The sequence below is a fragment of the Paractinoplanes ovalisporus genome (assembly GCF_016834655.1).
Taxonomy (GTDB): domain Bacteria; phylum Actinomycetota; class Actinomycetes; order Mycobacteriales; family Micromonosporaceae; genus Actinoplanes; species Actinoplanes ovalisporus.
In genome coordinates this window covers 283,240-338,584 of record NZ_JAENHP010000008.1, presented here as the reverse complement: position 1 = coordinate 338,584, position 55,345 = coordinate 283,240, and the positions used below count along the sequence as shown (strand labels likewise).

Here is a 55,345-nt window from a genome sequence, read left to right as displayed (position 1 = left end):
TTGCCCTTGACGAGTTCACCGGCGGCGGCCAGCTCGTCGATCACGGCCATCTGGGTGATTTCGAGCTCATTCCCGTACGGGTCGGTCTCGCCCCGATGGTCCCGGATCGGCTCGATTCCGGCCGCTCCCAGCGCCACGTCGGTCAGCCCGTTGCGCCACGCCCGGCCCATCGTGTCGGAGACGATGACGCCCACGTCGAGCCCGCGCGCACGGAAGTCGGCCCGCAGCCGCTGAGCCGACGCGTCGGGGTCGGCCGGCAGCAGCACGAGGTGGGTCTTGTCGACGTTGGAGGCGTCGATGCCGGCCGCCGCCATGACAAAGCCGTGATGGGTCTGCACGATCGTCGTCGGCCCGCGGCGCGCCACCACCCGGGCGGTCTCGGAGGCCAGCGCGACCCGGCGGGCCTCGTCGCGTTCCGGCCCGTCGGCCGGGACCTCGACCAGCCGCCCCTCGGCCTTCGACACGATCTTGCTGGTGACCACCAGCACGTCACCGTCGGCGATCCACGGCGCGGCCGCGGTGATCAGCTCGGCCAGATCGTCGCCGGCCACGATGTGCCCGATCCCGCGCACCGGCAGGATCTCCAGCCCGTCCGTCACGACGAAGTCCCCTCTGCGGTGAGTTTCCCCGCCCAGCTTGCCCAACGCGACACCGAACCGCGACACCGGGTCACGCTGATCACTTCCATCCGCCATACATCTCTCCGACAGCGAGCGCCACGAAGCACGCACCACCGTCCCGCGCAAGCAGCGATCCCACACCCGCGCGCCGGGCCTCACACCCACGCCCGCGCGAGTCGAGCCCCACGCCGCGCCCACGCCCACGCACCGAGTGGCATCGCGCCCCTCATCAAGCGCCGGCTCCACACCAACGCGGCGAGCGGCTTCATGCCCACGCGGCGAGCCCACACCCGCGCGCCGAGCCCCACACCAGCGCGCGGAGCCTTCCGCCCGCGCGGCGAGCGGCCCCGCCGGCGGGGTCAGGCGATGCCGGCCAGGGCCAGCGCGTCCTTCACCATCTGGGCCGTGGCCTCTTCGGAGCTCATCCACAACGGGACCGCGCGGGTCTCGACGCCGGGGATCTCGACGCCGGCGTCGGACGTGTCGACCAGCCAGCCGTCGAGCAGGCCGCCGGTGGAACGGGCGCCGTAGAGCCCGCCGACACCCGTGGGCGAGACCTCGACGTTGAGCGTGGCCAGGCACTTGTCGGCCATGCCGCGCAGCGGGGAGCCACCGATGATCGGGGAGACGCCGACGACCGGGGCCGAACCGCCGGCCACGGCGTCGCGGATCGCGTCGACGGCCAGGATCGGGGCGATGCTCACCACGGGGTTGCTCGGCGCGACCAGCACCACGTCGGCCCCGGCGATCGCCTCGAGCACCCCGGGTGCGGGCTTGGCCGCCTCGGCGCCGACGAAGACGAAACGGTGGGTCGGCACGTCGCCGCGGTAGCGCACCCACCACTCCTGGAAGTGGATCGCCTTGCGCTCGCCCTCGACGTCGGCCACCACGTGGGTCTCCAGCCGGTCGTCGGTGGCCGGCAGCAGCGTGACGCCGGGCTGCCAGCGGGTGCACAGGGCGGCCGTGACCTGGGAGAGCGGGTAGCCGGCGTTGAGCATCTGGGTGCGTACGAGATGGGTGGCCGTGTCTTTGTCGCCCAGGCCGAACCACGACGGCTCGGCGCCGTAGGCCGCCAACTCCTGCTTGACCACCCAGGTCTCGCCGACCTGGCCCCAGCCCCGATCGGGATCGTGGGCGCCGCCCAGCGTGTACATCACACTGTCGAGGTCGGGGCAGATCTGCAAGCCGTGCATGCGCACGTCGTCGCCGACGTTGACCACGGCGGTCACCTCGGCGCCGAGCGCGCGCGCCTGTGCCCGCACGCCGACGAGAAACTTGGCGCCGCCGATGCCACCGGAGAGGACCACGATCCGCATACCGACCATCCTCCCGCACGGGTGTGACAGAACGCGCCGCCGGGTATCGGTGCTGGGTGCGAGGGCCGACTACCCTAAGCCGATCTCATTCCACATCCGTCCAGGGAGTTCCCGTGACCAGCCAACCGCAGCCCGCGCCGGGCGAGGGCAAATCGGCCGGCCAGTTCCTCCGTCCGCTGCGTGACCTCGCGGCGTACGCGCTTGTCGGCGCCCCCGCGCTGCTGCTCTTCGTGGCGGTCATCCGGCTGATCCCGGATGGCGAGAACCAGTTCGGCTACCGCACGCAGGACAGCTTCTATGGCTTCGTCAACACGGCGACCGTATTCATGCCGCTGGCCGCCGTGCTGCTCGCCCTGCTGGTGCAGCCGCGCCACCCGAAGGCTCAGCTGATCACGCTGATCGCCGTGGTCGAATACGCCGTCATGGCGCTCTTCGGGGTGCTGTTCGGCCTGCTGATCGGGCTGATCAACCACGCCAGCAACAACGGCGCGCGCATCGCGTTCGAAGAGCTGCTGGTGCGTGTCGCCTGGCTCGGGGTGCTCGGCGTGGCGGCCTATGCGGTCTTCCGGGTCTGGCAGGGCATGTTCCAGGTGCCCAAGCCCCAGCAGCAGCCGGGCGTCTACGGTCAGCCCGCTTACGGGCAGCCGGGCACCTACCCCGGTCAGCCGGGTTACGGCCCGCCGCCGCAGCAGCAGCCTCAGCCCGGTTTCGCCCCGGGCAGCTACCCGCCTCCGGGCGCGCCGCAGCAGTACGGCCAGCCGGTCCCCGGCGCTTACGGGCAGCCCCCGCAGCCGCAGCAGCCGCCGGCCTGGAACCAGCCGGCCGTGCCGATGCCGGCCTCGGCCCCGCCCGCGCACCCGGCCTCGGGCCCGCCCGGCCCGTACGCCCCGCAGCCGGGCGCACCCGCCCCGACCACGGCGTTCCCCGGTTCGCCGCAGCAGCCCGGTCCGGCGGCCACGACGGCGTTCCCGAACTATTCGGAGCCCACCCAGTCGGTTCCGCACACCCCGGCTCCCGGCAGCGACCGCACCGAGAAGATCTCGGACGACCGCCCGGGCTTCGGCCCGGCCGACGAGGACCCGCCGCGCCGGTAAAGGCGAGGACCGCCGCGCCGGTAGAAGCGAGGACCGCCGCGCCGGCAGAGCGGCTGAGCTGGCTGGTCAGCGCGGCCCGGCCGCGTCGGTAAAGCGGATCACCTGGCCGGTCGGCGCGGCCCTCCCGCGCCGGTCAAGCGGCTGACCTGGCCGGTCGACGCGACCGCGCCGTGCCGGCGAAGCGGGTGATCCGGCCGGTCCCTCGTGTTCTATGCCACTGCGGTTGCCCCGGGACGCCCGGGGCAACCGCACGTTTTCCGGCCTAGGCTGCTGGGGTGGCAGAGGTCAACACGGTCGATAACAAGCCCACCGAAGCGAGCATCCGGCGCGCCCTGCGCCGCGCCGCCGAAGGCAAGGCGGTCGACGCCGACGAGGCGACCGCGCTGCTGGCCGCGACCGGCGACCAGTTCGACGAATTGCTGACGATCGCCGGCAACGTCCGCGACGCGGGTCTGCGTGAGGCCGGGCGGCCGGGCGTGGTCACGTACTCGCGCAAGGTTTTCATCCCCCTCACGCGCCTGTGCCAGGACAGGTGCCACTACTGCACGTTCGCGACGGTGCCGCACCGGCTGCCGGCCGCCTTCCTCGAACGCGACGAGGTTCTCGAGATCGCCCGCCAGGGTGCCGCCCAGGGCTGCAAGGAAGCCCTGTTCACCCTGGGCGACCGGCCCGAGGAGCGCTGGCCCGCGGCCCGGCAGTGGCTCGACGAGCGCGGCTACGACTCCACCCTCGACTATGTGCGCGCCTGCGCGATCGCCGTGCTGGAAGAGACCGGGCTGCTGCCCCACCTCAACCCCGGCGTGATGAGCTGGGCCGAGCTGCAGCGCCTCAAGCCGGTCGCGCCCAGCATGGGCATGATGCTCGAGACCACCGCGACCCGGCTCTGGTCCGAGCCCGGCGGCCCGCATTTCGGTTCTCCCGACAAAGAGCCCGCCGTACGCCTCCGCGTGCTCGACGACGCCGGCCGCGTGGGCGTCCCGTTCACCACCGGCATCCTGATCGGCATCGGCGAGACCCCGGCCGAGCGGGTCGACGCGCTGTTCGCGATGCGCCGGGCCGCCCGCGAGTTCGGGCACATCCAAGAGGTCATCATCCAGAACTTCCGCGCCAAGCCCGACACGGCGATGCGCGGCATGCCCGACGCCGAGCTGCGCGAACTGGCGGCCACGGTGGCCGTGGGCCGCATCATCATGGGTCCGCGGGCCCGCATCCAGGCCCCGCCCAACCTGATCGACACCGAGTTCGCGCTGCTGCTGCGCTCCGGCATCGACGACTGGGGCGGCGTGTCGCCGGTGACCCCCGACCACGTGAACCCCGAGCGCCCCTGGCCCCAGATCGACCTGTTGCGCGAGCGGTCGGCCGCCGCCGGCTTCGAGCTGCGCGAGCGGCTGACGATCTATCCGGAGTACGTCCGTCGTGGCGCCGAGGGCTGGCTCGACCCCCGCCTGGCGGCCCACGTGGCGGCGCTGGCCGGTCCCGACGGGCTGGCCCGCGAAGACGCCGAGGTGGTCGGCCGCCCCTGGCAGGAGCCCGACGACGCGTACGGCTCGGGCCGGACCGATCTTTTCGCGACGATCGACACCGAGGGGCGCACGGGCGATCGGCGGTCCGATTTCGACCATGTCTACGGCGACTGGGACGAGGTGGCCGCGCACATCACGACCGAGGCCCCGTCGAGCCTTCCCCGCGACGTGCTGGCCGGGCTCAAGCTCGCCTCCACCGATCCGGCCAAGTTGCTGCTGCCCGAGAACGAGGACGCCGCGATGGCGTTGTTCAACTCGGACGGTGAGGCCCTCGACGAGCTGGCCCGCATCGCCGACGATCTCCGCAAGCAGGTCAACGGCGACGACATCACGTACGTGGTGAACCGGAACATCAACTTCACCAACGTCTGCTACGTGGGCTGCCGGTTCTGCGCGTTCGCCCAGCGCGAGAAGGACGCCGACGCCTACCGTCTCTCCGTCGAGCAGGTGGCCGACCGCGCCGAGCAGGCCTGGCAGGACGGCGCTTCCGAGGTCTGCATGCAGGGCGGCATCGACCCCAAGATGCCCGTGACCGCGTACGCCGACCTGGTGCGCGCCGTCAAGCAGCGTGTCCCCGGCATGCACGTCCACGCGTACTCGCCGATGGAGATCGTCACCGCGGCGGCCAAGGCGGGCGTCCCCGTGCGGGAATGGCTCGCCGAGCTGAAGGAGGCCGGGCTCGGCACCATCCCCGGCACGGCGGCCGAGATCCTGGACGACGAGGTGCGCTGGGTCCTGACCAAGGGCAAGCTCCCGGCCAGCGCCTGGGTCGACGTGGTCAGCACCGCCCACGAGCTGGGCATCCGGTCGAGTTCCACGATGATGTACGGGCATGTCGACCACCCGCGGCAGTGGCTCGGCCACTTCCGGGTGCTGGCCGGCATCCAGGACCGTACGGGTGGCTTCACCGAGTTCGTGGCGCTGCCGTTCATCCACACCAACGCGCCGATCTATCTGGCCGGCATCGCGCGCAACGGCGCCAGCTGGCGCGAGAACCGGGTCGTGCACGCGATGGCCCGTGTCCTGCTGCACGGACGCATCGACAACATCCAGTGCTCATGGGTGAAATTGGGGGATGACGGCACCCGGGTGATGCTCAACGGTGGCTGTAATGATCTTGGTGGCACCCTGATGGAGGAAACAATCTCCCGGATGGCGGGTTCCGAGCACGGATCGGCCCGCACGGTCTCCGAGCTGAAGGAACTCGCCGCGGCCGCGGGTCGTCCCGCCGTGGAGCGGACTACAACCTACGGTCGACGCTAGATCACAAAACGGGTTAAATTGGACTTATGCCAGTCGGACTGCGTTACCTTCCGGTGCTCCGGAGAGATATGGCAGGAACGGGACCACGGCGCGCCGAAGGCGCGCCGTGGAAACGGGCCTATTTATCAGGTTCGGCTTGACGACGCACGTCTTACACGCGTGTAATTTCGGTGGGGTTGTGAGCTGAAGCGCGCACAAATGTGAATTCAGCTCGCAAAAAACACGCTGCGTGCGTGGGGGGTCAGCGTCGGCACTGCTGCCGGCGCGGAAATTGGGAGGCACGCCGATGGAAGCGCAGGTTGAAGGGGTCGACCTGCTCGGGGACGCGCCCGAGTGGCAGGAACGGGCGCTGTGTTCGCAGACCGACCCGGAGGCCTTCTTCCCGGAGAAGGGTGGGTCCACCCGGGAGGCGAAGCGGATCTGCGGTCGCTGTGAGGTCAAGGCCGAGTGCCTGGAATACGCACTGGGCCACGACGAGCGGTTCGGGATCTGGGGTGGACTGTCCGAGCGCGAACGCCGCAAGCTGAAGCGGCGCGTGGCCTAGTCAGGACAGCTCGTCCGGATCCACCCCGAGCAGGTTGGCGACCTGCTCGATGATCACATCGTGGACGAGGTCGGCGAGGTCCTCGCGGTCCATCGCCCGGAATTCCAACGGCCGCCGGTAGAGCACGATCCGGGGGGGAAGCTCCTGCCGGCCGGGACGACCGGGCAGCAGCCGGGCCAGCGGCACCTCGCCGTCCTCGAGCACGTCGGAGTCGTAGACGTTGAGCTCGGGCGGCACGTCTTCGACGGCGAACTCGACGCCGGCCAGCTCTTTGGCGTAGCGCCGCTCGAGCTGCTCGACCGTGTCGAGCACCAGGTCGTCGAAGATCTCCGCCTTGGTGCGGGCCAGGGGGACCGTGGCCGGAACCAGCCGGCCGCGCAGGCCCCGGCCGTGCCGGTCACGACGCGCGGGATGCCCCGGGCCGGCCTTGCGCGCCGCCCGGGACGGATCGGTTCGGCGGCGTTCAGGACTGGTGGTCACTCGGCAACTCTAGTCCTCCGACGGTGTGACACGGCGTCAGTGCGGTTGCGGCGTTGTTGATTCGCCCCAACGGGGACTTACGCCGGTAATTCGCCCCATCGAGGGCGGCGTGTCGGACGACCATGACCGAATCGTGATGCATCGTGGGTCGGCGTGTCGCGGGGCTTCCACGCCCCGTGCGGGCGTCCGGAGCGATAACGTGCCGCCGTGAGGTCACCACGGCGCTGCTCCCGGAACGGCTGTCCCCGACAGGCGGTCGCCACCCTGACCTACGTCTACAGCGACTCCACGGCGGTCGTCGGCCCCTTGGCGGCCTTCGCCGAACCCCACACGTACGACCTGTGTGAGCCGCACGCCCGCAGCCTCACCGCCCCCCGAGGCTGGGAGCTCGTCCGGCACGACGGCGATTTCGCCCCGCCGCCGCCCACCACCGACGATCTGGTCGCGCTCGCTGACGCCGTACGCGAAGCCGCCCGTCCGCCCGCCCCGCCCCCGCGCACGGACGACGAGGAACGCATCCCCGGCCATCAGACAGGCCGCCGAGGCCATCTACGGGTAATCCCGCCCTCTCACTAGAAACCCCGGGCTCAGAAGCAGACAGGCCGCCGAGGCCATCTACGGGTAATCCCGCCCTCTCACTAGAAACCCCGGGCTCAGAAGCAGACAGGCCGCCGAGGCCATCTGAGGGTCATCCCGCCCTCCCACTAGCTAGGGCAGCGCCACGAGCGTGTAGCGCTTCTTCAGCCACGGGATGAGCTTGCGGTACGCCGCGATCGTGTCGGGCTGCGCGTAGTCGTGCGACAACACGATCGCGCCCGGCCGGCAGTGCTTGGCGACGCTGGAGATCACCTTGGCCTGGTGGGCCGCGCTGGTCTCGCCCTTGCGGTGGCTCCAGTCGCGCGGGTCGACCTGCCAGTAGATCGAGGTCATGTGCATCTGGTCGGCCACCGCCACCAGCCGCGGCGTGAAGTTGCCGCCGGGGGCCCGGAAATACTTGATCTTCGCCTTGGGTGCGGCCTTGAGGATCGCCGCGTTGGTGCGCTGCAGGTCGGCCCGGATCTTGGCCGCCGGGTCCTTGCCCAGCTTCAGGCTGTGGTTCCAGGTGTGGTTGCAGAGTGTGTGCCCGCCCGCGACGATCTTCCGCACCAGTTCGGGGTGCCGGGCCGCGTTGCTGCCGACCAGGCAGAAGGTGGCCTTCACGTGGTGCTGGGCCAGCAGCTTGAGCAGCTTCGGCGTCTCGGCCGGGTCGGGGCCGTCGTCGAAGGTCAGCGCCACGCCCTTGGTGCCGGTGAGCGTGTGACTGCCGGCCGGACCGCCGTACCGCGCGTTGACGGCCGGCTTGGCGGCCGGCGTCGTCTTCGTCGGCTTGGGTTTCGGTTTCGGCTTCGGTTTTTCGGTCTGGACGGGAGCCGGGGGAGTGGAGGCGGGCGCGGAGGCCACCGGGGCCTTGGCCAGCCGGCCGTCCTGCGGCTTCGTCGTGTCGGCCGAGGCGCGCCCGGTCACCCCCACGACGAGCATGAGGACACCGACCAGGATCGCCTTCCTGGCGCGCGACAACCGCATCACAGCCTCCCTGTACCGTCCGGCTGCCGACATTGCCGCCCGGAAGCCGCGTCTCGCCACTTCCGGGCGGGATTCGGCACGGTCAGGGGAGTCGTCAACCGGCCGTTCGTCGCCCCTTTGGACCGATTTGAACACCCTGCGGGTGAGGGTGATTGCGCGCTGGTCCAGCGTGTGCAGGGCGGTCAGGATCTGGTCGGTCGTGGGCCGGCGGGGGGCTCGCACTGGTGATACCTCGGAGGGTCGGGGTCTCGGTCGCGTGCCGGCGACGAAAACCGCCGCCGTCCCCCATTGATACGGGACGGCGGCGGTCAACGGATCAGATTGTGTCCAGGATCAAATGATCCTCAATAGGTCCGATCAGGATAATTCGGCGATCTCCTGCTCGGTGAGCAGGCGCGAGCGGATGAGGAACCGTACGCCCTCGGGCGCCTCCAGCGAGAAGCCGGCGCCGCGCCCACGGACCACGTCCACCGTCAGATGGGTGTGCTTCCAGAGCTCGAACTGCGAGGCCGACATCCAGAACGTGATCGGTTCGTCCACTCCGTCGATCTTCAGCGACTCGAGCAGGACGTCCGACTGTCCGGTGCGGAACTCACCCTCCAGATAGCACATCGGCGAGCTGCCGTCACAGCATCCGCCGGACTGGTGGAACATCAACGGACCGTGCTGCCCCCGCAGCTGCCGCATCAGATCGGCAGCGGCGGGAGTCACGTCAACCCGGGAAGCCATGGCCTAGAAGAAGCCCATCGCCTTGGGGCTGTACGACACCAGCAGGTTCTTGGTCTGCTGGTAGTGGTCGAGCATCATCTTGTGGTTCTCGCGGCCGATGCCCGACTGCTTGTAACCACCGAACGCGGCGTGCGCCGGGTAGAGGTGGTACGAGTTCGTCCACACCCGGCCCGCCTTGATCGCACGACCGGCCCGGTACGCGGTGTTGATGTCCCGGGTCCACACGCCGGCGCCGAGGCCGTAGAGCGTGTCGTTCGCGATCTTGATGGCGTCCGCGTAGTCGGCGAACGAGGTCACCGACACGACCGGCCCGAAGATCTCCTCCTGGAAGATCCGCATCGAGTTGTTGCCCTCGAAGATCGTCGGCTGCACGTAGTAGCCGCCGGACAGGTTGCCGCCGAGGTCGGCCCGGCCGCCGCCGGTGAGCGCCTTCGCGCCCTCCTGCCGGCCGATGTCCAGGTAGGACAGGATCTTCTCGAGCTGGTCGTTGGAGGCCTGCGCGCCGACCTGGGTGTCGGTGTCCAGCGGGTTGCCCTGCTTCAGGTTTTCCACCCGCTTGACGCCGGCGGCCAGGAAGTCAGGGTAGATGCTCTGCTGGATGAGCGCGCGCGACGGGCAGGTGCAGACCTCGCCCTGGTTGAGCGCGAACATCGAGAAGCCCTCGAGCGACTTGTCGTAGAAGTCGTCGTCGAGCCGGCTGACGTCCTCGAAGAAGATGTTCGGGCTCTTGCCGCCCAGTTCGAGGGTGACCGGGATCAGGTTCTCCGAGGCATACTGCATGATCAGGCGGCCGGTGGTGGTCTCGCCGGTGAACGCGACCTTGGCGACCCGGTTGGACGAGGCGAGCGGCTTGCCGGCCTCGACACCGAACCCGTTGACGATGTTGAGAACGCCCGGCGGGATCAGGTCGGCGATCAGCGACACCAGATAGTGGATCGACGCCGGGGTCTGCTCGGCCGGCTTCAGCACGACCGCGTTGCCCGCGGCCAGGGCGGGGGCGAGCTTCCAGACCGCCATCAGGATCGGGAAGTTCCACGGGATGATCTGCGCGACCACGCCCAGCGGCTCGTGGAAGTGGTAGGCGATCGTGTCGTCGTCGATCTCGCCCGCCGTGCCCTCCTGGGCCCGGATGGCGCCGGCGAAGTACCGGAAGTGGTCGATCGCCAGCGGGATGTCGGCCGCGAGGGTCTCCCGTACGGGCTTGCCGTTCTCCCAGCACTCGGCGACCGCGAGCTTCTCGAGGTTCGCCTCCATCCGGTCGGCGATCTTGTTGAGGATGTTGGCGCGTTCGGCGGTCGAGGTGCGGCCCCACGCGTCGGCGGCGCCGTGTGCGGCGTCCAGCGCCTTCTCGACGTCCTCGGCGGTGCCCCGGGCCACCTCGCAGAAGTCCTCACCGGTGACGGGGCTGGGGTTGGCGAAGTACTGACCCTTCGCCGGAGGCACGTATTCGCCGCCGATGAAGTGGTCGTAGCGGGATTCGTAGTTGACGATGGCGCCGTCGGTGCCGGGCGCGGAATATACGGTCATGCCTGCCTCCGTACCAATGGGGTACGGGCGACGTTAGTTACGCGGACGTTGCACAGACGTTGCAACTCCGAGTTCGCGTTGAAGTTCGCGAATGCGGGCCATCGCCAAGGGGCGGGCCGGGGCGTTCGGGGGCAGGAGCTGGGCGTACGCCTCCCAGATCTCCAGGTCGTCGGCGCCCCACGGCGAGTGCAGCCACCTCTGCAGCAGACCCCGGTCACGCGCGTTCAACAGGGCCGCCCGCAGCCGGTCGTCGACGAGCCGGCGCAACCTGATCACGCCCGGGGCATCCGAGAAGGGCAAGAGCGGTCCCGCGTACGCCTCCAGGGCCTCCGCCGGACGTCCGTGCTCCAGCAGCCGCACCACCGTACGGAAATCGGGCTCGACGTCGGCGCGCAGCCGATAGGGCCGTGACTCCATCAGCTCGGGGCCGAGCGTGCGGCGCAACCGTGACAATTCGGCGCGTACGGTCACCGGGCTCGCGTCGTCGCCGTAGAGCCCGACACCGAGTTCGTCGCCGGTGCTGCCCTCGGGGTGGGCCAGCAGCAGCACGAGCAGCTCGGAGTGGCGCCGGCCCAGACGCCACTGCCGCCCCTCGAAGGTCAGGATGGCCTCGTTGCGCCCGAGCGCGGCGACCGAACCCGCAGTCGCGGCGGTGCTGAGATGCCCGCGCAGATAGGCCTCGGCCGCGAGCGCGGTGGCCCGTACGAGGGCCAGGCTGTGGGGGTTGGCCAGATGATCCCCGCCGGTCACGTCGATCGCACCCAGCAACCGGCCGGTGGACGGGTCGTGGATGGGGGCGGCCGCGCACGTCCAGCGCTGCACCGGACGACTGAAATGCTCGGTCGCGAAGATCTGCAGCGGGTGGTCGATCGCGAGGGCCGTGCCCGGGGCGTTGGTTCCGGCGTGCGCCTCGTCCCACCGGGCGCCGGGCACGAAGTTCATCGCCTCGGCCCCGCGCAGCACCTTGGCCGTTCCTTCGACCCAGAGCAGGCGCCCGTACGCGTCGCAGACCGCCATCAGGTGCTCCCCGTCCTCGGCGAGGCCGCCCAGCAGGTCGCGGAAGATCGGCAGGACGCGCGCGAGCGGGTGGGCCGCCCGGTAGGACTCGAGGTCGGTGTCGCTCAGGTCGATCGGCGCGGTCGCGTCGGGGCTCGGCAGCGCCACGGCCGAGCGGCGCCAGGAGTCGGCCACGACCGCCCGGATCGCCGGACCGGAGGCGGTTTCCCCGGCCACGAACCGTTCGTGGGCGCGCCCGACCTGCCGGATCCGCTCGACGGGATCGACGCCGGCGTCGAGAGCGAGCCACGGATTGGCCAAGGAGACACCTCCAGCCACCATCGTGACCCGCATCACGGCCGTCGACAAGCGCTGTTCGGCTGGGAGTGTTCATCGCGATCGGATCACGTAACAGTGACGCCTCCTCGTTGCCACCTTGTCGTCTTCGCGCCTCCGCTACTCTCGGCCCGAAACATCGGTTGCAGTGCCGAAGGGGGCGCAGTGTCTGACCTGTCCAAGCTTGTCAAGGCGTACGACGTCCGGGGCATCGTCCCCGATCAGTTCGACGAGTCGATCGCCCGGGCTCTGGGCACGGCGTTCGTCGAGATGCTGCGCGAGTCCGGCGACAACGCGGACGAGATCGTCATCGCCCACGACATGCGCGAGTCCGGCCCCGGCCTGGCCGCCGCGTTCGCCCGCGGCGCCAACGCGGCCGGTGCGGCCGTGGTCAACGTCGGCCTGGCCTCGACCGACGGGCTCTACTACGCGTCCGGCGCGCTCGGCCTGCCCGGCGCCATGTTCACCGCCAGCCACAACCCCGCGCAGTACAACGGCATCAAGCTGTGCCGCGCGGGCGCCAAGCCGGTCGGTCAGGACAGCGGCCTGGCCATCGTCCGGCAGCGGGCCGAGGCCCTGCTCGACGACCTGAACGCCGAGGCCGACGGGCCGGCCCGGGTCGAGGTCCGTGACCTGCTGGCCGACTACGCGCAGCACCTGCGCTCGCTGGTCGACCTCTCGGCGATCCGGCCGCTCAAGGTGATCGTCGACGCCGGCAACGGCATGGGCGGCTACACCGTTCCGGCCGTGCTCGGCGACCAGGTGCTGCCGGCGCTGCCGCTCGAGATCGTCCCGCTCTACTTCGAGCTCGACGGCTCGTTCCCCAACCACGAGGCCAACCCGCTCGACCCGGCCAACCTGGTCGACCTGCAGAACGCGATCCGCGAGCAGGGCGCCGACATCGGTGTCGCGTTCGACGGCGACGCCGACCGCTGCTTCATCATCGACGAGAACGGCGACCCGGTCTCGCCGTCGGCCGTCACCGCCCTGGTCGCCCGGCGCGAGCTGGCCAAGTTCCCGGGCAGCACGATCATCCACAACCTGATCACCTCGGTCGCCGTCCCCGAGATCATCCGGGAGGCCGGCGGCACCCCCGTCCGCAGCCGGGTCGGCCACTCGTTCATCAAGGCCGAGATGGCTCGGACGAACGCGGTCTTCGGCGGCGAGCACTCGGCCCACTACTACTTCCGCGACTTCTGGTTCGCCGACACCGGCATGCTGGCCGCGATGCACGTGCTGGCCGCGCTCGGCGGGCAGGACCGGCCGCTGAGCGAGTTCGCCGCGGAATATGAGCGCTACACCGCCTCCGGCGAGATCAACTCCACCGTCGAGGATGCCGCGGCCAAGGTCGCCGAGGTGCGGGCGGCCTTCGCCGACGCGACGTTCGACGAGCTCGACGGCCTCACGGTGACCCTGCCCGACGGGGCCTGGTTCAACCTGCGCGCCTCGAACACCGAGCCGCTGCTGCGCCTGAACGTCGAGGCCGCGAAGCCGGACCGGATGGCGACCCTGCGGGACGAAGTGCTGGCGATCGTCCGCAGTTAGGATCGTCTCGTTCCGCTCGTCTGTTATGTAAGGAGCCGTCTGGTGGCCCTCGATCCGCAGCTGTTGGACATCCTGGCCTGCCCGGACACGCATCACGCGCCGCTCACCCACGACGCCGACGCGCAGACCCTCACCTGCACCGAGTGCGGGCGGATCTTCGAGGTCCGCGACGACATCCCGGTGCTGCTGCTCGACGAGGCGCGCCGTCCCGGGGAGAAGGCCTGATGGCGGGCCCCCTGGAGGGTGGCGCGTCCGGCGTCCACGGCCACCGGCAGGCCGACGAGTCGTTGCTCGACGACGAGAAATCGATGCTCGGCAACGACCCGGGCGGCATGCTCCGGGCCACGGCCTCGGCCGGCGCCCAGGTGCGTGAGGCGGCCGCGCTGGCCGCCGAGACCGACCTGAGCATGCTGGCCGACGAGGGCCGCCCCCGCGCGGTCGTCGTCGCCGGCATCGGCACGGCCGGGCTGACCGGCAGCATCCTGTCGACCGTGGCCGGCCCGCGCTGCCCGGTTCCGATCATCGGGCACCGCAGTCCCGGCCTGCCCGGCTGGGTCGGCGCGGCCGACGTGGTCATCGCCGTCTCCGCTTCCGGCCGCAGCCCCGAGGCCCTGGCCGCGGCCGAGGCGGCCGCCCGCCGCGGCGCCCGGCTGGTCGCTGTCGGCAACCCCGACTCCGAACTCGAGGCGATGGCGGCCCGCGCCCGCGCCCCGTTCTTCCCGGTGCCCCGGCGCGCGCCCGCCCGCGCGAGCCTGTGGGGCCTGGCCGTGCCGGTGCTGCTCGCCGCCCGTGCGATCGGCCTGGTCAAGGTCAACGAGGCCGACCTGGCCGAGACCGCGACCCGGCTCGACGCCGACGCCGAGCGCTGCCGCCCCGGCGCCGACTCGTTCGTCAACCCGGCCAAGGCGCTCGCGCTCGGCCTGGCCGGCTCGATCCCGATCGTCTGGGGCTCGTCCCCGCTGGCCACGGTGGCCGCCCGGCGCTTCGCCGACACCCTCGCCGCCAACGCGCGCTACCCGGTGATGGCGGGCGCGCTGGGCGAGGCCGGCCGGGGCCGGGTGGGCCTGCTCGACGGCGTGTTCGGCGGGCTCGCCGAGTCGTCGCGCGACATCTTCGCCGACCCCGACGCCGACGAGACCGGTGCGACCCGGCTGCGGCTCGTGCTGTTCCGTGACGGCGGGCTCAACCCCGAAGACGACGCGGACGAGCCGATCGCCGTCGAGGAGCGCCGCGCCGACGCCGTGCAGACCCTGGCCGAACGCCGTGGGGTGCGCTGCGACGTGCTGACCGCCGAGGGCGGCTCCGCGCTCGAACGGCTCGCGTCGCTCACCGCCGTGCCCGACTTCGCCTCGCTCTATCTCGCGCTCGCGCACGGGCTCGACCCGATGGCCGTGCCCGCGATCAGTGAGATGAAGGAGCTTTCGAATCCGCTGCCCGAGGGAATGCAGTGACCGATCTTGTCTTCCCGTCACTGCGGAGTGAGTAAATGAGTGCTGAGGGTGGCACAAGGGCGATCATCGCGGCGCTGTCCGCGAACCTGGGCATCGCCGTCACCAAGTTCATCGCCTGGCTGCTGACCAGCTCGTCGTCGATGCTCGCGGAGTCGATCCACTCGGTCGCCGACTCGGGCAACCAGCTGCTGCTGCTGATCGGCGGCAAGCGGTCGCAGCGCCGGGCCACCCCCGAGCACCCGTTCGGCTTCGGCCGTGAGCGCTACGTGTACGCGTTCATCGTCTCGATCGTGCTGTTCACGGTCGGTGGCCTGTTCGCGCTCTACGAGGCGTACCACAAGATCCAGCACCCGGAGCCGATCGAGAGCTGGCAGTGGGTGCCGATCGTGGTCCTGGTGATCGCGATAGGGCTGGAGGGCTACTCGTTCCGTACGGCGATCAAGGAGTCGAACCACACCCGGGGCAAGGCCTCCTGGGTCGACTTCGTACGCCGGGCCAAGGCCCCCGAACTGCCGGTCGTGCTCCTCGAGGACTCGGGCGCCCTGCTCGGCCTGATCTTCGCGTTCTTCGGCGTAGTGCTCACCCTGATCACCGGCAACGGCATCTGGGACGGCATCGGCACCGCGGCGATCGGCCTGCTGCTGGTGGCGATCGCCGCGGTCCTGGCCGTCGAGACCAAGAGCCTGCTGATCGGCGAGGGCGCGAGCCCCGAGGCGACCCGCCAGATCGAGCAGGCGGTGCTGGCCGGCGAGGGCATCGAGCGCATCATCCACATGAAGACGCTGCACCTCGGGCCGGAGGAACTGCTGGTCGCCGTCAAGATCGCGGTGCCCTCGTCGGAACGCGCGGACGAGGTGGCCCGGCACATCGACGAGACCGAGAAGCGGATCCGCGACGCGGTCCCGATCGCCCGCGTGATCTACATCGAGCCCGACATCTACCGTCCCGCGGACGCGTCCACCCCGGCCGCGGCCCCCGCATGATCCACATCGAGCTCGACATTTATCGGCCCGCCTCGGCGCCTGCTTAGCCTCCCACTCAAACCGGACAAAAGGTAAAGTCGTGTCATGAGCGTCTATCCGCTGACCGGGAACGTCCGCCCGTACGCCTGGGGTTCCCGCACCGTCATCGCCGAGCTTCAGGGCCGCCCCGCGCCGACCGCTCAGCCCGAGGCCGAACTGTGGCTGGGCGCCCACCCCGGCGACCCGGCCACGGTCACCGGCCCCGACGGCCCGGTCAGCCTGGAGGCGCTCATCGCCGACAACCCGAAGGGCCAGCTCGGCGGTCCCGTCATGGAGGCGTTCGGCCCCCGGCTGCCGTTCCTGCTCAAGGTGCTGGCGGCCGAGACGCCGCTGTCGCTGCAGGCCCACCCCGACCCGGAGTACGCGAAACTGGCGTACGCCCGTCAGGAAGCCGACCCGAGCCTGCCCCGCAACTACACCGACCCCAACCACAAGCCGGAGATGCTGGTCGCGATCACGCCGTTCGAGGCGCTGTGCGGCTTCCAGTCACCGTCGTCGGCGGCCGACGAGATCGAGGCGTTCGGCATCGCGTCGCTGGCCCCCGTCGTCACGGCGTTGCGCGGGGGAGACCTCCGTACGGCCGTGCAGACCCTGCTCACCTGGCCCGAGGACGACCGCGCCGCCCTGGTCGAGGCGGTCGTGGAGTCCGGCCAGTCGGAGCTGGCGTCGCACCTGGCCGGGCACTACCCCGGCGACCCCGGCGTGCTGGTGGCGCTGTTGCTCAACCACGTACGGCTGGCACCCGGCGAGGCCATCTGGATGCCGGCCGGCAACCTGCACGCCTACCTGAAGGGCGCCGGGGTCGAACTGATGGCCGCTAGCGACAACGTGCTGCGGGGCGGCCTGACCCCGAAGCGCGTAGACGTCGGCGAGCTGCTCAACGTGCTGCGCTTCGAGGTCCTCGACGACCCCATCCTGCCCAGCACTTCCTTGGCGCCCGGCATCTCGACGTGGAAGGTGCCGGTCCCCGACTTCGAGCTGTTCCGCATCGAGCTCGACGGCACCCGCGCCCCCACCGAGGTCCCGGTGGGCGGCCCCCGGGTCGTCCTCGGCATCAAGGGCGACACGTTCGTGGGCGAGGCCGTCGACGGCACGCCGGTCGAGCTGACCCCTGGCACGGCGGCGTTCGCTCCCGCCGACGCCGGCGTCATCAAGGTCGCCGGCACCGGCCAGGTCTTCGTAGCAGCCGTCCCCGCCTAGCGCGTGGTTATCCACAGTCCGGGGTTGTCCACAGGTCACCCCACTTCGGCCCCACCAAGATCGGCCTGATCCGCCAGAATCAGATCTGGGGTCCCCCTTGTGCGCGGGGTGGATCATGCCTTGATGTTGATCTAGGCGGGCTCGGCGGGCAGGGCGGCGAGGCCGGTGATCGCAACGGTCAGCGCCCGGCCGAGGCGGTCGGGGAAGTTGACCCGGCTGTGGGCCAGCGCCGGGTCCTGCACCGCCTCGGCGACCGCCGGCGCCGGGTTGGCGAACGGCCACAACCCCGCGACCAGCAAAATCATCATCGCCACGAGTTCGCGAGCGGCGCCGGGCCGATGGCTCAGCGCGGGAATCCGCTCGGCCAGCAGCGAAGCCAGCCGGTCCTGCAGCGACGCGTGCTCGAGCTTGAACGAACGGACCGCCTCGGCTGAGATGTTGCGCTCGAGCTCGGTGCCGAGGGCGCTCCACAGCTCGCAGACCAGCGGCCGTTGAGCGAGTGACCGGGCCAGCGCCACCGCCACCGCCTCGACCGGAGACACGACCCCGCCCGAAGCCGTAGTCGCGACCCCGCCCGAAGCCGTAGCCACGACCCCGGCGGAAGCCGAAGCCGGGGCCGTGGTGGAGGGGGGCAGCGACGCCGGCAAGTCGTCCAGCCAGTCGGCGATCGACCGGTTGAGCAGGGCGAAGAAGACCGCCTCGCGCGTCTCGAAATAGCGGACCACGTTGGTCTTGGACAGGCCGACCCGCCGGGCCAGTTCGCGCAGGCTGATCTCGCTCACCGGCATTTCGCCGAGCAGCTGGGCCGCGACGTCGAGGATGGCCCGGCGCCGCGCCTCGCGCTGCTCGGGGCTGCGGGCCCGCTGAAAGCCCAGCGGCTGGTCGATGCCGGTCATGAGGCCATCAGATTACGCGTCGTAGCCGATCGACTCGCTGACCGCCCGCCACCGCTCGTCCGCCGCGGCGACGGTCTCGGCCTGGGCCCGCGCGACGGCCACCGCGTCGGCGCCGAGCAGCAGGTGCACCGGCGGTTCCGGGTGCTCGACCAGGTCGATCAGCACCTGGGCCACGCGGGCCGGGTCGCCCGGCTGGCTGCCGTCGGCGGCGCTCATCCGGGCCACCACCGGCTCGATCACCGGGCGGTAGGGGCCGCTGATCGTGTGTGTCGTCATCGAACTGCCGGCCCACTCGGTGCGCATCCCGCCGGGTTCGGCCACGGTCACCCGGATCCCGAACGGCGCCACCTCCTTGGCCAGCACCTCGGAGAAGCCGCCGACCGCCCACTTGGCCGACTGATAGGCGCCCAGCCCGGGCATGCCCACCCGTCCACCGACCGAGGAGACCTGGATGATGTGCCCGCCGCCCTGGGCCCGCATGACCGGCAGCGCGGCCCGGGTCACGGTGACGACGCCGAAGAAGTTCGCGTCGATCTGGGCCCGGAATTCCTCGTACGGCATGTCCTCGATCGACGCGACGTCGGCGTACCCGGCGTTGTTGACCAGCACGTCGAGCCGTCCGAAGGCGTCGACCGCGACGTCGACGGCCGTGCGGGCGGCGGCCGGGTCGGTGACGTCGAGCGCGACCGTACGTACGCGGTCGCCGTATTTCGTCACGAGGTCGTCGAGCTGTTCGGGCTTGCGGGCGGTGGCCACCACCCGGTCGCCGACCGCGAGGACCGACTCGACGATCTGCCGTCCGAGCCCGCGCGAACTTCCCGTGACCATCCAGACCTTGCTCATGGTTCTCTCCGCTTCAAGAGGCCAGTGGAACTTTACAAACTCCACGATAAGAGGCCGCTGGACTTTTGTGCAGGGAGGAGCGACGAGCGTCACGACCGGACTACGCAAATCAGGAAATTTCCGGATCTGCTTGACACGGTCTGTGCGGAGTGTGAATCTATAAACACGCAGCGTCATTGGTGATCGGGGGGTCCCACGGACGCGCGCGGTACCAAACCGGGGGGATGAACGGGGCGGCGGGTCTTAGGGCCTGTCGTCCCGTTCGCTATATGCGGTCGGAACGATTCGACCGGAACAAAGCGGCCAGGACACGAAGAGGCCTCGTCCGCCCGCGGACGAGGCCTCTTCCTGAAGGGCCGTGGTGTTTGCCGCCACCCCGATCCCGTCGTCCACTCCATTACTTCATGGCTCTGACCTGCATGCAAGTGCATAGCGTGCGTTGCAAGTTGCAGACAGCGACCGATATGCCGTTATGGTGTTCGCGTGGCTAGAGCGACGTCGACGGCACGGCGCGAGCTCGGTAGCGAGCTGCGTCGTCTTCGTGGTGAGCGTCGCGCGGCCGACGTGGCGACCTCCCTCGGCTGGTCCGAGTCGAAACTGAGTCGCATCGAGACCGCCCACACCGGCATCAGCGAGCCCGATCTCGATCGTCTTCTCACGGCTTATGGCGTACGGGTGGAAGACCGTGAGCGCCTGCGCGACCTCGCCCGCCGGGGCCGCGCACGAGCCTGGTGGACGCCCTACCGTTCGTCGGTGCCCGACCCGTACGACGAATATGTCGCGCTCGAGGCCGAGGCGGTGCTGATCAGCGAGTGGGAATCGCAGGTCGTCCCCGGTCTGCTGCAGACCGACGAGTACGCCCGGGCTGTGATCGAGGTCGGGGCCGACGTCGGCGCCGCCGAGACGATCCAGCGCCGGCTCGCCCTGCGCATGGCCCGGCAGGCCGTGCTGACCCGCGAGCCGCCCCCGACCCTGCGGATCGTCATCGACGAGGCCGTCCTGCACCGCGAGGTCGGCGGCCCCGAAGTGCTGCGCCGTCAGCTGGCCCGGCTGGCCGAGGCGAGCGAGCGCCCCGGCGTCGAGCTGCTGGTGCTCCCGTTCAGCGCGGGCGCGCACGCCGGCATGACCGAGCCGTTCATGGTTCTCGAGTTCGAACCCGGCACCCGCTCGCCGGTCGTGCACATCGAAGGCCTCACCGGCGGTCTCTTCCGGGTGAAGCCGACCGACGTCGACGTCTATCGCGACGCCCTGTCTGACCTGCGGGAACGCGCGTTGTCGCCAGAGTTGAGCCGAACGGCTGTCACTGAGAGGGAGGAAGCGCTCCGTCTGCTGACCGCATCGTGAGCTGAAATGGAGGCGATTACATCCTTGGAAGGGGACCCACGATGCAGGACGCCACTCTCACCTGGCGCAAGAGCACTCGAAGCGGAGCCGCCGGCCACTGCGTCGAGGTTGCGACCGTTCCCTCGACCGTGCTGGTGCGCGACTCGAAGGATTCCTCCGGTCCGGTGCTCGCCTTCGGCGACACGGACTGGACCGGCTTCATCGCCGGTGTCCGGGCTGGGGAGTTCGACCGGCCCGGCGCCTGACCCCCTGTACGGCCGGCCGGGCGGTCCCTTTCGGGGCCGCCCGCTTTTCTGTGTTCCAGGCGCTTTCCGCCCCGCCTCGGGGAGGAAACAGGCGCTAAGCTTGCCCTCGATTTACGCAAGATCGCCCCCGGGGTACATGGGGTTCGGGAGGACAGTGCAATATTGGACCGCATGAGAGCCCGGGTACTCGTCGTCGATGACGATCCAGCGCTGGCCGAGATGCTCGGCATCGTCCTGCGGAGCGAGGGATTCCTGCCCTCGTTCGTCGCCGACGGCGAACGCGCCCTGGCCGCTTTCCGGGAGAGCCGGCCCGACATCGTTCTGCTCGACCTGATGCTGCCCGGCATGAGCGGGATCGACGTGGCCCGGGCGATCCGCGCCGAGTCCGGCATCCCGATCGTGATGCTGACCGCCAAGAGCGACACCGTCGACGTGGTGCTCGGCCTCGAGTCCGGCGCCGACGACTATGTGGTCAAGCCGTTCAAGCCCAAGGAGCTCGTGGCGCGCATGCGGGCCCGGCTGCGCCGCGGGGAGGACGCCGCCCCCGAGATGCTGACCATAGGGCCGCCCGGCAACCAGATCACCATCGACGTCCCGGCCCACACGGTGTCCCGCGACGGCGAAGAGGTCAAGCTGACCCCGCTCGAGTTCGACCTGCTGGTGGCCCTGGCCCGCAAGCCCCGCCAGGTCTTCACCCGCGAGGTGCTGCTCGAACAGGTCTGGGGCTACCGTCACGCGGCCGACACCCGGCTGGTCAACGTGCACGTCCAGCGGCTGCGCGCCAAGATCGAGCCCGACCCGGAACGCCCCGAGATCATCCTGACCGTCCGGGGGGTCGGCTACAAGGCGGGCACCGGTTAGGAGCCGGAGCGGCTAACCTTGCCGCGTAATGCGAGCTCCAGCCTGGCTACCCCTCCCCGTGCGCCGCGTCCTCCGGGTCGTGCGGCGTTACTGGCGTGTGCTCGTGCGCCGCTTCGACGTGTGGCTGGCGCCGGCCCGCCGGGCGTGGCGGCGCTCGCTGCAGCTGCGCGTCGTCGCGCTGACCCTCGTCGCCTCCAGCCTGCTGGTCGGGGCGTTCGGCTGGTTCATCGCCGACCGCAGCGCCAAGATCCTGCTGAGCCGCGCGCAGGACGAGGTCCAGATCTCGATGCGCAACAAGGTGGCGTACGCGGAACAGCAGCTCACCGTGCACCCGCAGGCGCGCGACCCCCGGCTGCCGTCCACGTTCACCCTGATCGTCAACCAGCTCGCCGACGGTGATCCGTCCGAGTCCGGTGGTTCGGTGGTGTCGATCCGGGCCGGCAAGTTCCCCGAGCTGCCGTCGATGACCTCGCCCAACGTCGCCACCGACGAGCTGATCACGCCCGAGCTGATCCACGACGTCGCCGACCAGGAAAAGGTCGCCCGTCAGATCGTCACGGCCCGGGTCAACGACCGTACGACGAAATATCTGGCCACCGGATCCCCGGTGCCGACCAGCTTCGGTCACGTCGAGCTCTATTACATGGTCCCGCTGACCACCGAGGACAGTGCGGCCAACCAGATCCGGACGACGGTGCTGGCCACCGGTCTGGCCCTGGTCGTGATGCTCGGCGTGATCGCGGGCCTGGTCACCCGGCTCGTCGTCACGCCGGTCCGGGTCGCCGCCCGTACGGCTCAGCGCCTGTCGGCCGGCCTGCTCGACCAGCGCATGAAGGTCGACGGCGAGGACGACCTGGCCCTGTTGGCCGCCTCGTTCAACCAGATGGCGGCCAACCTGCAGCGCCAGATCGTGCGTCTCGAAGAGCTGTCCCGCCTGCAACGCCGGTTCACGTCCGACGTCTCCCACGAGCTGCGCACACCGCTGACCACCGTACGCATGGCGGCCGACCTGATCTTCGCCGAGCGCGACGAGTTCGACCCGGCCGTGGCCCGCAGCGCCGAGCTGCTCCAGGCCGAGCTCGACCGGTTCGAGAGCCTGCTGACCGACCTGCTCGAGATCAGCCGGTTCGACGCCGGTTTCGCCGCGCTCGACGCCGAGCACGCCGACCTGGTCCCGATCGTCGAGCGGGTCGCCGAGCGGCTGGCCGGCCTGGCCGAGCGGGTCGGTGTGCAGATCGAGCTGCGCCTGCCCGACCAGCCGGTGATCGCCGAGGTCGACCCGCGCCGGGTCGAGCGGGTGCTGCGCAACCTGGTCGGCAACGCGGTCGAGCACGGCGAGGCCAAGCCGGTGCGGGTCACGCTCGAGAGTGACGACGCCGCGGTGGCGATCACCGTCCGCGACTACGGCGTCGGTCTCAAGACGGGTGAGGAACGGCTGGTCTTCAACCGGTTCTGGCGGGCCGACCCGTCCCGGGCCCGGCAGACCGGCGGCACCGGGCTGGGCCTGTCGATCAGCGCCGAAGACGCCCGCCTGCACGGCGGCTGGCTCGAGGCGTGGGGCGCGCCGGGCGAGGGCGCCCAGTTCCGTCTGACCCTGCCGGTCCGTTCCGGCGACCGCCTGCTGTCGGCGCCGCTGCCGCTGATCCCGCGCGACCGCGCGCCGGCCCTGCCCGAGACGCCGCCCGAGACGCCGCCCGAGGCGGCCGAGCCGAAGGCCGAGGTGGTGTGATGAGGCGTCTGTTGTGTTCCGCCGTGGTGGTGGCCACGCTGCTGGCCGGTGGCTGCGGCATCCCCGACGAGAGCGACGTGACGATCGTCGACGACGGGCCCGCGGTCGGCATCTCGGTCGGTGGTGGCGACGAGCCCCCGGTGCAGCCCCGCCGGGAAGACAGCGACGAGCCGAAGACGCTGGTCGGCAACTATCTGCAGGCGGCCGCGGGCGACCCCGAGACGGCCTCGGCCCGGGTCAAGGCGTTCCTCGCGCCCGACGAGGCCGAGCGTTTCCCGTCCGGCAACGACATCAAGGTGGTCCGCGAGACCGAGCCGTCGCTGCACAACCCCGGCGAGGCCGAAGTCAAGATCACCTACCAGGTGCTCGGCACGTTGCGGGCCAACGGCGTCTACGAGCCCGTCGTCCCGGCCGACCCGGTGGGCTACGACCTGCGCGTCGGCCCGGTGAACGGCCGGCCCGGCCAGTTCATCCTCGACGCGCCCCAGACCATGATGATCACCGACGTGGCCTTCGCGGCGTTCTACACGCCCCGCACGATCTACTGGTGGAACACCGCGAACACGGGCCTCGTGCCCGACCTGCGCTACATGCCGCTCAGCGTCCCGACCGTGCAGCAGCCGACGACGATCATGGGCTGGCTCACCGGCTCACCGGCGTCCTGGCTGACCGACACGGTGAACCAGCTGCCCCAGGGCACCCAGCTGACCGAGAACGTGCCGGCGATCAGCAACGACACGCTGACGATCAGCCTCAACGCGCAGGCCGTCCCGCAGGGCGCTGACGCGCGCGCCCTCGAGCGGCTGCGGCAGCAGCTCCAGTGGTCGATCCGGCCGCTCGTGCCCCGCACCATCGAGATCAAGATCGGCCACGACGAACCGGTCCGCACCGACGACGGCGACTATCTCGACACCAACGCGGCCTACCGGCTGGCCGACGATCCCGAGCGGTTCGCCCTCTACGGCGGGGTCATCCGCCGGCTCCGGGTGTCGCCGCACGCGACCGACCCGATCCCGGTGATCAAGCAGGCCGCCAACAAGAACATCACCTCGGCCGCGCTGAGCTCGTCGGCCACCCGGGCCTATGCCGCGGTGGTGACCGGCTCGGGCGCCGCCGCCCGGCTGCGGGTGGCCCAGGCGACGCTCGGCGAGCAGGCCGACATCGAGCCGGTCGGCAGTCTCTCGGGCAACCTCGGCACGCCGGTGTGGGCGCAGACCCCCGACGGCGACGACCCCACCGCGGCGGTCGGGCTGATCACCATGGGCGGCGTGATCTACAGCTTCGACGCGAGCGGCGCCAACGCCCGGCGGGTCGAGTGGCAGGGCAGCCCCGGCACGGTCACCGCCCTGTCGGTCGCGCCCGACGGGCACCGGATCGCCCTGGTCAGCGGGGGCCGGCTGTTCCGGGCGGCGCTGAGCACCAGCGGCGACCAGATCACCCTGGGCGATCCCGAACGGGTGCAGCCGCCCGACCTCAAGACGGTGACGGCGGTGGCCTGGAACAGCGAGACCTCGCTGGCGGTGGCGGGCCTGCGCCCCAACAACCGGTACGCGGTTCTCGACGTGACGATCGACGGCACTCTGGCCACGATCCGGCTCAGCGACATCGGCGCCGAGCGCGTGACGTACCTGACGGCGTACCCGCTGCGCCCGGTCAATCCCGAGCGCCTGGCCCCGGAGTGGTACGTGGCCGGTGGCGACGCGTGGGAGGTGCTCAGCGAACCGGTGCGGCTCGTGCCCGAGAACCTGACCGACGTCACCGCGCAGCCCGAGCTCAACGCCACCGCGCCGTTCTTCCTCGACTGACGACTTTGACGGGACTGCTCGGCGACCTGGCCGACCTCGTGCTTCCGGCTCCGTGCGCCGGGTGCGAGGCCGAACGGGTGCCGCTGCGGTTCGGTGCCTGTGCCCGGTGTGTGGCCCGCCTGGAAGCCCTCAGACCTTTCCGTACGGCGCCCGAGCCCCCGCCTCCCGGCATGCCCGGGTGCGTGGCCGTGGGGGCGTACGAGGGACCTTTGCGGGGTGTGTTGCTGGGCTACAAGGAGAAGGGCCGGCACCGGCTCGCGCGGCCCCTCGGCACCCTGCTCGCCACGGCGGTGTCGGCGGTCGCGGCGCGTGACACGCCGGTGACACTCGTGCCCGTTCCGTCGACCGCCGCGGCCGCCCGGGAGAGGCGCGGCGACCACATGACGCGACTGGCCGCACACGCGGTGCGCCGACTGCGCGCCGCCGGTTGGGAAGCTGGCGTCAGTCATCAGCTCGAAGCGTTACCGCGTCCCGACTCTACGTCACTGAGCGTGGCCGGGAGGCGCGCCGCGGCTGAGGATTCGCTGCGAATTCGGCGGCCCCGAATCGGCGTTCTGCGACGCGCCGCGCCCCGGAAAGGCACGCTGGTGGTAGTCGACGACATCGTCACCACCGGGGCCACGCTGGCCGCGGCGACGGGTCGGCTCGAGGAGGCGAACATGCAGGTCGCAGGCGCTGCTGTTCTTGCTGCCACCCAGCTCCGAAGGCCACCGGCAGTCCGTTTCGGCGGATTACCACCTAGGGGTGGAGAAAAGGTGGAACGTCGGGGATCTGGTATCCCGAACGAGGGGTGACGCGGGAGCATCGGCACGTTAGCGTCTTGGTGACGAGGGTATGAGTGCCGTCTCAACCCGCAGACCCTTCAGGCGCTGCGTTCCGCGAACAGCCGCACCGGAGAGGAGTCGTCCCATTCGCAGCCGGTCACGCCCTGTGAATCTTTTCTTCACGGCGTAGTCGGCACCCGCATTTCGCGTCGCAGTTCGGCGCCCCCGGCACCCGTCGTAAGGGCGCCTGTTGAAACAAAACGTTGGGGGAGGTCACGAGTGGACATTGTCGTCAAGGGCCGCAACGTAGAGGTTCCCGAGCACTATCGGGAACACGTAGCCGACAAGCTGAGCAAGGTCGAGCGTTACGACCAGAAGCTGATCAGGGCAGACGTCGAACTCTTCCACGAGCGCAATCCGCGCCAGTCCGACAAGTGCCAGCGAGTCGAGATCACCGTCATGACGAGAGGCCCGGTCGTCCGAGCCGAGGCCTGCGCCAAGGACTTCTACGCAGCCCTGGACTGCGCCATCACCAAACTCGACGGCCGGTTGCGGCGTTCCGCCGACCGTCGCCGGGTCCACCGGGGGCACAAGACGCCCCGCTCGGTCGCAGCGGCCACCGCCGGCCTGCCCACCGACCTCAGCCTGGCCGTTCAGGCCGCTGAGGAGACGTCATCGGTAGCCACCGCCCTCGCGGAACACGACGAGGACCAGCCGTGGCGGATCGTCCGGGAAAAAGAACATCCCGCTGACCCGATGACCGTCGACGACGCCCTCTTCCAGATGGAGCTCGTCGGCCACGACTTCTATCTCTTCCTCGACAAGGACAGCGGCCGCCCGAGCGTCGTCTATCGCCGCCGCGGCTACGACTACGGAATCCTGTCGCTGGAAGCTACGGGTTAGTCACCCATCAAGCCGAGGGCCTTCGGCCAGAAGGTCCTCGGCGAGGAGGACGAACTGCACGTCGTCGTGGCGGGTCCCGTCCGGGCCCGGCAACCGCGCGCGCAGGTAGGCCTCCTTGTGGAATCCCGCCTTCTCCAGCACCCGCTGCGAGCCCACGTTCGACGGCACCGCGCCGGCGATGAGGCGCGCGACGTCGGTCTCGGCGAAGACCCACAGCGAGAGCAGCTGTGCGGCCCGGGTCGGAAAACCCTTCCCCCGGTACGCGGGGAGCATGCTGTAGCCGATCATCGCCTGCTGCGTGCCCGGGTCGTCGTAGTAGAGCCCGATGTCACCGGCCGGCTCGCCGGTCGCCACGTCCTCGATCACCAGGTCGGCCCGGTTGCCGTGCAGCCAGTGGGCCGCGGCCCAGAAACACCGGCGGCGGATGCTCTCCGGCGTCGGCGCGACCGGCGGCACGCTCGTGGCCACCACGTCCGGCAGCCCGAGCAGCTCGGCCAGGAAGCCGGTGTCGTCCGGGCCCAGCGGGCGCAGGCGCACGACGCCGTCGGTGAGCTCACCCCCGGGCAGATCGGGCAGCAGGCGTGGCGCCGGATCGCCGGTGTCGGCGGCCAGGCGGGTGTATACCAACATGTCTTCGCGCGCGCCGTCGCGGCCGGGCTGCGCGCCCCGGCGTACACCCTCCCGGGTGTAACCGGCCGCCAGCGCAACCCGTTGGCTGGCCGGGTTGTCCCATCCGATCAGCAGCTCGAGGCGTTCCAGGCCGTGGCTCAGGGCGTGCCGGCTCAGGGCCCGCAGCGCGGCCGTGGCGACCCCGCGGCGGCGCGCCCACGGGCCGACCCAGTAACCGGCCTCGGCCTGCCGCCGGACGGGCACCACCTTGTCGAAGCCGATGCCGCCGAGCAGTTCGTCGGTCTCGGGGTCGGCGATCGCGTAGAGGGCGCCACCCTCGGCGAAGATGGACACGACACGCTCGGCGATGTAGCGCTCGGCGTGCGCGACCGTGAACGGTTCCGGCGTCTGCGGGAGGAACCGCTGCGAGACCGGATCGGCGAACCCGGCCGCCAGGGCCTCGGCGTCGTCGGCGCGAAACGCCCGGAGCCGTACCCCGGTGCCGTTGATCTGTGCGATGGTTCCGCCCTCTCCTCTTCCCGCCTTATCCTGCCCGAAGGGCTCCGCTCTCAGCGAACTTGATGCGAAGTTTCACACTGTTTGTGCGGTTAACCGGAGGCTCGGGTCACAGCTTCGCCGGAAGGGTGCCTACGATGGTTCGGCAGACTGTCTAGGGGAGCGCTGACCCGTGTCGATTTTGGAAAAGGTCCTACGCGCCGGCGAAGGCCGCATGGTGCGCCGGCTCAAGGCGATCGCGGACGCGGTCAATTCGATCGAGGACGACTATGTCGACCTGACCGATGACGAGTTGCGGGAGTGCACCCAGCAGTTCAAGGAACGCTACGAGGACGGCGAGACGCTCGACTCGCTGCTGCCCGAGGCGTTCGCCGTGGCCCGTGAGGGCGCGAAGCGGGTGCTCGGCCAGCGGGCCTACAACGTCCAGCTGATGGGCGGCGCCGCGCTGCACTTCGGCAACATCCCCGAGATGAAGACCGGTGAGGGCAAGACCTTGACCGGCGTGTTCCCGGCCTACCTCAACGCGTTGAGCGGCAAGGGCGTGCACATCATCACGGTCAACGACTACCTCGCCCAGCGCGACGCCGAATGGGTCGGCCGGGTGCACGCGTTCCTCGGCCTCACCGTCGGCGTGATCCTGCCGAACCGGCCGGCCGCCGAGCACCGCGCGGCCTACCTGTGCGACATCACGTACGGCACCAACAACGAGTTCGGCTTCGACTACCTGCGCGACAACATGGCGTGGTCGAAGGACGAGCTGGTCCAGCGCGGCCACAACTTCGCGATCGTCGACGAGGTCGACTCGATCCTCATCGACGAGGCGCGCACCCCGCTGATCATCTCGGGTCCGGCCGAACACTCGCAGCGCTGGTACGGCGAGTTCGCCGCGATCGTCGGCCGCCTCCAGCGAGGCAAGGACGGCGAGGGCGACTACGAGGTCGACGAGGCCAAGCGCACCATCGCGGTCACCGAGCGCGGCGTCGGCCGGGTGGAGGACCGCCTCGGCATCGACAACCTCTACGAGTCGGTGAACACGCCGCTGGTGGGCTACCTCAACAACGCCATCAAGGCCAAGGAGCTCTACAAGCGCGACAAGGACTACATCGTCGACGAGGGTGGCGAGGTCCTGATCGTCGACGAGTTCACCGGTCGCATCCTGCACGGCCGCCGCTACAACGAGGGCATGCACCAGGCCATCGAGGCCAAGGAGGGGGTGGAGGTCAAGCAGGAGAACCAGACCCTGGCGACCATCACCCTGCAGAACTACTTCCGCCTCTACGACAAGCTCGGCGGCATGACCGGCACGGCGCAGACCGAGGCCGGCGAGTTCAACTCGGTCTACAAGGTCGGCGTCGTGTCCATCCCGACCCACCGGCCGATGATCCGGGTCGACCACCCCGACGTCATCTACAAGACCGAGAAGGCCAAGTTCGACGCGGTCATCGAAGACATCGCCGAGCGGCACGCCACCGGTCAGCCCGTCCTCGTCGGCACCGTCTCGGTCGAGAACTCCGAGATCCTGTCGCAGCTGCTGCGCCGCCGCGGCATCCCGCACAGCGTGCTCAATGCGAAGTTCCACGCGCAGGAAGCCACGATCATCGCGCAGGCCGGCCGCAAGGGCGGGGTCACCGTCGCGACGAACATGGCCGGCCGTGGCACCGACATCCTGCTCGGCGGCAACCCCGAGTTCCTCGCGGCCACCGAGCTCGCCCAGCGTGGCCTCGACCCGGCGGAGAACCCCGAGGAATACGCGAAGGCGCTCGAAGAGGTCCTGCCGGTCTGGAAGGAAGCCTGCGACGAGGAGGCCGCCGAGGTGCAGTCGGCCGGCGGGCTCTACGTGCTCGGCACCGAGCGGCACGACTCCCGGCGCATCGACAACCAGCTGCGTGGTCGTTCCGGCCGGCAGGGTGACCCGGGCGAGTCCCGGTTCTACCTCTCGCTGCAGGACGACCTGATGAAGCGGTTCCGGGCCGGCGCGGTCGAGGCCGTCATGGAGCGGTTCAACATCCCGGACGACGTGCCGATCGAGTCCAAGATGGTGACCCGGCAGATCCGCAGCGCCCAGACCCAGATCGAGGGTCAGAACGCCGAGATCCGCAAGAACGTCCTCAAGTACGACGAGGTCATGAACAAGCAGCGCCAGGTGATCTACGCCGAGCGCAAGCGGGTCCTCGACGGCGAAGACATGCACGACCAGGTCGAGAACATGATCGACGATGTGGTCCACGACTACGTCACGGCCGCCACCGGCGAGGGCTACGCCGAGGACTGGGATCTCGACCAGCTCTGGACCAACCTCAAGCGGCTCTACCCGGTCACCATCACGGTCGACGACATGGTCGAGGAGTCCGGCGGCGAGCGTCAGGCGATCGACGCCGAGTTCCTCAGTGCGCAGCTGGTGCAGGACGCCCGCGCGGCCTATACGGCCCGCGAAGAGGAGCTGGGTGCGGAGGCGCTGCGCGAGCTCGAGCGCCAGGTGCTGCTCAGCGTCATCGACCGCAAGTGGCGCGAGCACCTCTATGAGATGGACTACCTGCAGGAGGGCATCAACCTGCGGGCGTACGCCCAGCGCGACCCGGTCGTGGAATACCAGCGCGAGGGCTTCGACATGTTCAACCAGATGATGGAGGGCATCAAGGAGGAGGCGGTCGGGTTCCTGTTCAACCTGGAGGTTCAGGTTCAGGAGCAGCCCACGGTGACCGTCGACCCGAGCAAGGCGGTGCCGCTGCCGGCCGGTGGCGTCATGGCCGACACCGCCAACGAGACCGAGTCCGACCGCGTCGAGGTGCGGGCGAAGGGTCTCGGCGGCGAGCGACGCCCGCAGAACCTGCAATACACGTCGCCGGCGATCGACGGCGAGGCGGGCGATGGCAGCCCGTCCATCCAGCGTGAGCAGCAGGCGCCGGCCCTGGGCATCGGCCCCGGCGGTTCCCCGGTGCCGGCCAGCCCCGCGCACACCTCGGGCCGCCGTGCGGCGCAGTCCTCGGGCCAGGCCGAGTCGAACGGCCCGTCGCGGAACGCGCCCTGCTACTGCGGCTCGGGCAAGAAGTACAAGCGCTGCCACGGCGCCCCCGGCGCAGCCTGACCGGAAGCCGACCGACGGCCCGCCAGCGGAACTCCCGCCGGCGGGCCGTCGCCGTTCTCGCTGCCTTCGGGTGTGCGTTCCGCCTCGCGGATGTCGTGTTCTTCGGGTTGGGCGGGTTCCCGGTCAGCGCCCGCTTCGGCGCCCGGCTCGTGTCGTCGGCCGCGTGTGGGCGTCGTGTTTTCGGGGCCGATCGTTCCTGGTTCGTGCTCGCTTCGGCGCCCGCTTCGGGTCATCCGCCGCGCGCCGTTGTGGCCCGGGACGCCCACTGCCGGGCGTGGTCGGCAGGCGCCCCGGGTGTCTTGGACCGTCAGATCAGGCGGAGCGTGGTGGCCCGCCAGGAATCCTGGTGCAGCTCCAGGCGCAGGGCCAGGGCCCACGTGCGTTCACCGGTGACCAGGGCGACGGCGGCCTCGACGGCGCCGGGCCGGGGCTCGCACAGGCGCACGTGGATGACGGCGACGGGGGAGACCCGGCGCGTGGGGCGGCGACCGCGGGCACGGCGGAAGTCGGCCACCCGGTGCGCCGCCGCCATGCCCTGGGCCACCACCGACTGGGCATCCATGGGGCTGGACAGGCGACGCAGATGGGCCGCCGGGCGATGACCGTTCAGCACCTCGACACAGGTGGCCACGAAACGGCGTACGGCAAGCTTGGCCTCGGCCGACGCCCCGGCGATGGGGGAGTGCTGCGGCGGGATCGCCGGCTCCCGCGCCGCGTCGGGCGTGGCGCGCTGGGACGGCCAGTCGAGCGCCAGCTGCTGGGCGGTGGCCCAGACGGTGGGCTCCAGCTCGTCGTCGAACGGTGGCTCGCAGCGCGGCGTGGGTCTCAGGCTGATCGCGGACCGTGGCCCGTTCCGGGTTGCCTCCAGCGTCCTCTGCATCGCGCCGCACCACCCCATCGTTGAGTTGACCTTGCGTTTGCCTTCGTTTGCCTGTGACAGCGATTCTGAAAGCAAGGCAGAGCTGGGGTCAACGCGCAGGGAGATCCATCTGATCCTGGCGGGAAGAGGGATGAATCGGGCGTCCTTCTCCGGCCGGTTCGGACGTGTTCAGCAGGTTCGTGACATGGGCGGCCGGCTATGACTCGGGCTCGTACGAGTTCGGCGGGCCAGCCACTCAGGCTCGGACGCGTTTGGCGGGCTACTCGGGCTCGGACGCGTTCAGCGGGTTGTGCGCCACCCAGGCGGCCGTCTCGGCGTACTTCTCCTCGATGTACTGCTCGAGCCGGGCGCGCTCGACACGCCACTGACCCCGGCCGCCGATCTTGATCGCGGGCAGCTCACCGCTGCGGACCATGTGGTAGACCTGCGACTCCGAGACGTTCAGCTCGGTGGCGACGTCGGTCAGCAGCAGGAAACGCGGCTCGGCCACGGTCACCTCCTGGTCTCGGACGGTTGCCTCAGTTTGCCATCGTTTCCCGCGGAAAGCGTCACTCCGGCGGGGCAATGGCGCGGCCGGTGAGCGGGCTCGAATAGACCACGCTGGTTGTGACGGCCCCCAGCCCCGAGATGCGGCCGGTGATCTCTTCGAGGTGCCGCATCGATCGGGCCAGCACCTTGAGCACGAAGCAGTCCTCACCGGTGACGTGGTGGGCCTCGACGATCTCGGGCGTCGAATCGAGCAGCGCGTGGAACGGCCGGTAGTTGCCGGTCGGATAACGCAGGCGAACGAAGGCCATCACCTGCAAACCCACACGTTCGGGGTCGAGGCTGGCCCGGTAGCCCGCGATCACACCCGCCTCCTCGAGCCGGCGGATCCGCTCGGCCACGGCGCTGGGTGACATCGCCACGGCCCGGGCGAGCTCGGCGAACGACGACCGGCCGTCCTTCTGCAGCTCGGTCAACAGCTGCCAGTCCGTCCGGTCCAGCGCGAAATCCGTGGTCATGGCGGCCATCTAAGCGCCTTTCCCCGGCATTACGCCAGATGTGCCGGGGAACGACCATGTAACGACCGCGTCCGCGCACCTAGCGTGGTGTGCCATGACGACGATCTCCACCCGTACGGGCGCCGCAGTTTCGTTCTTCGAGGCTCTGCTCGCCTTCCAGACCGATGTTTCCGACGTACGGGCGGCGCTGTCGACCGGCGCACCGGGCTTCGTGCTGATCGACTCCCGCGCGCGGCCCGCCTGGGACCAGGCCCACATCCCCGGAGCCCTGCACCTGCCGACCGCCGACATCCCCGCCCGCGCCCGCGAGCTCCTCGACCCCGCAGTGCCCGTAGTGACGTACTGCTGGGGTCCCGGTTGCAACGGCGCCACCCGCGCGGCGCTGGCGCTGGCCCGGCTCGGCTACGACGTCCGCGAAATGATCGGCGGCATCGAGTATTGGATCCGCGAGGGCTTCCCCGTCCTTACCCCCGCCGGTGAGGTGGCTTCCCCGCCCGACCCGCGTACGGCTCCCGTGGCTCTCGCCGCAGGCCCGGTCACCATCGCCCTCGCCGCCGACGCGTGCGGTTGCTGATCGACCAGGGCCGCCGCCGTACCGGTCGCCGTGGGGTGCGGTTGGCAGCCGGCAGCGGCTCCCCGTCGCCGTGGCGTGCGGTTGGTGATCGCCTTGGCTGCCGGCTGTGGCTCCGCGTCGCCGTGGCGTGCGGTTGGCGATCGCCTTGGCTGCCGGCTGTGGCTGCCCGTCGCCGTGGCGTGCGGCTGGTTATCGACTTGGCTGCCGGCTGCGGCTCCCCGCGTCCGAGCCGCCCGGCCGCCTCGTCACGCCGACAAGATCTATTTTCTGGAGCAGCCGCCGCCTCCCCCGCCCACCCAGGGAAAATAGATGGGGCTGACCCTACTCGACGGTGGCGCGGTGCCCGGAGTTATCCACATTGCCGGGTTGTCCACAGGCTTGGACGACCCGGCGGGCCACGATACGGACACGACTGGTGGAATGGGCCTACCCCGGACTGCTGTGGCGGTGTACTACGGGGACGGTCCAACCGCTGGAGGAGACGTGCCGATCACCGAGCTGGTCCGGGTCTATGTGCCGGCCACCGTGCCGATGCTGGCTGCCCTGCGGGCCGACGGGCAGCTGGGGGCCGGGCCGCTGGAGGCGCACGCCGTGACGCCCGCGCTCCGGGAGTGGTATGCCGAGGGCGACGAGGAGGAGCTGGAATACGTCGCCTTCACGCGGGCCGCCCAGGGTGCGCTCCACCTGCTGCGCCTCGACGCCGAGGCCCCTCGCCGGCGTGTTGTGGTCTCGGCCGACGTGCCGTCGACGGCGCTCGTGCGGGAAGACGTCGAGCTCGGGTCGAGCACCGTGAGGCTGCCGCAGCCGGTGTCGATCAAAGAGGTCGCCTCGATCCACGTCGACAGTGCGGACGCGGCCGAGTCGGTGGCAGCGGCCGCCGAGGTGGTCGACGAGGCGGCCGCGGGCGACCCCGACGCCCAGTTCACCGTCGACGGCGCCGAGGACCACGAGTTGGAGTGGTACGCGGTGACCGAGCTCGACGAGCTCATCTAGGAAGCCCGGCCCGAGCACGTCGCCGCGATGCGGCATTCAGCACGCTCGGAGCCGCCCCAAGGCGCGGGCACCACAGGAAAGTGGTTACGGAGCGCTGGACGGCCGGGCCTGGGCCGAACACGCCGCCGCCGGGAAGCGGTTCGGCGCCACGCGGTGCGGAGGGTCAGGAAGCGCTGGACGGCCGGGCCTGGGACTTGACGGGCGCGCCACCCGCGGACGGCTCGTCATCGCTGTCCTCGTCCTCGTCGGAGGACTCGGCCGGCTCAGAAGCGGCCGGCTCGGAAGCGGCCGGCTTGGAGGCGGCGGTCGGCTTCGGCGCGGGCGCGGCGGGCTCGTCCTCTTCCTCGGCAGCGGGGCTGATCGTGCGGCCCACCGCGATCGTGGCGGACAAAGCTCCGACGAACAGGATGATCAGGGCGCTGTTCAGGCGGGCCCCGCTCAGCATCTGCTGGACCACGGTCTCGAGCTCGCTCACCCGGCCCGCCAGGTCGAGCACCCGGCTGCCGGCCGTACGGGTCAGGATCTCGGCGACCACCAGCAGCAGGCCGGCGCCGGCCCCGGCGAGACCGTAGAACGGCCACGGCACGTCCAACTCGTCCGAGCGGCGACGCGCCCGGCGAAGAACCTGGTAGGACATCAGGCCGGCCGCGAGACCACTGAGCACACCCTGGCCGTACGAATACCACTGTGAAGCGTTGGCCTGTGAGCGCGTCTCGCTGGAGCTGAGCGCGTCGAGCAGCGGGCCCTGGAAGAAGCTCAGCACGAACCCGACCACGAACACGGCCACCGAGGCCCAGCCCACCGCGTTGACCACCCGGGGGATGCGGAAGCCGGCCAGCGCCCCGCCGATCGTGGCGGCCGCGGCGACCGTGCCGCCGGTCACGGCGTACAGCCAGCCCTCGGTGTTGATCGTGACGATGACCAGCGCGCCGAGCACGCCGACGAGCAGGCCGCTGCCGGTGGCGATCGCGAAGCGGGTGCTCGCGCCGAGCTCACCGCGGCGGCTCATCAGCGCCAGGACCGCGAGCGCCACCGTGGACCCGGTGACGAGGGCGGCCGAGATGGCGCCGGGCAACGCGTATGCCGTGGAGGTCACTTCCATCTCGGCGTCGATGCGGCCGGTGATCGTGGCGCGCGCCGACCAGAGCATGGCGCCCATCCAGATCAGCGTGAGCGCCGCCAGAAGAAAACCGTTCGACGTGGCGGCGGCAGCCGGCTTCGGGGCCGGTGCGACCTCCTGGGATGACATGAGGCTCAGGGTACGCGGCGATCCTCCGGGGCCGGAGTGACCCCGAAAGGGCCCGGAGCCACGTCACCGGTGGCAAAACGGAGTCGATTGTCGTGATTGTTGGGAACGTACCCGTTCCGGAGGGGCCGTCTGTCCGGTTTTCGGGTATTTCCTGCCCGGCATCGCCGTCTGACCGTTTGGCTAGGACCATTTTAGCTGGTCAAGAGCCAGATTTTCGGGAGAACGCGCCGTCTCGACCCTCGTGGTCGGACTGTCTGTGCGGGACAGTCGCTTGTGGAGACGCAAACTGGACGGATCGGGCGAAATCCTGGACGTCGGCGCTACAAAGTGGCAGCTTAGAAGGCATGCCCGACTCTCAAATCAATCCCACGGCTGCCGCACTGCTCGGCCTGCTTCACGAGGGGCCGATGACCGGCGGACAGCTCATGGCGGCTGCCGAACGCCGTCTCGGGCCATACTGGTCGATGACGCGGAGCCAGGTCTACCGCGAATTGCCGGTTCTCGCCGAAATGGGCTACGTCCGTCTCGGCAAACCCGGCCCCCGATCAAGCCAGCCCTACGCCATCACCGCCGCCGGCAAGCGAGCCTTCAGCCGGTGGCTTGCCGAGGCCCCGGGCCGGGATGCACTGCGCAACCCGGTCGCGCTGCGGGTCGCCTTCGGCGAGCAGCACAGCGGTACCCAGTTGCAAACCCTCTACAGCGGTGCCAGTGAGTACCACGCCGAGGCCATGGCGATGGCCAAGGAACAGGCGAAGGAGGCCAAGAAGGCGGGCGACCAGTACGGCGCCGCGGCCCTCGAGTTCGCCGTCGCCTATCACAAGGCGGCGCTGAGCTGGCTCAAGATCGCTCCGGCCGGCTGACCTCCGACTGATACTGCGCCGCCCCGACCAGCTTTCTGTGCGGGGCGGCGTAGTCTTGACTGTTGTGACCGCTGCCGACTATCCCGAGCAACTCAAGACCCTCGACGCCACCCTGCGCAATATCGAGAACGTCCTGGACGTCGACAAGCTGCGGCGCGACAAGGCGGACCTCGAGGAGCAGGCGTCCGCACCCGACCTGTGGGACGACCAGACCCGGGCGCAAGAGGTCAACAGCCGCCTTTCGTACGTCTCCGGCGAGATCTCGCGTCTGGAGCGTCTGCGTTCGCGTCTCGACGACGCCAACACCCTTCTCGAGCTGGCCCAGTCGGAGGACGACGCCGACTCCCTCGACGAGGTCGGTGAAGAGATCGTCGGGCTGGGCAAGGCCATCGAGGAGATGGAAGTACGCACCCTGCTCTCGGGGGAGTACGACTCCCGCGAAGCAGTGGTGGCGATCCGGGCCGGCGCCGGCGGTGTCGACGCGGCCGACTTCGCCGAGATGCTCATGCGGATGTACCTGCGCTGGGCCGAGCGGCACGGGTACCCCACCGAGGTCTACGACACCTCCTACGCCGAAGAGGCGGGGCTCAAGTCGGCCACCTTCGCGGTCAAGGTCCCGTACGCCTATGGGACGTTGAGTGTGGAATCGGGCACCCACCGCCTGGTGCGGATCAGCCCGTTCGACAACCAGGGCCGCCGCCAGACGAGCTTCGCCGGCGTCGAGGTGATGCCCGTGGTCGAGCAGACCGACCACATCGACATCCCCGAGAACGAGCTCCGCGTCGACGTCTACCGTTCGTCGGGTCCTGGTGGACAGAGCGTTAACACCACCGACTCCGCTGTGCGGCTGACGCACATTCCGACCGGCATCGTCGTGACGTGTCAGAACGAGAAGTCGCAGCTTCAGAACAAGGCCTCGGCCATGCGCGTGCTCCAGGCGCGGCTGCTCGAGCGCAAGCGCCAGGAGGAAGAGGCGAAGCTCGCGGGCCTCAAGCAGGACACCACCGGATCATGGGGTGACCAGATGCGGTCGTACGTGCTGCACCCCTACCAGATGGTCAAGGATCTGCGCACTGAGCAGGAGACGGGCAACCCGTCGAACGTTTTCGACGGCGACCTCGACGAGTTCATCGAGGCCGGCATCCGCTGGCGCAAGCAGTCGCAGAAGGCCGCCTCGGCGTAACGCCCGGCAAGATCGTCTACGGACGGCGACGGCTCCCGGACGAACGGTGGGCCGCCGTCGTCCGGGGGTTGAGTTTCTTCACCGGACGCGCAGAATGGCGGACCCGGCGGGGTTGGCGTTTTCGTTACACCGCGTAGACTCCGTTCCCGTGATTCAGCTCGAGAACGTGACGAAGACGTACCCGAAGGCGTCTCGGCCGTCGCTGGACGATGTCAGCGTCGGTATCGAGAAGGGTGAGTTCGTCTTCTTCATCGGCCCCTCCGGTTCCGGCAAGTCGACCATCATCAAGCTTCTGCTGCACGAGGTGTCGCCCACGCAGGGCAAGGTGATGGTGAACGCCAAGGACGTCACCTCCATCCGATCCTGGAAGATCCCTCACTTCCGCCGCTCCATCGGCTGCGTGTTCCAGGATTTCCGCCTGCTGCCCAACCGCACCGCGTACGAGAACGTGGCCTTCGCCCTGGAGGTCATCGGCAAGACCAAGGCCGTCTCCCGGCGGGTCGTGCCCGAGGTTCTCGAACTGGTCGGCCTCGGCGGCAAGGAGCACCGCTACCCCCACGAGCTCTCCGGTGGTGAACAGCAGCGTGTCGCGGTCGCCCGGGCTTTTGTGAACCGCCCGCTGATCCTGCTCGCCGACGAGCCCACCGGAAACCTCGACCCGGACACGTCGATCGAGATCATGCGATTGCTGGACCGGATCAACCGCACCGGCACGACGGTCGTCATGGTCACCCACGACTCCAACATCGTGAACCAGATGCGCCGCCGCGTCATCGAGATCGAGAGTGGCCGCATCGTCCGCGACCAGGCTCGCGGCGTCTACGGCTGAGCCCGGCTCCGTCCATTCCCCAGACTGAACCTGAAATGCGCGGAGTCCCGGAAGGAACCCCCCGATGCGCTTGAAGTACGTCCTCAACGAGGTCCTGGTGGGCCTGTGGCGCAACGTCACGATGACGGTCGCCATGATCATCACCATGTCGGTCTCGCTGACCATGCTGGGCGCGAGTGTGCTGCTCTACATGCAGGTCGACCAGATGAAGAACTACTACTACGGCGAGATCGAGGTCTCGATCTTCCTTCGCACCGACGTCACCGAGGCCCAGCGCACGGCGATCGACAGCGCGATCTCGTCCAACCCTCTGGTCGCCGGGAAGACCTACGAGACCCGTGAGGAAGCCCTCAAGCGGTTCCAGGAGCTGTGGAAGGACTCGCCCGAGTTCGTCAAGTCGGTCGGCCCCAACAGCCTGCCTGAGTCGTTCCGGGTCAAGCTGAAGAACCCCGAGACCTACAAGACGTTCACCGACCAGATGAGCCCGATGGAGGGCATTCAGGACATCATCGACCAGCGTGCGCTGCTCGACAAGGTGTTCAACATCTTCAACGCCATCCAGGTCGGTGCGCTGGTGGTCGCGGGGGTGATGGCGTTGGCCGCGCTGCTGCTGGTCGGAAACACGATCCAGGTCGCCGCGTACAGCAAGCGCCGCGAGGTCGCCGTCATGAAGCTGGTCGGCGCGTCGAACTGGTTCATCCAGGCGCCGTTCGTGCTCGAGGCGGTGGTCGCCGGCCTGATCGGCGCGGTGCTCGGCTTCGTCGCCCTGTTCGTCAGCAAGATCGTGCTGTTCGACAACAAGTTGCAGGCGCTCACGAACATCCTGACGCCGATCGACAACGGCAACGTGTGGCTCATGCTGCCGCTGCTCGCCGGCGTCGGTGCCCTGGTCAGCGCCGTCACGGCGTGGGTCACGCTGCGCTTCTATCTCAAGGTCTGACGCCCCCGACGCTGCAATCACGCCACGGCCGCTTCCTCTTCGGGGAGGCGGCCGTTGGGCGTTTTAGGAGGTAAGACGGCTTAGGTCGCGTTACGGTGCTCTTCGTGTGGTCCAAACGTCGACATAGCCCTAAATATGCTCTTCTGGCGTTTTGTGCTGGCCTGTTGATCGCACCGCACCCGGCCCAGGCTGACCCGAAGAACGACGACGCCGAGCGGGCAGCCAAGGCCGTGCAGCGCGCCGAGGCCGTGCTCGAACACGCCACCGACGTGGCCCGGGCGGCCGCCCTGCGACTCGAGACGGCGACCGCGGCCATGCCCGCCGCGCAGAAGAAGGTCGCAACGTCACGGGGCGCGGTGGCCGCCGCCATGGCCGCCTCCAACACCGCAAATCGCAAGGCGAAGGCGGCCCGGGATTCGTACGCGAAGGTGGCCGGACGTTTCGACGAGGCCCGGGACAAGGTCGACGCCGCCCGCGATCGGGTCGACGAGATCGCCACGGCCAGCTACATGGGCAGCAACATCGCGCGCCTCAACGTGCTCGTCGACGCGAGCGGGCCGGCCGACATGATGGACCGGCTCAGCATCGTCGACCAGATCATGCGCGCCCAGCAGGAGGACGTGGACACCCTCGTCGACGCCCGGCGCGAAGCCCGTACGGAACAGGACCGGGCCGGACTCGCCAAGCGTGCCGCCGAGGAGGCCGAGGCCGACGCCCGCGACCGCCTGACCGCCGCGCGATCCGCCCAGACCGCCGCCGAGCGCGCCCGCCAGGCCCTCGCCCAGCTGACCCAGACCCGGGCCGACGCGCTCAAGATGGCCAACTCACAGCGCGCCGCCGTGCTTGCCCGCTACCGGGCGGCCAAGGCCGAGGAGGCGCGCATCGAGGCGGCCCTGCGCGGCTATTCCCTCAAATCGGGCGACGGCCGGTACGGGGGCGGGCGGCTGCTCATGCCGGTGATGGGCTGGAAGTCCAGCAACTACGGATGGCGCTACGACCCGTACTACCGCGTCTGGCAGCTGCACGCGGGCATGGACATCGCGGCCGGCGGGGGCACACCCATCCGGGCCGCCGCCGCGGGACGGGTGATCAGAGCCTCGTGGGCCGGCGGCTACGGCCGGTACACCTGCATCAGCCACGGGCGGATCAGCGGCGTCGGCTTCCAGACCTGCTACGGGCACCAGTCGGCATTCCTCGTGCAGGAGGGGGATTACGTACGCCGGGGGGAAGTGATCGGCCTGGTCGGCACGACGGGCGCCTCGACCGGCAACCATCTGCACTTCGAGACCCGATTCAACGGCTCACCCCGAGACCCGGTGAACTATCTGCCCCCGTGTCTGTGCTGAGCGACCTAGTAACCTTGTGAGGTTCGGTCACTTACATCCATAGGGGGTTCGGCGGCATGCCACGCGAACAAGGTCGCAAGGTCGTCGCCTCCAACCGCAAGGCCTACCACGACTACACCATCACCGACACGTACGAGGCGGGGATGGTGCTCACCGGCACCGAGGTGAAGTCGTTGCGGGCCGGGCGGGCCTCGCTGGTCGACGCGTTCGGCCACGAGAACAACGGCGAGATCTTCCTGCACGGGATGCACATCCCGGAATACACCCAGGGCACCTGGACCAACCACGAGCCGCGGCGCGTCCGCAAGCTTCTGCTGCACCGCGAGGAGATCCTCAAGATGCGCAACAAGCTGCGCGACGACGGTGTCACGCTGGTCCCGCTGCAGGTCTTCTTCCACAACGGCTATGCGAAGGTCGAGATCGGCCTGGCCAAGGGCAAGAAGAGCTACGACAAGCGGCAAGACCTGGCGTCCCGCGACGCTCAGAAGGAGATCAGCCGCGCCCTCGGCCGGCGTGCCAAAGGCATGGGCTGACAGGTACCCTTCCCCGCCGGCACTTTTGATCATCGTCGGCGCCGATGTGGGATTTCGGATTCGGGTTTCGGGAGAGGTCGAGGGTGGCTGCCAAGCACTCGGTGCGCGTGTTCGGTACGGCCAGGTTCATCCTGAGTTTCGGCGTGGCGGTGCTGGTGCTGCTGGTCGTCTGGATCGCCGTGCGCGCGGTCGGTCCGGCCGAGGCCAACAACGGGATGACGATGGTTGTGCCTCCCGTCTCTCTCACCCCAGAGCCAACCATTTCCCGTACGACGGTTGTGCCGCCCTCGATTTCCCCCTCGCCCTCGCTTTCGCCTTCTCCGACGCGTACCTCGGCGCGGCCTCGTGCCACGACGCCCTCCCGCTCCTCGTCTCCTTCGCCCCGCAAGACCACGACGCCTCCCACGGTGACCGACGTCGAGGCGGCCCTGCGCGTCACCGCGAGCTGGGATTCCGGCTACGTCGCCGCGGTCCGGGTGGTCAACGAAGGCGACCGCCCGATCGACTGGCGCGTCACGGTCAGCCACAGCGGCCTGGCGAACCTGCAGCTGCGCGGGGTGTGGAACGCCCGCGGCGACCAGCAGGGCAGCAGCTTCGTCTTCAACGGCGGCACCCTGGCCCCCGGAGCCGAGGCCATGTTCGGCTTCCAGACCTCGAAGAGCGGCCGCGGCAACGCCCGCCCGGCCGGCTGTAATGCGTTGGGCGGCTCGTGCCGGGTCAGGTAGGATGGCACAGTTGTTCATTTACCAGGGGGTGACTGGTTTCGACTTCGAATGTGGAGACAGGGGAAGCGAGCCGAGGAAGCCGACGTCGTCTCGAGAATCGGTCGTCGGAAAACAATAAGCGCCGAAACCAAGCGCGCTGACTTCGCTCTCGCCGCCTGAGGCGAGTAGCAAGTCTGTCGGACCGGGAGCACCTCCGTCCCGGATCTCCGGCATCAGCTAGGAGGTTGGCCAACAGGTCCCGGTCGCGGGGACCTTGCGGCGAGACTAATCAGCGACTGGGCCCGTCACAGGAACTCGCTCACGTGATTCCCGGGGCCAAGTAGAGGCATAGTGAGCTGCGCTCGGAGAAGCCCTGACGAAGCGACGAAGGACCCGGGTTCGATTCCCGGCACCTCCACGAGTCGAGGCGGTCTGTGTTCGCGGAAAGCGCGAACCGGGCCGCCTCGTCATGTCTGCTCAGGGGGCCGAGCCCCCTGAAACCCCACGGTGCGGCTGGTCACGGTCAGCGCGTGGTTGCGTGAGGGCCGAACGCCGTGAGGTACCGCGGTGCGGTCGGTTGCGGTGGGCGCGTGGTTGCGTGAGGGCCGAACCCGTGAGGTAGCGCGTTGCGGTTGGTCGCGGTGGGTGCGTGAGGGTCGATCTGTCGAATCGTCTTCTTCCGGCCCTGGCATCTTGAGTCGTTCTCCTTCGAGGCTGGGCTTGGGCTTCTATGTACCCTTGTGGTTACGTACCCGACTGGTTACGCTCGTGGGCGTTATGGATGAGGTCTTGCAGGCGCTGGCTGACCCGAGCCGGCGCACGATGCTTGAGATTCTGCGCAGTCACCCGGCGTCGGCCGGCGAGCTCGCGGCGGCGCTTCCGATCGCTCGTCCGGGGGTGTCCCGGCATTTGCGCGTGCTGCGAGAAGCCGGACTGGTCGACGTTCGCCAGGACGCGCAACGCCGCATCTACGCCCTCCGGCCCGAGGCGCTGACCGAGGTGGATCAGTGGCTGGAGCCGTACCGGGCGCTCTGGCAGAACCGGCTCGACGCCCTGCACACGGAGATCGCCCGAGGAAAGAAGGAGCGAAAGTGAAGATTGCCGGGACGATGCGCTCGCTCGACGGAACCCGTGGCGCGGTGCGCGTCGAGGAAACCTATGACACCGACATCGACGATCTGTGGGAGGCGTGCACCAAACCGGAGCGGCTCGCACGCTGGATCGCTCAGGTGTCCGGCGATCTGCGGCCGGGCGGCTCGTTCCACGCCGTCTTCACCAGCACATGGACCGGGCCGGGCCGCATCGACGTCTGCGAGAAACCGCATCATCTGCTGTTGACCACCGAGCCCGGCACCGACGACGAGGCCCAGATCGAGGCGTGGCTGACCGACGAGAACGGCAGAACGCACCTGGTAGTCGAGGAACGCGGCCTGCCGCAGGACCGCCTCCACTTCTTCGGCGCCGGATGGCAGGCCCACCTGGAGGATCTAGCACGATCACTCGGCGACGAGGCTTCAGCCGACCTCCAGCCGTGGACCGACCAGACGCCAGAGCCAAGGTGGCGCGCGCGGTGGGCCGAGCTGGCGCCGGCATACGAGCAGAGCGAGCTCCACTGACTTCCAACACGATCAGGTTCGGCGGAGTCGCCGTCAGAGACAGGGCCCGTGTCCGCGGAAGCGGGCTAGGGCCTTTGTCATGTCTGCTCAGGAGGCGAACCCCGGCAACCCGCGGTGCGGCCGGTCGCCGTCGGTGTGTGGGGGTTGAACCCCTTATCGGGCTTCGGCTGCTCTTTGACGTTCCCAGTCGGTCAGAGTGTGGCCGGCTGCCTCCAGGCGGCTCAGGTGGGCGATGTCGCGGTGGTCCCAGCGCCGCCGGCGGTCGCGGATGCGCATCTCATCGGAGGCCAGCGCCATGACGAAGGCGACGTGCACGACGTCCTCGGGGTCTACCGCGGCGAGGTAGAGCTGAGGATCGTTGTCCACCGGTCCGACTTCTGCACGCCGTAGCCAGCGATGGGCGAGCCGCACGGCATCGCGATGCCACGAGGACGACGTGCCCTGCACCGCGTAAGCCGCGATGAACCGGGTGACGTCGTCGGAGTCAGGCCCCTGCTTGGCCAGAAGCTGGCACACGGCGAACCGCGCCTCGTTCGACTTCTGGGCCGCATCGAGTTCGGAACCGCTGGCATCCGTATCCGTCGCCTCGTGCGACGAACCTGGGCGGTCGCCGGCGCTGTGCCTCTGCCTCCCGTCGGACGAATCCCGTCGGCGTGGCCGCCGCTGCACTTCCGTCATGGCCTGCGCGACGGACATGTTATGAGTGCGCATTATTTCCCACGCCTGCACTTGGAGCTCGCCGGTGTCCAGCTTGCCCAAAGCTTCGGCGTCGGTGACGCGAAGCTCGAGCTTGGCGATCGCCTCCTGCAACGCGGTCGGCAGCGTCAGTAGTTTCAGGCGCTTCGATACGACGGCGTGGGAAGGGATACCTACCCTCCTCGCGATATCGCGGACGGACAACCCGTTCTCCTCGCGCAGACGCTGATAGTCGAGCGCTTCGCTGATCGGATCGAGTGTCTTGCGGCTCAGGTTCTCGACGAGCCGGACGATTGCGTCCCCGCCGTTGGCGCTCAGGTCGTGCCGGATGTGTACCGGCACCTCTTCGAGGTTGTACATGAGAGCCGCGGCTTTCCGACGATGCCCGGCCAGAATCACGTACGGAGCGTCGCCGATCACGTCGGCGAACACGCGGTTGTCCTTCAGGAAATTCTCGCGTGTGGTGACCAGGACAGGTTGCAGTATGCCGTACTCGGCGACATTGGCCATGTCCTCCAGATCCTCGATGCGCCGAGGTGGGTTACGCGGGTTGTCGGCAAGCTGATCAGGACGCACTTTCGCGAATTCGGTGGTCCTGGTGTTCCGGCTCTCGGGAATGTTGTCAGATGCGCCGGGCGTGGCAGGGGCCATCGCTTAGCCTCGCTTTCCGTCGAAGAGGTCGAGCCGTTCCAGAGCGTTGGAGCTGGATGTCGACAGGTCGTCGCGCTGCTGGTGATAAGCCGCGTGCCGCGACCTGTTCATCACCCACGCGCCGCAGACAGTGCACTCTGCACCGGTGTTGTCGGTCGCGTCTGGAGGATGCTGGAGATCGAGCGGACGGAGCGCGTCCCACAGGTGGGTCCACTTCGGTCGCCAGGTCTCCGTGATGGTTGCATCGGGGACCCGGCATGCCTTGAGGAAGCGGTAGGTGAAGTCCCAGGAGGGCCTTCCTCCGTTCAGAACACGACTGATGGTGGCCTTCGAGAACTCATGGTTCATCCGGTGCACCAGCGTGGCATACGTCGGCTCGCCGTCCGCCCGGCGCGCCTCCTGAAGATCAAGAGCAAATCGTTGCAGGGCAACAGATGCGGCGGACGAACGGTCTGTCGGCGTTGCGGTGGCGCTCATGAATTCTCCAATCACCAAGGACGGCTCGGCGGAGGCGGAACTTGCCCGTACGCCCTCGGTCCCTACTCGGGGGTTCGATGCGTGTCGGGGCGGGTTACCTCATGCTTTGAGAAGCTGATCCGCGATCTCCACGGCGAGCATCGCGGAGCCGGTTGCGGCGGCCAGCGCGGCCCGGACGTCGCAGCCTCCGGCGAGCAGCACGACCAGGACGAGGTTGGCGAAGAGCAGGATCGCAACGAACGCGATGGTTCGTGCGAACAACAGGTCCGCCGAGCCGGGGGTTTCGGTCATGATCGGTGGCCTCCGTGTGTGGGCGAGCTTGCGCTCGGCGCTGTATGCCTTGATCAAATGAACTTTCGACGGATCTTGCGCTCCATCGGGTTGCTGGAATTTTGTCATTGCCGAATGGCGCCGGACAAGCGACGCTACGAATCTATTCGTTTCCTTCTCGGATGAAACAGAACTTAACCGATTAAGTCGCGTTGAGCTGCAAGACTGCAGACCAAGAATGCAATTTAAGCAGTGGCTGAGAAGCGGATAGTGACTGCAAAATCAGGCCCTGATGAAGGAGCTTTATGAAAATGCTCGGCCGAGTGGTTCTCGCAGAACCAGGATCACAGAGGTTGATCTTGACGGCGAGGCTAGTACTTCTTGTTTGGAACTCGAAGGTCTACCTATCTGGCGCTTCGTGACTACTCGAATACTATGCGTCACCTCGTTCGGCGGGATCGGCGGGATTGCACGTGCAGACGCCTTTGCTTCCAGAGCTGAGCGACCGGCGGGGCGAACGTACTTTGTTTCGAGATGGTTACAGCGACGTCCGTTGGCTGCGTGGCCCGCGAGCCGGAACCGCAACGATCGGCGGAGGTGACAGTGCAGCGTCGGCGTTCGCTGAGGCGGCGACCGGTGGGTCTTCAATCGTTGAGCAGATGCCCCTGCGGCTGCGCAACGATGGGGAGACCCCCGCCGCGAGCAATGCCGCGGATCGCGTCGAGCCGGCTCCCGATGCGATCTTGGCGCCGATCCGCCGAGGTGAGGCGTCCGGCAAAGTGTGAATCAGAGATCGTCTTAGTGACTGACTCGCGGTGAATGCCCCACCTGCAACGACGAACGAGACCGGTCGGCGCTTCGCGGGCGCTGATCGGTCTCGTTCGGTGCGAGTCCGGCGGCTTGTGACCTGTGCAACGGGTGGTCGGTGCTGGCGCGACGCAGGCGGTAGGCGCCGGGCGTCATCGCGGCTTCCAGGAAGGGCAATGTCCCGGCGAACCGTGAGAGTGCTGCCCTGGCGATCTACGAGGGGTGCGGCACCGGCGATGTCATGCGTCTGAAGTCCGGCGGTGACGGAGAACCAGCGCCTCGAGCGCGGCGAGTTCGGCGGCCAACGCTGCGCGGCCTACGGCTGTGATGGCTATCCAGGTGCGGGGGCGCCGGCCCTCGTGGCCCTTTGTCACCTCTATCAAGTGGGCCTCCTCGAGGACGGCCAAGTGGCGGGACAAATTGCCGCCGGTCAGGGACAGCGTGTCTCGTAAGTAGGTGAACTCGACCCGTTCGGCCTCGGCGCAGATTGTCAGGATGCCCAAGCGGTGACGCTGGTGGACGGTGTCGTCCAAGGCGTTTGTGGGATGCGGCGACGTCGAGTCGGCGGGTGTGGTCATGTGTGGGTTCGGCGCGTCCGTACTGCGGCGATGATGCCGGTCGTGAGCAGGACTGCGGCCGGTGGGAGCACTGTCAGAACGTACCCCCACCTCGGGAAGGTGTCGCCGAAGGGCGGGGCGTTCACGTAGATCACGGCGGCGGCCAGGGTGACGGCCAGGATGCCCGCCGTCAGGGCCAGCAGGCGGCTGCGTTCGACCCGGGCCAGCACCAGGACGCCGATGGTGATCACCAGGATCGGGATCAGGCCCAGGCTGAGCAGGGCGTACAGCGGGAAGAGGATCCGCCGCGCCGCCTCGGAGACTGATGTGTACGTGTTGACGGCCAGGAACTGAAGGACGGGGCCGAGCGCTAGGCCCCCAAGGACTCCGGCCACCCCGGCTTGCAGGTATTTGCGCGTGGAGGTCTGCACTCCCACTGCCAGGGCGTGGCGGCGGTACCACCAGAGGGTGCCCAGGTAGCCGAGGATCAGCGCGGCCAGCCAGTACCAGCCGATCGCGGCGGAGTTCTGGAGCAGGTCGCCGCCGAGGCCGGCCAGGGCTGGGTTCTGTTGTGCGGCCCGCAGAGCGTCCGGACCTTCGGAGTCGAGGTAGAGCGGGGCCGCCGCCAAGGTCAGCACCCCGAAAAGCAGGAGGGGGACGGCGTACGCCTGCCGGTCGTGACGCACGGTTCGACGCAGCCCCTTGAGGTGGTCGAGCAGGGCTTCCGAACTCATGGCGCCTCCTTGTGTGGGATGCAGATAGGTTTGCATTCCAAACAAGGATGGCGCAACCCTGACGCCGCGGCGGAATGCTTCCGCCAGGTGTCGGCTGCGCGCGAAGGGGCCCGGATGGCCACGTTCGACGTCAAGGACGACGAGGGGGAGGCGACCACCGAAGGGCCCGGAAGCGTGATCCAGCGCCACGTCGACGTCATCGATCTGGCTCAGATCGAGGCCGGCGTCGCGTTCGCGGTCGTGCCGATCCACGTGCTTCGTTCTCGGCGTCCGCCCCGGATTCTGAGCCGACGGTCCGACATCGCGATGTACCAGGCCAAACGGGCCGGCTGAGAAACCGGTCCACCAACTGGTTGATGCCGGTTCAGCAATCTCCGGGATCCCGGCCGGCGACACCGGCCGACATGATTAGCGCATGCCTCGAACGAAGAACATTCTCTCGTACAAGTCCAGCGGATCGATTCTCAGCGTCTACTCGAAAGACTCGATTTTGTCGTTCGGGTCGTTCGGGTCGATTCTTTCGGTCGCCAGTGTGGCGTCGTTTCTTTCTGTTCTGTCGGTGGGATCCGTTGGATCGATTCTGTCGGTCGGCGCTTTCGGATCGCTGCTCGCGGTGGGCACCTTCGCGGCCGTTCTGGGCTCTGGCTCGTGGGTGATCGCGGGCTGGATTCTGCTGGCCACAGTGGCCGGAGCAGCGGCGACAACGATGGCCCGGCGGCTGCGCGCCGCCTGAAAGGCTAGTAGTGACCGTTGTTCTGGAAGTAGTTCCACGCGCCGCACGGGGAGTCGTAACGGCCCTTCACGTAGCCCAGGCCCCATTTGATCTGGGTGGCCGGATTGGTCTTCCAGTCGGCGCCGGCGGAAGCCATCTTCTTGCCGGGGAGGGCCTGCGGAATCCCGTACGCGCCGGAGCTCTTGTTCTCGGCCTTGTAGTTCCAGCCGCTCTCGTGCTTCCACAACTGGTCGAGGCACGGGAACTCGGCGATCGGGAAACCCTTGTCCAGCATCAGCGCGCAGCCGATCTCGCGACTGCCGGAGTATTCGTTGCAGGAGGCGGGGATCGGGCCGTTGTACTTGACCGGTCCGCTCTCCTCCTCCTTCTTGCGATCGGCGGCCGCCTTCTTGTCCTTGGCGACCTTCGTCTCGAGCTTGTGCGCCTGGCCGGCGGCGGCCTTGGCGGCGGCCGCGGCCTTGGCGGCGGCGTTGCCCTCGGCCTGGCGCTGCCACGCGCGGGCGGCGGCGTTCTGGCTCTGATGCTGTTTCAGCAACTGCATGTCGAGGTCGGCCTGCACGGCGCTCGCGATCGGCGCCTCGGAGGCGTCGTCGGACTGCCAGCCCGAGCCGAGATAGATGCCGCCGATCAGGCCCGCGACCAGCACGCCGACGGACACGACACGGACCGAAACCCGGCCCCAGAGCCGATTCACGAGCATCCCTTTCGACGGTTGCTCGGAACACCCTGACGTACCGCGACCCCGAAGGCAACAGCGGTCGGAAAATGACCGCTACGGCGGGGATGATTGGCCCATGAATATTCCGGACGGTAAGGGCTCGGTCACTCCGTATGTCGCGGCCAAGGGGGCCGGACGATTCCTCACTTTCGTCGAGGCGGCGTTCGGCAGCGAGCCGGCGCGAAAGGTCTTCAATCCGGACGGCACCATCGGTCATGCCGAGATCACTGTTGGCAATTCGGTCGTGATGGCGTTCGATGCCGCGCCGGGCTGGCCCGACATGCCCGCATTGCTCAGCGTCTATGTGGATGACGTCGACGCGGTGTTCGAGCGAGCGGTGGCGGCCGGCGCGACCGTCGTCACCGCGGTCTTCACCTCGCGCATCGTCGGTGACCGCGGCGGCCGCCTGCGTGACCCGGTCGGCAACATCTGGTGGGTGCAGACCCACCTGGCCGACGCCGACCTCGCCGCCTTCGAAGACCCGGAGGAGCTGCGGATCATGCGGGAGGCTCAGCGATCCTTCGCCGACGAGATGGGCCGCCGCGCGAACGTGTAACTGAACGCGACGATCCCGTCGATCACCAGCACGACGGCCCAGATCCGCATCGTGTTCCACAGCGCGCCGGTGCGGCCGAGGTCACCGATGAGCGCCACGAAAACCCCGAGGATCAAAGCCGCGATTGCGTACGCCGTGAGGTGGCGCAGCCACATGCGGCGCTCGTACGCGGCGTGTTCCCGGCCGCCCTTGGGTGGCTTGACCGGCGGTGGTCCGCCCGCGAACCGGTGGGCGAACCGCTGATCGGCCCAGCGCACCATCTGATGGCCGAAGGCGACCGACACGCCCAGGTAGACGGCGGCGAGCGCGTGCGCCGTGCCGGCCTCGCCGCCGCGCCGCAGGTCGATCACCGAGAACGCGAGCAGGGCCACGTCGACCAGCGGCACCGACACCAGCAGAACAGTGCTGAGCGTGCGGGCCTTGAGCAGGTAGCGCGCGGCCAGGCCGCCGACGAGCAGCACCCAGAAGCCGATCTCGCACGCGACGATCGCCACGATCATGACTCTCTCCCCGTTTTCGCACGGTCGTGTCATAACCTTTGTAACACGACCGTGCGACAATCGGGTGTGCCAAAAGTTGTCGATCACGAAGCGCGTCGCCGGGAACTGGCCGCCGCGGTCGGGCGGGTCATCGCGCGCGACGGGGTGGCCGAGGTGTCGATCCGGTCCGTCGCCGCCGAGTCGGGCTGGTCCTCGGGCGCGCTGCGGCACTACTTCGCGACCCGCGGCGAGCTGCTGGCCTTCGCCTGCGAGCAGGTCATCGACCAGGTCACCGAGCGCATCACCGGCATGGACACTCCTGACGGCGTACGGGAAGCGGTCTTGGCGGTCTTGTTGGAGACCATGCCCGTGGACGAGCGCCGACACGCCGAGGCGACGATTGCCTTCTCGTTCCTCGCGCTCGGCCTCGGCGATCCGGCGCTGGCCGCGGTGCAGAAAAGACACTTCGCCCAGATGTACGACCTCTGTCGGCAGCTCGCCCCGCACCTGACACCGGACGGCGACGTCGAGGCGACCGCGCGCTGCCTGCACGCCGTGGTCGACGGGCTGACCGTGCACGTGCTCGCCGGCCACCTCGACGCCGACGAGATGGTGCGGCGCCTCGGAAACTATCTGGACGAGGTCATGGCTTGACCCAGGTGGCGATGATCTTGCTGCTCTCGTTGGTGAACGGCGTCCGCTCCCACGAATCCCAGCGATGCTCGGGGCGCAGGCCCGCGATCCGCGCCATCAGGTCCATCTCGGCCGGCCACAGATAGCGGAACGGCACCGACCAGAACTCGCCCCGCCCCTCGGAGCGGAAGGTGGCGTAGTTCGACGCCATCGCCTGCGTGGCCACCTCGTAGCTGTCGAAGCCCCACCGCGTCGGCGTCACCGTGAACGGCACCACGGTCTGACCGGCCGGCAGCTTCCGCAGCTCGGGGATCATGACCTCGACCAGGAACCGGCCGCCCGGACGCAGATGGGCGGCGGCGTTGACGAAGCAGTCCACCTGCGCGTCCTGCGTGGTCACGTTCATGATCGTGTTGAAGACGAGGTAGACCAGGTCGAACTTGCCGTCGACCCGTGTGGCCGAGAAGTCGCCGATGGTGACCCCGATGGCGGGATTCTTGTCCCTCAGACGGGCGACCATGGCGCGGGACATGTCGATGCCGTGCACCTCGACGCCACGCTCGGCCAGCGGAACCGCGATGCGGCCGGTGCCGATGGCGAACTCGAGCGCGGAGCCGCCGCTGAGGTCGGCCAGCACCTCGGCCGTACGGGAAATGACCGCGGGGTCGAACTCGCCGCCGGTCGCGTCGTCGTAGGTCTGAGCGACGTCTTCTCCGAAGTAGCCGTCCGGATCGTCCATGCCCGGACGGTAGCGGGACCGGGCGGCGTGGATCGAGCGCTTTTTACGGCAGCTCGATGGGCAGCTTCAGGCCGTCGAGAGCGGTGGCGCACGGGCAGGTGCGCTCGGCCGGCAGCCGGGTCACCGCGTCGAGCAGCACACCCCGGAGCCGCTCGGTGTTGTCGGCGAACACCCGGAAGACCTCCTCCATGGTGACGCCGTGATCGCCCTCGACGCCCGCGTCCAGGTCGGTGACCAGGGCGATCGACGTGTAGCAGAGGCCGAGCTCGCGGGCCAGCACCGCCTCGGGGTGGCCGGTCATGTTGACGATCGTGCCGCCGATCGAGGTGAACCACCGGGACTCGGCGCGGGTCGAGAAGCGCGGCCCCTCGACCACGACCATCGTGCCGCCGTCGACCGGATCGACCGGCCCGGCCGCGGCCAGCACCGCGCGGCGGCCGTCGGGGCAGTAGGGATCGGCGAAGTTCACGTGGATGGCGCCGGTGTCGTAGTAGGTCTGCGCGCGGCCGCTCGTACGGTCGATCAGCTGGTCGGGGACCACGAACGTGCCCGGACCGAGCTCGGGCCGCAGCCCACCGACCGCACACGGCGCCACCACCTGGCGTACGCCCAGAGCGCGCAGCGCCCAGAGATTGGCCTGGTAGGGGATCTTGTGAGGCGGGTAGCGGTGGTCGCGTCCGTGGCGTGGCAGGAAGGCCACGCGGCGGTCACCCACCTGGGCGACAGTGATCGGATCGGAGGGCGCACCGTAGGGCGTGGACACCTCGTGCTCGACTGCGCCGTCGAGGAGGGCGTAGAGCCCCGATCCGCCGATGACGCCGATCTCGGCCGCTGGGTTCATGGGCAGACCTTATCGGGGGCCGGAATCTCGGGCTAATGTGCGATGCATGGCGTTGCTGGGGACGGCGTATGTATAGCGAGGGCCAGCGGATCGGAGGCCGGTCGATGGAGTCGATGACCGGCCGGCTCCTGGTGGCGACACCAACCCTCAAAGATCCAAATTTCGACCGTACGGTCGTGTTGCTCGTCGCTCACGAGACGGGCGGGGCACTCGGCGTGGTGCTGAACCGTGCCACCGAGGTGCCGGTCGCCGACGTGCTGGGCGGCTGGGGCGAGCTGGCCGGCGATCCCGCCGTGCTCTTCGAGGGCGGCCCCGTGCAGCCCGAGTCCGCGATCTGCCTGGCGCGCACCCGCCCCGAGGTCAAGAAGCGGGTCTCCGGCTTCCACCAGGTCTCCGGCGCGGTCGGCACGGTCGACCTGTCCGCCGACCCCGAGCGCCTGCGCGAGAGCGTGTCCGGCATCCGCGTGTTCGCGGGCTATTCCGGCTGGTCCGCGGGCCAGCTGGAAGACGAGATCGCCTCCGGCTCCTGGTTCCTGCTCGACGCCCTCCCCGGCGACCCGTTCATGACCCGCCCCGACGACTTGTGGGCCATGGTGCTGCGCCGCCAGGGCGACATCCTGGCCGCGGTGGCCCACTTCCCACCCGACCCCGCCCTGAACTGACGGCCGCGGCGCCGTCCGGGCGTCGGCGAGGTAGGGGCAGGTGGCCCGTGGCCGCATCGGGGCAGCGGTGAACTGAGGGGGTCCCTTCGGCGGCCGCCAAGAGGTGTGTAGTATTTCCTCCGTGCCCGGGTGAACCGGGGACGGCAAGGGGCTGTGGCGCAGCTGGTAGCGCACCACACTGGCAGTGTGGGGGTCAGGGGTTCGAGTCCCCTCAGCTCCACCAGAGGCAGGGGTCTGTGTCCGCGGAATGCGCGGACCCAGGCCCCTCGTCATGTCTGCTCCGGGGGCCGAGCCCCCGGAAACCCCACGGTGCGGTCGGTCACGGTCAGTGGGTGGGGGCGTGAGGGCCGCGCCCGGGGCTTAGGTGCTCACCAGATGGGGTCGTCCAGGGATGACTCGGCCAGCATTGTGGTCACGTAAGAGCACTGGCGGTTGGCGCAGTCGGGGGCCGTCCACGTGATGGCTACGACGATGCGGAACATCTCGATGCGGGTGGGCCGTAGCAGCGTCGAGACCACCGTGCAGTCGCCGCCGGTCTTGGCCTGCCAGCAGCGGCCTACGTACCACCAGCGCTGGTAGGCCGGGGTGTCGTCGGTCAGCTGGATGGTCTCGGGGGCCGTGGGCAGGCCCTGCAGGGTGGACGCGGGCGAGGTGGTGTCGAACGCCTGCGTCAGGTCCGTCCGGGTGGAGTCCAGGTAGACGCTTGTGCCGGGGGCCTGCCACTGGGACTGGACCGCGGCCTGGGTGCGGCCCAGCAGCACGTTCTCGCCGGGCAACTGGCTGACGAAGTCGAGCGAGTTGGCCGCGATCTGGGCGGCGACCTGCGTGTCGGCCTGGCGGTGCTGGACGGTCGAGGTGCGGATGAAGAACAGGGACAGGGCGGCCATGACCGTGCCCACGATGGCCAGGGCGACCATCGTCTCCAGGAGCGTGAAGCCGTCGTCCTTGTAAACGCGGCGGGTCATTTCTCGACCACCCCGGTCAGGCCGGAGGTGCTGACCGGCGGGACGGCGTTCCACTTCTGCAGGTAGTCGCCGGTGCACGCGGTCAGGCCGATCCAGTCGGCCTGCACCGGGTTGCCCGCCGCGGGCAGGGGAGCCAGGCACTGGCCGGCCCACGCGCCGGTTCCCTCGATGCGGTACTTCTCGTCGTAGGTGGGCGCCTTGTCGCCCCGGATCAGCCAGACGAAGTCGGCCGAGGCCGTGGCGGCGACCGTGGGGCAGGTGGCGACCGTGACCCGCGTCTGACCGCCGACCGGCGCCTGCAGGCACATCTTCGTCACATTGTCGGTCTTGGTCACCGAGACCAGGCCCTTCTCGCCGGTTCCGGGCAGGTTCCACACCTGGTTCCAGACCTGGCTCATGTCGCGGAACGCGATGTTGGGCGACTGCTTGCACGGGAACGCCCAGTTCCGGCCGGGGTTCTGGCCGTAGTTGTAGTCCATGCACTTGCCGAACTGGCGGAAGTTGACCAGCTGGCCCGAATCGGGGCCGGCCGCGCCCGAGCCGGCGTCGGCGGTGATGTTCCACGACTGGTAGTCGGTCGTGGTCAGGCCGCATTTGCGACTGGAATCGTTGTTCAGGTTGCCGCTGGTGTTGTTGAGGACGATCTGCTGGGTCGACGCGACGATGTTCCAGCAGAAGGCGTTGAGGTTGCGCCCGTCCGTGGTGCCGCGCAGGTTGCTGGCCGAGTCGAAGCTCCACTGCTGGTAGGCCAGCGTGGTGAGCCCGCACTCGCGCAGCTCGACGCGTTGCCCGACCGCCTCGATGGCGCCGGCCTGGGCGCACAGGCCGTTGGGGTAGAGCGACGTGTTCGACGTCATCAGCTTGATCGTGATGTCCGACATGTAGCCGAACTTCTGCTTGTCGACCGTGGTGCCGTCGGCGTTGGTCGCGCACACCGACATGGTCAGCGGCATGCCGACGGCGGGGGTGTTGGCGGTGAGGCAGTAGTCCTGGGTGGCCGACGGGACGCGGTAGACCCGGATCTGCCCGCCGGGCATGTTGCCGGCCGCGCGCAGCCGGAACTGGTAGGTGCCGACCAGGGTGCGCTTGTACTTGCCGTCCGACGAGGTGCCCTCGGAGTACACGCGGGCGTAGCGCGGGATCTCCAGCATCGCGGTGGCGCAGGTGACGCCGTTGGCCCGCACCCAGGTCTCGTCCTGCTGGCCCGGGTCGGTCTTGAGATACCAGACGGTCGTGGCGTAGGTGCCCGCTTTGGCGGTGGCGGTGCCGGTCAGCTGGGCCGCACCGGTCGAGCAGGGAAGGGCCGT

At 69.2% G+C, this 55,345-nt stretch carries 58 protein-coding genes, 1 tRNA gene and 1 other RNA gene (2 of these 60 running past the window's edge); 35 read left to right on the top strand and 25 right to left on the bottom strand.

Annotated features, from left to right (window positions below; all coding sequences use genetic code 11):
* Positions 1 to 599, bottom strand: partial view of a coenzyme F420-0:L-glutamate ligase gene (locus JIG36_RS25820; RefSeq protein ID WP_307872913.1) — the 5' portion only. Its footprint begins 451 nt before the window's first position; the window shows 599 of its 1,050 coding nt (coding positions 1-599); the start codon lies at positions 597 to 599; its stop codon lies off the left edge, out of view.
* 380 nt (positions 600 to 979) lie between these two features.
* Entirely contained in the window at positions 980 to 1,936 is a 957-nt protein-coding gene (gene cofD, locus JIG36_RS25815; RefSeq protein WP_203378974.1) for a 2-phospho-L-lactate transferase, read from the bottom strand.
* Positions 1,937 to 2,049: 113 nt separating this feature from the next.
* Between cofD and JIG36_RS25810 the strand changes: the two genes are divergently transcribed.
* From JIG36_RS25810 to JIG36_RS25800, 3 genes are all read left to right on the top strand, one after another.
* Positions 2,050 to 3,030: a hypothetical protein gene (locus tag JIG36_RS25810; protein WP_203378973.1), complete on the top strand. Its 981-nt coding sequence runs from the start codon at positions 2,050 to 2,052 to the stop codon at positions 3,028 to 3,030.
* Between the two features lie 275 nt (positions 3,031 to 3,305).
* Positions 3,306 to 5,816, top strand: a complete 2,511-nt coding sequence (locus JIG36_RS25805) for a bifunctional FO biosynthesis protein CofGH (protein WP_203378972.1) — start codon at positions 3,306 to 3,308, stop codon at positions 5,814 to 5,816.
* Positions 5,817 to 6,102: 286 nt separating this feature from the next.
* Positions 6,103 to 6,360 (top strand): WhiB family transcriptional regulator, encoded by a 258-nt coding sequence (locus JIG36_RS25800; RefSeq protein WP_014688021.1) that lies wholly within the window; start codon positions 6,103 to 6,105, stop codon positions 6,358 to 6,360.
* Here the strand turns inward: JIG36_RS25800 and JIG36_RS25795 are convergent, their stop codons facing one another.
* Complete coding sequence (locus JIG36_RS25795) at positions 6,361 to 6,840, bottom strand: metallopeptidase family protein (RefSeq protein ID WP_438870759.1); 480 nt, start codon at positions 6,838 to 6,840, stop codon at positions 6,361 to 6,363.
* 207 nt (positions 6,841 to 7,047) lie between these two features.
* Here JIG36_RS25795 and JIG36_RS25790 point away from each other — a divergent pair, with 207 nt between their 5' ends.
* Positions 7,048 to 7,416: a DUF3499 domain-containing protein gene (locus tag JIG36_RS25790; RefSeq protein ID WP_184953525.1), complete on the top strand. Its 369-nt coding sequence runs from the start codon at positions 7,048 to 7,050 to the stop codon at positions 7,414 to 7,416.
* A 132-nt stretch (positions 7,417 to 7,548) separates the two neighbouring features.
* Here JIG36_RS25790 and JIG36_RS25785 read toward each other — a convergent pair whose 3' ends face one another.
* From JIG36_RS25785 to JIG36_RS25770, 4 genes are all read right to left on the bottom strand, one after another.
* Entirely contained in the window at positions 7,549 to 8,403 is an 855-nt protein-coding gene (locus JIG36_RS25785) for a polysaccharide deacetylase family protein (protein WP_203378971.1), read from the bottom strand.
* 357 nt (positions 8,404 to 8,760) lie between these two features.
* Positions 8,761 to 9,132: a DUF779 domain-containing protein gene (locus JIG36_RS25780; protein WP_203378970.1), complete on the bottom strand. Its 372-nt coding sequence runs from the start codon at positions 9,130 to 9,132 to the stop codon at positions 8,761 to 8,763.
* A gap of 3 nt (positions 9,133 to 9,135) precedes the next feature.
* Positions 9,136 to 10,659 (bottom strand): aldehyde dehydrogenase, encoded by a 1,524-nt coding sequence (gene adh, locus JIG36_RS25775; RefSeq protein WP_203378969.1) that lies wholly within the window; start codon positions 10,657 to 10,659, stop codon positions 9,136 to 9,138.
* Between the two features lie 33 nt (positions 10,660 to 10,692).
* Complete coding sequence (locus JIG36_RS25770; RefSeq protein ID WP_203378968.1) at positions 10,693 to 11,976, bottom strand: GAF domain-containing protein; 1,284 nt, start codon at positions 11,974 to 11,976, stop codon at positions 10,693 to 10,695.
* A gap of 180 nt (positions 11,977 to 12,156) precedes the next feature.
* Between JIG36_RS25770 and JIG36_RS25765 the strand changes: the two genes are divergently transcribed.
* The 5 genes from JIG36_RS25765 (at position 12,157) to manA (ending at position 17,209) form a co-directional block, all read left to right on the top strand.
* The gene (locus JIG36_RS25765) at positions 12,157 to 13,536 is read left to right on the top strand and encodes a phosphomannomutase/phosphoglucomutase (protein ID WP_203378967.1); all 1,380 of its coding nucleotides are present in this window, start codon (positions 12,157 to 12,159) and stop codon (positions 13,534 to 13,536) included.
* 42 nt (positions 13,537 to 13,578) lie between these two features.
* Positions 13,579 to 13,761, top strand: coding sequence for a Trm112 family protein (locus JIG36_RS25760; RefSeq protein WP_203378966.1), 183 nt, complete (start codon positions 13,579 to 13,581; stop codon positions 13,759 to 13,761).
* On the top strand, positions 13,761 to 14,987 hold the full coding sequence (locus tag JIG36_RS25755; protein WP_438870758.1) for an SIS domain-containing protein: 1,227 nt from the start codon (positions 13,761 to 13,763) through the stop codon (positions 14,985 to 14,987). The genes JIG36_RS25760 and JIG36_RS25755 overlap by 1 nt, the downstream gene beginning before the upstream one ends.
* A gap of 35 nt (positions 14,988 to 15,022) precedes the next feature.
* The gene (locus JIG36_RS25750; RefSeq protein WP_203378965.1) at positions 15,023 to 15,970 is read left to right on the top strand and encodes a cation diffusion facilitator family transporter; all 948 of its coding nucleotides are present in this window, start codon (positions 15,023 to 15,025) and stop codon (positions 15,968 to 15,970) included.
* Positions 15,971 to 16,054: 84 nt separating this feature from the next.
* Entirely contained in the window at positions 16,055 to 17,209 is a 1,155-nt protein-coding gene (manA, locus tag JIG36_RS25745) for a mannose-6-phosphate isomerase, class I (protein WP_203378964.1), read from the top strand.
* Between the two features lie 131 nt (positions 17,210 to 17,340).
* Here the strand turns inward: manA and JIG36_RS25740 are convergent, their stop codons facing one another.
* Complete coding sequence (locus tag JIG36_RS25740) at positions 17,341 to 18,105, bottom strand: TetR/AcrR family transcriptional regulator (protein WP_203378963.1); 765 nt, start codon at positions 18,103 to 18,105, stop codon at positions 17,341 to 17,343.
* A gap of 12 nt (positions 18,106 to 18,117) precedes the next feature.
* Positions 18,118 to 18,948, bottom strand: coding sequence for an oxidoreductase (locus tag JIG36_RS25735; RefSeq protein WP_203378962.1), 831 nt, complete (start codon positions 18,946 to 18,948; stop codon positions 18,118 to 18,120).
* Between the two features lie 483 nt (positions 18,949 to 19,431).
* Here JIG36_RS25735 and JIG36_RS25730 point away from each other — a divergent pair, with 483 nt between their 5' ends.
* From JIG36_RS25730 to hpf, 7 genes are all read left to right on the top strand, one after another.
* Entirely contained in the window at positions 19,432 to 20,292 is an 861-nt protein-coding gene (locus JIG36_RS25730; RefSeq protein ID WP_203378961.1) for a helix-turn-helix domain-containing protein, read from the top strand.
* Positions 20,293 to 20,333: 41 nt separating this feature from the next.
* Entirely contained in the window at positions 20,334 to 20,537 is a 204-nt protein-coding gene (locus JIG36_RS25725) for a DUF397 domain-containing protein (RefSeq protein ID WP_203378960.1), read from the top strand.
* A gap of 171 nt (positions 20,538 to 20,708) precedes the next feature.
* Positions 20,709 to 21,398: an MtrAB system response regulator MtrA gene (gene mtrA, locus JIG36_RS25720; protein ID WP_089293161.1), complete on the top strand. Its 690-nt coding sequence runs from the start codon at positions 20,709 to 20,711 to the stop codon at positions 21,396 to 21,398.
* 28 nt (positions 21,399 to 21,426) lie between these two features.
* Positions 21,427 to 23,127, top strand: a complete 1,701-nt coding sequence (gene mtrB / locus JIG36_RS25715) for an MtrAB system histidine kinase MtrB (protein WP_203378959.1) — start codon at positions 21,427 to 21,429, stop codon at positions 23,125 to 23,127.
* Positions 23,127 to 24,932: an LpqB family beta-propeller domain-containing protein gene (locus tag JIG36_RS25710; protein WP_203378958.1), complete on the top strand. Its 1,806-nt coding sequence runs from the start codon at positions 23,127 to 23,129 to the stop codon at positions 24,930 to 24,932. Before mtrB ends, JIG36_RS25710 begins: the two co-directional genes overlap by 1 nt.
* Positions 24,933 to 24,937: 5 nt before the next feature.
* Positions 24,938 to 25,726 (top strand): ComF family protein, encoded by a 789-nt coding sequence (locus JIG36_RS25705; RefSeq protein ID WP_438870757.1) that lies wholly within the window; start codon positions 24,938 to 24,940, stop codon positions 25,724 to 25,726.
* A gap of 249 nt (positions 25,727 to 25,975) precedes the next feature.
* Positions 25,976 to 26,599 (top strand): ribosome hibernation-promoting factor, HPF/YfiA family, encoded by a 624-nt coding sequence (gene hpf / locus JIG36_RS25700; RefSeq protein WP_203378957.1) that lies wholly within the window; start codon positions 25,976 to 25,978, stop codon positions 26,597 to 26,599.
* Here hpf and JIG36_RS25695 read toward each other — a convergent pair whose 3' ends face one another.
* The gene (locus tag JIG36_RS25695; protein WP_203379011.1) at positions 26,600 to 27,727 is read right to left on the bottom strand and encodes a GNAT family N-acetyltransferase; all 1,128 of its coding nucleotides are present in this window, start codon (positions 27,725 to 27,727) and stop codon (positions 26,600 to 26,602) included.
* A gap of 169 nt (positions 27,728 to 27,896) precedes the next feature.
* Here JIG36_RS25695 and secA point away from each other — a divergent pair, with 169 nt between their 5' ends.
* Positions 27,897 to 30,809 carry a preprotein translocase subunit SecA gene (gene secA, locus JIG36_RS25690; protein ID WP_203378956.1) on the top strand — a complete coding sequence of 971 codons (2,913 nt, stop codon included), beginning with the start codon at positions 27,897 to 27,899 and terminating at the stop codon, positions 30,807 to 30,809.
* Between the two features lie 307 nt (positions 30,810 to 31,116).
* Here the strand turns inward: secA and JIG36_RS25685 are convergent, their stop codons facing one another.
* The 3 genes from JIG36_RS25685 to JIG36_RS25675 form a co-directional block, all read right to left on the bottom strand.
* Positions 31,117 to 31,689 (bottom strand): Rv3235 family protein, encoded by a 573-nt coding sequence (locus tag JIG36_RS25685; RefSeq protein ID WP_236048216.1) that lies wholly within the window; start codon positions 31,687 to 31,689, stop codon positions 31,117 to 31,119.
* Positions 31,690 to 31,948: 259 nt separating this feature from the next.
* The gene (locus JIG36_RS25680) at positions 31,949 to 32,179 is read right to left on the bottom strand and encodes a helix-turn-helix transcriptional regulator (RefSeq protein WP_203378955.1); all 231 of its coding nucleotides are present in this window, start codon (positions 32,177 to 32,179) and stop codon (positions 31,949 to 31,951) included.
* A gap of 58 nt (positions 32,180 to 32,237) precedes the next feature.
* On the bottom strand, positions 32,238 to 32,693 hold the full coding sequence (locus tag JIG36_RS25675; protein ID WP_203378954.1) for an Lrp/AsnC family transcriptional regulator: 456 nt from the start codon (positions 32,691 to 32,693) through the stop codon (positions 32,238 to 32,240).
* A 94-nt stretch (positions 32,694 to 32,787) separates the two neighbouring features.
* Here JIG36_RS25675 and JIG36_RS25670 point away from each other — a divergent pair, with 94 nt between their 5' ends.
* Together JIG36_RS25670 and JIG36_RS25665 are read left to right on the top strand one after the other, a co-directional pair.
* Complete coding sequence (locus tag JIG36_RS25670; protein WP_203378953.1) at positions 32,788 to 33,267, top strand: rhodanese-like domain-containing protein; 480 nt, start codon at positions 32,788 to 32,790, stop codon at positions 33,265 to 33,267.
* Positions 33,268 to 33,750: 483 nt separating this feature from the next.
* The gene (locus JIG36_RS25665) at positions 33,751 to 34,260 is read left to right on the top strand and encodes a DUF6912 family protein (RefSeq protein ID WP_438870756.1); all 510 of its coding nucleotides are present in this window, start codon (positions 33,751 to 33,753) and stop codon (positions 34,258 to 34,260) included.
* A gap of 163 nt (positions 34,261 to 34,423) precedes the next feature.
* Here the strand turns inward: JIG36_RS25665 and JIG36_RS25660 are convergent, their stop codons facing one another.
* Complete coding sequence (locus JIG36_RS25660; protein WP_203378952.1) at positions 34,424 to 35,509, bottom strand: hypothetical protein; 1,086 nt, start codon at positions 35,507 to 35,509, stop codon at positions 34,424 to 34,426.
* A 344-nt stretch (positions 35,510 to 35,853) separates the two neighbouring features.
* Here JIG36_RS25660 and JIG36_RS25655 point away from each other — a divergent pair, with 344 nt between their 5' ends.
* From JIG36_RS25655 to JIG36_RS25610, 10 genes are all read left to right on the top strand, one after another.
* Complete coding sequence (locus JIG36_RS25655) at positions 35,854 to 36,369, top strand: PadR family transcriptional regulator (protein ID WP_203378951.1); 516 nt, start codon at positions 35,854 to 35,856, stop codon at positions 36,367 to 36,369.
* A gap of 64 nt (positions 36,370 to 36,433) precedes the next feature.
* Positions 36,434 to 37,552, top strand: a complete 1,119-nt coding sequence (gene prfB, locus JIG36_RS25650; protein WP_203378950.1) for a peptide chain release factor 2 — start codon at positions 36,434 to 36,436, stop codon at positions 37,550 to 37,552.
* 148 nt (positions 37,553 to 37,700) lie between these two features.
* Positions 37,701 to 38,381, top strand: a complete 681-nt coding sequence (gene ftsE / locus JIG36_RS25645) for a cell division ATP-binding protein FtsE (protein WP_203378949.1) — start codon at positions 37,701 to 37,703, stop codon at positions 38,379 to 38,381.
* Positions 38,382 to 38,445: 64 nt separating this feature from the next.
* The gene (ftsX, locus tag JIG36_RS25640; protein ID WP_203378948.1) at positions 38,446 to 39,321 is read left to right on the top strand and encodes a permease-like cell division protein FtsX; all 876 of its coding nucleotides are present in this window, start codon (positions 38,446 to 38,448) and stop codon (positions 39,319 to 39,321) included.
* Positions 39,322 to 39,485: 164 nt separating this feature from the next.
* The gene (locus tag JIG36_RS25635) at positions 39,486 to 40,667 is read left to right on the top strand and encodes a peptidoglycan DD-metalloendopeptidase family protein (protein ID WP_203378947.1); all 1,182 of its coding nucleotides are present in this window, start codon (positions 39,486 to 39,488) and stop codon (positions 40,665 to 40,667) included.
* Between the two features lie 56 nt (positions 40,668 to 40,723).
* Positions 40,724 to 41,200: an SsrA-binding protein SmpB gene (smpB, locus tag JIG36_RS25630; RefSeq protein ID WP_203378946.1), complete on the top strand. Its 477-nt coding sequence runs from the start codon at positions 40,724 to 40,726 to the stop codon at positions 41,198 to 41,200.
* 83 nt (positions 41,201 to 41,283) lie between these two features.
* The gene (locus JIG36_RS25625; RefSeq protein WP_203378945.1) at positions 41,284 to 41,925 is read left to right on the top strand and encodes a cellulose binding domain-containing protein; all 642 of its coding nucleotides are present in this window, start codon (positions 41,284 to 41,286) and stop codon (positions 41,923 to 41,925) included.
* Between the two features lie 24 nt (positions 41,926 to 41,949).
* Positions 41,950 to 42,325: a transfer-messenger RNA gene (ssrA, locus tag JIG36_RS25620) on the top strand.
* A 356-nt stretch (positions 42,326 to 42,681) separates the two neighbouring features.
* Positions 42,682 to 42,999 (top strand): ArsR/SmtB family transcription factor, encoded by a 318-nt coding sequence (locus JIG36_RS25615; RefSeq protein ID WP_203378944.1) that lies wholly within the window; start codon positions 42,682 to 42,684, stop codon positions 42,997 to 42,999.
* 14 nt (positions 43,000 to 43,013) lie between these two features.
* Positions 43,014 to 43,520, top strand: a complete 507-nt coding sequence (locus tag JIG36_RS25610) for an SRPBCC domain-containing protein (protein ID WP_203378943.1) — start codon at positions 43,014 to 43,016, stop codon at positions 43,518 to 43,520.
* Positions 43,521 to 43,673: 153 nt separating this feature from the next.
* On the opposite strand, the gene JIG36_RS25605 is transcribed toward JIG36_RS25610, so the two are convergent.
* The 5 genes from JIG36_RS25605 to JIG36_RS25585 all read right to left on the bottom strand — a co-directional run bounded on the left by JIG36_RS25605 (position 43,674) and on the right by JIG36_RS25585 (position 47,712).
* Complete coding sequence (locus JIG36_RS25605) at positions 43,674 to 44,867, bottom strand: ParB/RepB/Spo0J family partition protein (protein ID WP_203378942.1); 1,194 nt, start codon at positions 44,865 to 44,867, stop codon at positions 43,674 to 43,676.
* Between the two features lie 3 nt (positions 44,868 to 44,870).
* Positions 44,871 to 45,344, bottom strand: coding sequence for a hypothetical protein (locus JIG36_RS25600; protein ID WP_203378941.1), 474 nt, complete (start codon positions 45,342 to 45,344; stop codon positions 44,871 to 44,873).
* A 99-nt stretch (positions 45,345 to 45,443) separates the two neighbouring features.
* The gene (locus JIG36_RS25595) at positions 45,444 to 45,743 is read right to left on the bottom strand and encodes a hypothetical protein (RefSeq protein WP_203378940.1); all 300 of its coding nucleotides are present in this window, start codon (positions 45,741 to 45,743) and stop codon (positions 45,444 to 45,446) included.
* A 917-nt stretch (positions 45,744 to 46,660) separates the two neighbouring features.
* Entirely contained in the window at positions 46,661 to 46,924 is a 264-nt protein-coding gene (locus JIG36_RS25590; RefSeq protein WP_438870755.1) for a transcriptional regulator, read from the bottom strand.
* A gap of 71 nt (positions 46,925 to 46,995) precedes the next feature.
* Positions 46,996 to 47,712 (bottom strand): hypothetical protein, encoded by a 717-nt coding sequence (locus tag JIG36_RS25585; RefSeq protein ID WP_203378938.1) that lies wholly within the window; start codon positions 47,710 to 47,712, stop codon positions 46,996 to 46,998.
* Positions 47,713 to 47,826: 114 nt separating this feature from the next.
* Here JIG36_RS25585 and JIG36_RS25580 point away from each other — a divergent pair, with 114 nt between their 5' ends.
* Both JIG36_RS25580 and JIG36_RS25575 read left to right on the top strand, forming a co-directional pair.
* Positions 47,827 to 48,045, top strand: a complete 219-nt coding sequence (locus JIG36_RS25580; protein WP_203378937.1) for a hypothetical protein — start codon at positions 47,827 to 47,829, stop codon at positions 48,043 to 48,045.
* Between the two features lie 82 nt (positions 48,046 to 48,127).
* A complete protein-coding gene (locus JIG36_RS25575; RefSeq protein WP_203378936.1) occupies positions 48,128 to 48,445 on the top strand; it encodes a hypothetical protein in 318 nt (105 codons plus the stop codon).
* Between the two features lie 4 nt (positions 48,446 to 48,449).
* Here the strand turns inward: JIG36_RS25575 and JIG36_RS25570 are convergent, their stop codons facing one another.
* Positions 48,450 to 49,103 (bottom strand): aggregation-promoting factor C-terminal-like domain-containing protein, encoded by a 654-nt coding sequence (locus JIG36_RS25570; protein WP_307872911.1) that lies wholly within the window; start codon positions 49,101 to 49,103, stop codon positions 48,450 to 48,452.
* A 136-nt stretch (positions 49,104 to 49,239) separates the two neighbouring features.
* Between JIG36_RS25570 and JIG36_RS25565 the strand changes: the two genes are divergently transcribed.
* Positions 49,240 to 49,719 (top strand): VOC family protein, encoded by a 480-nt coding sequence (locus JIG36_RS25565; protein WP_203378934.1) that lies wholly within the window; start codon positions 49,240 to 49,242, stop codon positions 49,717 to 49,719.
* Here the strand turns inward: JIG36_RS25565 and JIG36_RS25560 are convergent.
* A complete protein-coding gene (locus tag JIG36_RS25560) occupies positions 49,674 to 50,219 on the bottom strand; it encodes a 2TM domain-containing protein (RefSeq protein WP_203378933.1) in 546 nt (181 codons plus the stop codon). The two genes, JIG36_RS25565 and JIG36_RS25560, sit on opposite strands and share 46 nt — an antisense overlap.
* A gap of 66 nt (positions 50,220 to 50,285) precedes the next feature.
* Between JIG36_RS25560 and JIG36_RS25555 the strand changes: the two genes are divergently transcribed.
* Entirely contained in the window at positions 50,286 to 50,852 is a 567-nt protein-coding gene (locus JIG36_RS25555) for a TetR/AcrR family transcriptional regulator (protein WP_203378932.1), read from the top strand.
* Here the strand turns inward: JIG36_RS25555 and JIG36_RS25550 are convergent.
* Both JIG36_RS25550 and JIG36_RS25545 read right to left on the bottom strand, forming a co-directional pair.
* Positions 50,842 to 51,570, bottom strand: a complete 729-nt coding sequence (locus JIG36_RS25550) for a class I SAM-dependent DNA methyltransferase (RefSeq protein WP_203378931.1) — start codon at positions 51,568 to 51,570, stop codon at positions 50,842 to 50,844. The two genes, JIG36_RS25555 and JIG36_RS25550, sit on opposite strands and share 11 nt — an antisense overlap.
* 43 nt (positions 51,571 to 51,613) lie before the next feature.
* Positions 51,614 to 52,411: an S-methyl-5'-thioadenosine phosphorylase gene (locus JIG36_RS25545; protein ID WP_203378930.1), complete on the bottom strand. Its 798-nt coding sequence runs from the start codon at positions 52,409 to 52,411 to the stop codon at positions 51,614 to 51,616.
* Between the two features lie 68 nt (positions 52,412 to 52,479).
* On the opposite strand from JIG36_RS25545, the gene JIG36_RS25540 reads away from it, so the two are divergent.
* Positions 52,480 to 53,073, top strand: a complete 594-nt coding sequence (locus tag JIG36_RS25540) for a YqgE/AlgH family protein (RefSeq protein ID WP_203378929.1) — start codon at positions 52,480 to 52,482, stop codon at positions 53,071 to 53,073.
* 147 nt (positions 53,074 to 53,220) lie between these two features.
* Positions 53,221 to 53,296 (top strand) — tRNA-Ala (locus tag JIG36_RS25535).
* Positions 53,297 to 53,441: 145 nt separating this feature from the next.
* On the opposite strand, the gene JIG36_RS25530 is transcribed toward JIG36_RS25535, so the two are convergent.
* Complete coding sequence (locus tag JIG36_RS25530) at positions 53,442 to 54,038, bottom strand: type II secretion system protein (protein ID WP_203378928.1); 597 nt, start codon at positions 54,036 to 54,038, stop codon at positions 53,442 to 53,444.
* Positions 54,035 to 55,345, bottom strand: partial view of an RICIN domain-containing protein gene (locus JIG36_RS25525; protein WP_203378927.1) — the 3' portion only. Its footprint extends 240 nt past the window's final position; the window shows 1,311 of its 1,551 coding nt (coding positions 241-1,551); its start codon lies beyond the right edge, outside the window; it ends in the stop codon at positions 54,035 to 54,037. Before JIG36_RS25525 ends, JIG36_RS25530 begins: the two co-directional genes overlap by 4 nt.

What these genes read in the sequence shown, in the direction of transcription:
- cofD (WP_203378974.1), bottom strand. Translation starts at nt 1,936, where the DNA reads ATGCGGATCGTGGTCCTCTCCGGTGGCATCGGCGGCGCCAAGTTTCTC.
- JIG36_RS25800 (WP_014688021.1), top strand. Translation starts at nt 6,103, where the DNA reads ATGGAAGCGCAGGTTGAAGGGGTCGACCTGCTCGGGGACGCGCCCGAG.
- JIG36_RS25785 (WP_203378971.1), bottom strand. Translation starts at nt 8,403, where the DNA reads ATGCGGTTGTCGCGCGCCAGGAAGGCGATCCTGGTCGGTGTCCTCATG.
- JIG36_RS25780 (WP_203378970.1), bottom strand. Translation starts at nt 9,132, where the DNA reads ATGGCTTCCCGGGTTGACGTGACTCCCGCCGCTGCCGATCTGATGCGG.
- adh (WP_203378969.1), bottom strand. Translation starts at nt 10,659, where the DNA reads ATGACCGTATATTCCGCGCCCGGCACCGACGGCGCCATCGTCAACTAC.
- JIG36_RS25755 (WP_438870758.1), top strand. Translation starts at nt 13,761, where the DNA reads ATGGCGGGCCCCCTGGAGGGTGGCGCGTCCGGCGTCCACGGCCACCGG.
- JIG36_RS25750 (WP_203378965.1), top strand. Translation starts at nt 15,023, where the DNA reads ATGAGTGCTGAGGGTGGCACAAGGGCGATCATCGCGGCGCTGTCCGCG.
- manA (WP_203378964.1), top strand. Translation starts at nt 16,055, where the DNA reads ATGAGCGTCTATCCGCTGACCGGGAACGTCCGCCCGTACGCCTGGGGT.
- JIG36_RS25740 (WP_203378963.1), bottom strand. Translation starts at nt 18,105, where the DNA reads ATGACCGGCATCGACCAGCCGCTGGGCTTTCAGCGGGCCCGCAGCCCC.
- JIG36_RS25735 (WP_203378962.1), bottom strand. Translation starts at nt 18,948, where the DNA reads ATGAGCAAGGTCTGGATGGTCACGGGAAGTTCGCGCGGGCTCGGACGG.
- JIG36_RS25725 (WP_203378960.1), top strand. Translation starts at nt 20,334, where the DNA reads ATGCAGGACGCCACTCTCACCTGGCGCAAGAGCACTCGAAGCGGAGCC.
- mtrA (WP_089293161.1), top strand. Translation starts at nt 20,709, where the DNA reads ATGAGAGCCCGGGTACTCGTCGTCGATGACGATCCAGCGCTGGCCGAG.
- mtrB (WP_203378959.1), top strand. Translation starts at nt 21,427, where the DNA reads ATGCGAGCTCCAGCCTGGCTACCCCTCCCCGTGCGCCGCGTCCTCCGG.
- JIG36_RS25710 (WP_203378958.1), top strand. Translation starts at nt 23,127, where the DNA reads ATGAGGCGTCTGTTGTGTTCCGCCGTGGTGGTGGCCACGCTGCTGGCC.
- JIG36_RS25685 (WP_236048216.1), bottom strand. Translation starts at nt 31,689, where the DNA reads ATGCAGAGGACGCTGGAGGCAACCCGGAACGGGCCACGGTCCGCGATC.
- JIG36_RS25675 (WP_203378954.1), bottom strand. Translation starts at nt 32,693, where the DNA reads ATGACCACGGATTTCGCGCTGGACCGGACGGACTGGCAGCTGTTGACC.
- JIG36_RS25670 (WP_203378953.1), top strand. Translation starts at nt 32,788, where the DNA reads ATGACGACGATCTCCACCCGTACGGGCGCCGCAGTTTCGTTCTTCGAG.
- JIG36_RS25660 (WP_203378952.1), bottom strand. Translation starts at nt 35,509, where the DNA reads ATGTCATCCCAGGAGGTCGCACCGGCCCCGAAGCCGGCTGCCGCCGCC.
- JIG36_RS25655 (WP_203378951.1), top strand. Translation starts at nt 35,854, where the DNA reads ATGCCCGACTCTCAAATCAATCCCACGGCTGCCGCACTGCTCGGCCTG.
- ftsX (WP_203378948.1), top strand. Translation starts at nt 38,446, where the DNA reads ATGCGCTTGAAGTACGTCCTCAACGAGGTCCTGGTGGGCCTGTGGCGC.
- smpB (WP_203378946.1), top strand. Translation starts at nt 40,724, where the DNA reads ATGCCACGCGAACAAGGTCGCAAGGTCGTCGCCTCCAACCGCAAGGCC.
- JIG36_RS25615 (WP_203378944.1), top strand. Translation starts at nt 42,682, where the DNA reads ATGGATGAGGTCTTGCAGGCGCTGGCTGACCCGAGCCGGCGCACGATG.
- JIG36_RS25610 (WP_203378943.1), top strand. Translation starts at nt 43,014, where the DNA reads ATGCGCTCGCTCGACGGAACCCGTGGCGCGGTGCGCGTCGAGGAAACC.
- JIG36_RS25605 (WP_203378942.1), bottom strand. Translation starts at nt 44,867, where the DNA reads ATGGCCCCTGCCACGCCCGGCGCATCTGACAACATTCCCGAGAGCCGG.
- JIG36_RS25600 (WP_203378941.1), bottom strand. Translation starts at nt 45,344, where the DNA reads ATGAGCGCCACCGCAACGCCGACAGACCGTTCGTCCGCCGCATCTGTT.
- JIG36_RS25595 (WP_203378940.1), bottom strand. Translation starts at nt 45,743, where the DNA reads ATGACAAAATTCCAGCAACCCGATGGAGCGCAAGATCCGTCGAAAGTT.
- JIG36_RS25585 (WP_203378938.1), bottom strand. Translation starts at nt 47,712, where the DNA reads ATGAGTTCGGAAGCCCTGCTCGACCACCTCAAGGGGCTGCGTCGAACC.
- JIG36_RS25580 (WP_203378937.1), top strand. Translation starts at nt 47,827, where the DNA reads ATGGCCACGTTCGACGTCAAGGACGACGAGGGGGAGGCGACCACCGAA.
- JIG36_RS25575 (WP_203378936.1), top strand. Translation starts at nt 48,128, where the DNA reads ATGCCTCGAACGAAGAACATTCTCTCGTACAAGTCCAGCGGATCGATT.
- JIG36_RS25565 (WP_203378934.1), top strand. Translation starts at nt 49,240, where the DNA reads ATGAATATTCCGGACGGTAAGGGCTCGGTCACTCCGTATGTCGCGGCC.
- JIG36_RS25560 (WP_203378933.1), bottom strand. Translation starts at nt 50,219, where the DNA reads ATGATCGTGGCGATCGTCGCGTGCGAGATCGGCTTCTGGGTGCTGCTC.
- JIG36_RS25550 (WP_203378931.1), bottom strand. Translation starts at nt 51,570, where the DNA reads ATGGACGATCCGGACGGCTACTTCGGAGAAGACGTCGCTCAGACCTAC.
- JIG36_RS25545 (WP_203378930.1), bottom strand. Translation starts at nt 52,411, where the DNA reads ATGAACCCAGCGGCCGAGATCGGCGTCATCGGCGGATCGGGGCTCTAC.
- JIG36_RS25540 (WP_203378929.1), top strand. Translation starts at nt 52,480, where the DNA reads ATGTATAGCGAGGGCCAGCGGATCGGAGGCCGGTCGATGGAGTCGATG.
- JIG36_RS25530 (WP_203378928.1), bottom strand. Translation starts at nt 54,038, where the DNA reads ATGACCCGCCGCGTTTACAAGGACGACGGCTTCACGCTCCTGGAGACG.